This window comes from Hyphomicrobiales bacterium (genome assembly GCA_002869065.1).
In the GTDB taxonomy this organism is placed as follows: domain Bacteria; phylum Pseudomonadota; class Alphaproteobacteria; order Rhizobiales; family Rhodobiaceae; genus Rhodobium.
In genome coordinates this window covers 115344-173014 of record PKTR01000004.1, presented here as the reverse complement: position 1 = coordinate 173014, position 57671 = coordinate 115344, and the positions used below count along the sequence as shown (strand labels likewise).

Annotated in this window: 45 protein-coding genes and 1 pseudogene (2 of these 46 cut by a window edge); 30 read left to right on the top strand and 16 right to left on the bottom strand. The window is 61.2% G+C overall.

The genetic code is table 11. The annotated features are described in order from the left end of the window. Nucleotides 1-2356, top strand: the 3' portion of a protein-coding gene (locus C0606_13255; GenBank protein ID PLX36932.1) for a bifunctional proline dehydrogenase/L-glutamate gamma-semialdehyde dehydrogenase. 1085 nt of this gene lie to the left of the window's left edge; only the last 2356 of its 3441 coding nucleotides appear in the window; the start codon falls outside the window, past its left edge; the stop codon is at nucleotides 2354-2356. Between the two features lie 52 nt (nucleotides 2357-2408). Here C0606_13255 and C0606_13250 read toward each other — a convergent pair whose 3' ends face one another. After that, nucleotides 2409-3935 (bottom strand): hypothetical protein, encoded by a 1527-nt coding sequence (locus tag C0606_13250; GenBank protein PLX36777.1) that lies wholly within the window; start codon nucleotides 3933-3935, stop codon nucleotides 2409-2411. Here C0606_13250 and C0606_13245 point away from each other — a divergent pair. From C0606_13245 to C0606_13215, 7 genes are all read left to right on the top strand, one after another. Then, entirely contained in the window at nucleotides 3934-4143 is a 210-nt protein-coding gene (locus tag C0606_13245; protein ID PLX36776.1) for a hypothetical protein, read from the top strand. The genes C0606_13250 and C0606_13245 overlap by 2 nt on opposite strands. A 306-nt stretch (nucleotides 4144-4449) precedes the next feature. Then, nucleotides 4450-5262: a hypothetical protein gene (locus C0606_13240; protein PLX36931.1), complete on the top strand. Its 813-nt coding sequence runs from the start codon at nucleotides 4450-4452 to the stop codon at nucleotides 5260-5262. Between the two features lie 333 nt (nucleotides 5263-5595). Further along, nucleotides 5596-6081 (top strand): hypothetical protein, encoded by a 486-nt coding sequence (locus tag C0606_13235; GenBank protein PLX36775.1) that lies wholly within the window; start codon nucleotides 5596-5598, stop codon nucleotides 6079-6081. Nucleotides 6082-6354: 273 nt separating this feature from the next. Then, nucleotides 6355-7059 (top strand): hypothetical protein, encoded by a 705-nt coding sequence (locus C0606_13230; protein ID PLX36774.1) that lies wholly within the window; start codon nucleotides 6355-6357, stop codon nucleotides 7057-7059. A 141-nt stretch (nucleotides 7060-7200) separates the two neighbouring features. Beyond that, nucleotides 7201-8370, top strand: coding sequence for a methyl-accepting chemotaxis protein (locus C0606_13225; protein PLX36773.1), 1170 nt, complete (start codon nucleotides 7201-7203; stop codon nucleotides 8368-8370). Between the two features lie 854 nt (nucleotides 8371-9224). After that, complete coding sequence (locus C0606_13220; GenBank protein PLX36772.1) at nucleotides 9225-10424, top strand: porin; 1200 nt, start codon at nucleotides 9225-9227, stop codon at nucleotides 10422-10424. Between the two features lie 622 nt (nucleotides 10425-11046). Next, nucleotides 11047-13161: a hypothetical protein gene (locus C0606_13215; protein PLX36771.1), complete on the top strand. Its 2115-nt coding sequence runs from the start codon at nucleotides 11047-11049 to the stop codon at nucleotides 13159-13161. Between the two features lie 445 nt (nucleotides 13162-13606). Here the strand turns inward: C0606_13215 and C0606_13210 are convergent. The 3 genes and pseudogenes from C0606_13210 to C0606_13200 form a co-directional block, all read right to left on the bottom strand. Beyond that, nucleotides 13607-13801, bottom strand: a pseudogene (locus C0606_13210) (hypothetical protein). Nucleotides 13802-14274: 473 nt separating this feature from the next. After that, nucleotides 14275-15174: an alpha/beta hydrolase gene (locus C0606_13205; GenBank protein ID PLX36770.1), complete on the bottom strand. Its 900-nt coding sequence runs from the start codon at nucleotides 15172-15174 to the stop codon at nucleotides 14275-14277. A 29-nt stretch (nucleotides 15175-15203) separates the two neighbouring features. After that, the gene (locus C0606_13200; GenBank protein ID PLX36769.1) at nucleotides 15204-17531 is read right to left on the bottom strand and encodes a lytic transglycosylase; all 2328 of its coding nucleotides are present in this window, start codon (nucleotides 17529-17531) and stop codon (nucleotides 15204-15206) included. Between the two features lie 147 nt (nucleotides 17532-17678). On the opposite strand from C0606_13200, the gene C0606_13195 reads away from it, so the two are divergent. Both C0606_13195 and C0606_13190 read left to right on the top strand, forming a co-directional pair. Next, nucleotides 17679-18557 (top strand): 4-hydroxy-tetrahydrodipicolinate synthase, encoded by an 879-nt coding sequence (locus C0606_13195; GenBank protein PLX36768.1) that lies wholly within the window; start codon nucleotides 17679-17681, stop codon nucleotides 18555-18557. 14 nt (nucleotides 18558-18571) lie between these two features. Then, nucleotides 18572-19051, top strand: a complete 480-nt coding sequence (locus tag C0606_13190; protein ID PLX36767.1) for an SsrA-binding protein — start codon at nucleotides 18572-18574, stop codon at nucleotides 19049-19051. Nucleotides 19052-19520: 469 nt separating this feature from the next. Here C0606_13190 and C0606_13185 read toward each other — a convergent pair whose 3' ends face one another. Further along, nucleotides 19521-20156, bottom strand: coding sequence for a uracil-DNA glycosylase (locus tag C0606_13185; protein ID PLX36766.1), 636 nt, complete (start codon nucleotides 20154-20156; stop codon nucleotides 19521-19523). A 209-nt stretch (nucleotides 20157-20365) separates the two neighbouring features. Then, nucleotides 20366-20959, bottom strand: coding sequence for an NYN domain-containing protein (locus C0606_13180; GenBank protein PLX36765.1), 594 nt, complete (start codon nucleotides 20957-20959; stop codon nucleotides 20366-20368). 365 nt (nucleotides 20960-21324) lie between these two features. Here C0606_13180 and C0606_13175 point away from each other — a divergent pair, with 365 nt between their 5' ends. From C0606_13175 to C0606_13135, 9 genes are all read left to right on the top strand, one after another. Beyond that, entirely contained in the window at nucleotides 21325-21726 is a 402-nt protein-coding gene (locus C0606_13175) for a DNA-directed RNA polymerase subunit omega (protein ID PLX36764.1), read from the top strand. Between the two features lie 108 nt (nucleotides 21727-21834). Next, complete coding sequence (locus C0606_13170) at nucleotides 21835-24060, top strand: bifunctional (p)ppGpp synthetase/guanosine-3',5'-bis(diphosphate) 3'-pyrophosphohydrolase (GenBank protein PLX36763.1); 2226 nt, start codon at nucleotides 21835-21837, stop codon at nucleotides 24058-24060. 130 nt (nucleotides 24061-24190) lie between these two features. Then, on the top strand, nucleotides 24191-24895 hold the full coding sequence (locus C0606_13165) for a DUF2062 domain-containing protein (GenBank protein PLX36762.1): 705 nt from the start codon (nucleotides 24191-24193) through the stop codon (nucleotides 24893-24895). After that, nucleotides 24892-25305: a holo-ACP synthase gene (locus C0606_13160; protein ID PLX36761.1), complete on the top strand. Its 414-nt coding sequence runs from the start codon at nucleotides 24892-24894 to the stop codon at nucleotides 25303-25305. Before C0606_13165 ends, C0606_13160 begins: the two co-directional genes overlap by 4 nt. Nucleotides 25306-25517: 212 nt before the next feature. Further along, the gene (gene lepB, locus C0606_13155; GenBank protein ID PLX36760.1) at nucleotides 25518-26285 is read left to right on the top strand and encodes a signal peptidase I; all 768 of its coding nucleotides are present in this window, start codon (nucleotides 25518-25520) and stop codon (nucleotides 26283-26285) included. A 2-nt stretch (nucleotides 26286-26287) separates the two neighbouring features. After that, complete coding sequence (rnc, locus tag C0606_13150; protein ID PLX36759.1) at nucleotides 26288-26998, top strand: ribonuclease III; 711 nt, start codon at nucleotides 26288-26290, stop codon at nucleotides 26996-26998. Beyond that, the gene (locus C0606_13145; protein ID PLX36758.1) at nucleotides 26991-27935 is read left to right on the top strand and encodes a GTPase Era; all 945 of its coding nucleotides are present in this window, start codon (nucleotides 26991-26993) and stop codon (nucleotides 27933-27935) included. Before rnc ends, C0606_13145 begins: the two co-directional genes overlap by 8 nt. A 38-nt stretch (nucleotides 27936-27973) precedes the next feature. Continuing rightward, a complete protein-coding gene (locus tag C0606_13140; protein ID PLX36757.1) occupies nucleotides 27974-28702 on the top strand; it encodes a DNA repair protein RecO in 729 nt (242 codons plus the stop codon). 62 nt (nucleotides 28703-28764) lie between these two features. Then, on the top strand, nucleotides 28765-29730 hold the full coding sequence (locus C0606_13135; GenBank protein PLX36756.1) for a proline dehydrogenase: 966 nt from the start codon (nucleotides 28765-28767) through the stop codon (nucleotides 29728-29730). 1752 nt (nucleotides 29731-31482) lie between these two features. On the opposite strand, the gene C0606_13130 is transcribed toward C0606_13135, so the two are convergent. Further along, nucleotides 31483-31764, bottom strand: a complete 282-nt coding sequence (locus C0606_13130) for a hypothetical protein (protein PLX36755.1) — start codon at nucleotides 31762-31764, stop codon at nucleotides 31483-31485. A 197-nt stretch (nucleotides 31765-31961) separates the two neighbouring features. Between C0606_13130 and parC the strand changes: the two genes are divergently transcribed. Next, entirely contained in the window at nucleotides 31962-34211 is a 2250-nt protein-coding gene (gene parC, locus C0606_13125) for a DNA topoisomerase IV subunit A (GenBank protein PLX36754.1), read from the top strand. A 518-nt stretch (nucleotides 34212-34729) separates the two neighbouring features. On the opposite strand, the gene C0606_13120 is transcribed toward parC, so the two are convergent. The 4 genes from C0606_13120 to C0606_13105 form a co-directional block, all read right to left on the bottom strand. Beyond that, nucleotides 34730-35317 (bottom strand): DUF3501 domain-containing protein, encoded by a 588-nt coding sequence (locus tag C0606_13120; GenBank protein ID PLX36753.1) that lies wholly within the window; start codon nucleotides 35315-35317, stop codon nucleotides 34730-34732. A gap of 202 nt (nucleotides 35318-35519) precedes the next feature. Continuing rightward, nucleotides 35520-36872, bottom strand: coding sequence for a glycerol-3-phosphate dehydrogenase (locus C0606_13115; GenBank protein PLX36930.1), 1353 nt, complete (start codon nucleotides 36870-36872; stop codon nucleotides 35520-35522). Between the two features lie 103 nt (nucleotides 36873-36975). Beyond that, nucleotides 36976-37392, bottom strand: a complete 417-nt coding sequence (locus C0606_13110; GenBank protein ID PLX36752.1) for a rubrerythrin — start codon at nucleotides 37390-37392, stop codon at nucleotides 36976-36978. 292 nt (nucleotides 37393-37684) lie between these two features. Beyond that, nucleotides 37685-38101: a transcriptional repressor gene (locus C0606_13105; GenBank protein PLX36929.1), complete on the bottom strand. Its 417-nt coding sequence runs from the start codon at nucleotides 38099-38101 to the stop codon at nucleotides 37685-37687. Nucleotides 38102-38333: 232 nt separating this feature from the next. Here C0606_13105 and C0606_13100 point away from each other — a divergent pair, with 232 nt between their 5' ends. The 3 genes from C0606_13100 (at nucleotide 38334) to C0606_13090 (ending at nucleotide 42709) form a co-directional block, all read left to right on the top strand. Then, on the top strand, nucleotides 38334-39665 hold the full coding sequence (locus tag C0606_13100; protein ID PLX36751.1) for an MFS transporter: 1332 nt from the start codon (nucleotides 38334-38336) through the stop codon (nucleotides 39663-39665). A 92-nt stretch (nucleotides 39666-39757) separates the two neighbouring features. Further along, nucleotides 39758-41305 carry a GMP synthase (glutamine-hydrolyzing) gene (guaA, locus tag C0606_13095; protein ID PLX36750.1) on the top strand — a complete coding sequence of 516 codons (1548 nt, stop codon included), beginning with the start codon at nucleotides 39758-39760 and terminating at the stop codon, nucleotides 41303-41305. A gap of 129 nt (nucleotides 41306-41434) precedes the next feature. Then, on the top strand, nucleotides 41435-42709 hold the full coding sequence (locus C0606_13090) for a hypothetical protein (GenBank protein ID PLX36749.1): 1275 nt from the start codon (nucleotides 41435-41437) through the stop codon (nucleotides 42707-42709). Here the strand turns inward: C0606_13090 and C0606_13085 are convergent. From C0606_13085 to C0606_13065, 5 genes are all read right to left on the bottom strand, one after another. Continuing rightward, nucleotides 42706-43050, bottom strand: coding sequence for a hypothetical protein (locus C0606_13085; GenBank protein PLX36748.1), 345 nt, complete (start codon nucleotides 43048-43050; stop codon nucleotides 42706-42708). The genes C0606_13090 and C0606_13085 overlap by 4 nt on opposite strands. Before the next feature lie 1266 nt (nucleotides 43051-44316). Next, nucleotides 44317-46446, bottom strand: a complete 2130-nt coding sequence (locus C0606_13080) for a CoA-binding protein (protein PLX36747.1) — start codon at nucleotides 46444-46446, stop codon at nucleotides 44317-44319. Between the two features lie 12 nt (nucleotides 46447-46458). Then, nucleotides 46459-47631, bottom strand: coding sequence for an acyl-CoA dehydrogenase (locus C0606_13075; GenBank protein ID PLX36928.1), 1173 nt, complete (start codon nucleotides 47629-47631; stop codon nucleotides 46459-46461). Nucleotides 47632-47678: 47 nt separating this feature from the next. After that, on the bottom strand, nucleotides 47679-48482 hold the full coding sequence (locus C0606_13070) for a hypothetical protein (protein PLX36746.1): 804 nt from the start codon (nucleotides 48480-48482) through the stop codon (nucleotides 47679-47681). Between the two features lie 112 nt (nucleotides 48483-48594). Continuing rightward, a complete protein-coding gene (locus C0606_13065; GenBank protein PLX36745.1) occupies nucleotides 48595-49500 on the bottom strand; it encodes a LysR family transcriptional regulator in 906 nt (301 codons plus the stop codon). Nucleotides 49501-49760: 260 nt separating this feature from the next. On the opposite strand from C0606_13065, the gene C0606_13060 reads away from it, so the two are divergent. The 7 genes from C0606_13060 to C0606_13030 all read left to right on the top strand — a co-directional run. Beyond that, a complete protein-coding gene (locus C0606_13060) occupies nucleotides 49761-50840 on the top strand; it encodes an acetyl-CoA acetyltransferase (protein ID PLX36744.1) in 1080 nt (359 codons plus the stop codon). Nucleotides 50841-50843: 3 nt separating this feature from the next. Next, nucleotides 50844-51260: an acyl dehydratase gene (locus C0606_13055; GenBank protein PLX36743.1), complete on the top strand. Its 417-nt coding sequence runs from the start codon at nucleotides 50844-50846 to the stop codon at nucleotides 51258-51260. A 48-nt stretch (nucleotides 51261-51308) separates the two neighbouring features. Next, nucleotides 51309-52343, top strand: a complete 1035-nt coding sequence (locus C0606_13050; GenBank protein ID PLX36742.1) for a TRAP transporter substrate-binding protein — start codon at nucleotides 51309-51311, stop codon at nucleotides 52341-52343. 107 nt (nucleotides 52344-52450) lie between these two features. Next, a complete protein-coding gene (locus tag C0606_13045) occupies nucleotides 52451-54334 on the top strand; it encodes a C4-dicarboxylate ABC transporter (GenBank protein PLX36927.1) in 1884 nt (627 codons plus the stop codon). Between the two features lie 131 nt (nucleotides 54335-54465). After that, nucleotides 54466-56235, top strand: a complete 1770-nt coding sequence (xsc, locus tag C0606_13040; GenBank protein PLX36741.1) for a sulfoacetaldehyde acetyltransferase — start codon at nucleotides 54466-54468, stop codon at nucleotides 56233-56235. A gap of 65 nt (nucleotides 56236-56300) precedes the next feature. Further along, nucleotides 56301-57449 (top strand): acetate kinase, encoded by a 1149-nt coding sequence (locus C0606_13035; protein PLX36740.1) that lies wholly within the window; start codon nucleotides 56301-56303, stop codon nucleotides 57447-57449. A gap of 148 nt (nucleotides 57450-57597) precedes the next feature. Continuing rightward, a protein-coding gene (locus tag C0606_13030; GenBank protein PLX36739.1) for an arsenate reductase crosses the window boundary here: on the top strand, nucleotides 57598-57671 show its start. 277 nt of this gene lie beyond the right edge of the window; only the first 74 of its 351 coding nucleotides appear in the window; it begins with the start codon at nucleotides 57598-57600; its stop codon lies off the right edge, out of view.

Sequence of the window (57671 nt, the reverse complement as noted above, 5' to 3'; positions counted from 1 at the left end):
GCTCTTTACCCGCAAGGCGGCGAGCGATGTCAGCTTCCTTGCCCATGCGCGGCGGTTGCTCGGCATGACCGACCGGCTCTATCCGCAATTCGCCACGCACAACGCCCATACGGCTGCGGCGGTTCTGGAAATGGCCGCCGGGCTGAAGCCCGAGACCTTCGAATTCCAGCGGCTGCACGGCATGGGCGAGGCGCTGCACGACATCATTCAGCGCGAGGAGGGTGCGCGCTGCCGGATCTACGCACCGGTCGGCGCGCATCGCGACCTGCTCGCCTATCTGGTGCGGCGGTTGCTCGAGAACGGCGCGAACTCGTCCTTCGTCAACCAGATTGTCGATGAGGAAGTGCCGGCGGTTGAGGTCGCGGCCTGTCCGTTCGAGGCTCTGGCGCAGGAACCTGGGCCGTTCGAACCCGTGCTGCGTGCCCCGCCGGAGTTGTTCGCGCCCGAGCGGCGCAATTCGAAAGGCTTCGATCTGACCGACGTGACGGTACTCGAGGAAATCGATGCCGCGCGCATGCGCCCGGTGCCGTTCACCGTCGGCCCCATGATAGCGGGCACTGCCGAGGGAAGCGGAGTCGAGGACGCGCACAATCCGGCGACCGGCGAGGTCATCGGCCAGGTGGTGCTTTCCAGCGCCGGAGATGTCGAGACGGCGTTGTCGGCCGCGCGGGTCTGGGATGCGTCTGCGCAGGAACGGGCCGAGGTGCTGAACCGGGCTGCCGATCTCTATGAGGCGGATTTCGGTGCGCTGTTCGCGCTGCTCGCCAGCGAGGCCGGCAAGACGCTGCTCGATGCGGTGGCCGAACTGCGCGAAGCGGTCGATTTCCTGCGCTATTACGCGGCCGGGGCAAGCGGCCTTGCCAATGGGCCGCGCGGCACGTTCACCTGCATCAGCCCGTGGAACTTCCCGCTCGCGATCTTTACCGGGCAGATTTCAGCCGCGCTTTCTGCCGGCAATGCGGTGCTTGCAAAGCCCGCCGAAACGACATCGGCGATCGCGGCCTGGGGTGTGAGGCATCTTCACGAGGCCGGTGTGTCGCGCGAGGTCCTGCAGCTTCTGCCCGGCCATGGCCGCGTGATCGGCACTGCGTTGACCTCCGATCCGCGCGTCAACGGTGTTGCCTTCACCGGCTCGACCGCGACGGCGCGACGTATCCAGCGCGCGATGGCGATGGGGTGTGAACCCGGCACGCCGCTCATTGCCGAAACCGGCGGACTCAACGCCATGGTGGTCGATTCCACCGCGCTGCCGGAACAGGCGATCCGCGATATCGTCGCCTCCGCCTTCCAGTCGGCCGGCCAGCGCTGTTCGGCGCTGCGCTGCCTCTATGTGCAGGAAGATATCGCGGCGACGATACGCGAGATGTTGATCGGGGCGATGGACGAGCTCGAGCTCGGCGACCCGTGGGAACTCTCGACCGATGTCGGCCCGGTGATCACCGAGCAGGCGCGGCAGGAAATCACGACCTATGTCGACCAGGCGGAGAAAGAGGGGAGGCTGATCCATCGGCTTGCCGCCCCGTCCGCCGGGACCTTCGTCGCGCCGTCGCTGATTTCGGTTCGCGGTATCGGCGATCTGACGCATGAGGTGTTCGGCCCGGTGCTGCATATGGCGACCTTCAAGGCGAAGGCGCTCGACAAGGTCATCGCCGACGTCAACGCGACCGGCCACGGCCTGACCTTCGGGCTGCACACGCGCATCGACGACCGGGTGCAGACGATTGCGGATGCGATCCACGCCGGCAACATCTACGCCAACCGCAATCAGATCGGCGCGATCGTCGGTAGTCAGCCGTTCGGTGGCGAAGGCCTTTCGGGTACGGGCCCGAAGGCCGGCGGGCCGCATTATCTCGCCCGGTTCACGCGCAGTGACGCCCCGCGCCACAACATTCTCGACCTTGATGACGCCGGTGTTTCGAAGATTGCGAAGGCGCTGGGTGAGGCGAGGGCGCCGAAGATCGAGCACGCGCCGGCGATCCTCCCCGGACCAACCGGCGAACTGAACCGACTGTCGACGGTCGCCCGTCCGCCGCTCCTTTGCCTTGGTCCCGGCGAAGACGCTGCTGCTGCGCAGGTTGCTGCCGTCGAGGCGCTCGGCGGGTGCGCGGTCGCGGTCGACGGGGCGCTGGCACCGGCGGATCTCGTCACGCTACCGGCTTTCGGCGGTGTGCTGTGGTGGGGCTACAGCGATACGGCGCGTCGGCTCGCTGAAGCGCTTGTCGATCGCGAAGGGCCGATCGTGCCGCTGATTACCGGCCAGCCGGATGCGGCGCATGCTTTGTTCGAGCGGCATTTGTGCGTCGACACGACAGCGGCCGGTGGCAACGCGAGCCTGCTTGCCGGCGCGCCGGATTGATTTGCCGTGGATTGGCGGCGGGCCTCGCGGGAGACCCGCCGCGCATTGCTGCTTAGTACTTGATGCGCCAGCCTTTCAGGCTGTCCGAATTGCCGTCGTCCTTGTACTGGATCACCCGCAGGGAGCTCGGCTCGATCGAGAAATAGGCGTCCTGGCCGAGGCGGATGTACCAGCCGTAGCCGCCGAAATCGCGCCAGTGGCTGCCGTCGCCATTGTAGCCGTAGGGGCCGCAATTGCCGCCGCCGTAGTACTCCTCGGCCTTGGCGATGCGTTCCACTTCCTCTTTCGACAGGTCGAAAATATAGCCGTCGTCCTGGTCGCGCAGGCCGCAGGCGTCCGCCTTGATTGATGCGCCCAGCGCGTCGCGGGCGAAGCTTTCGATCGAGCCGAGTCCGTCGGCAGAATCAACCGTGATGCCGGTGATGTCGACGTCGCCGTCGCTTGATTTCACGCTGAAGGTTTTCGCGCCCGGGGCGAATTCGAGCTTCGCGGTCCCGGTCTTGCAGCTCGACGCCAGATAGATCAGTACCTCGCCGCCGTGCATCTCGGTTTCATTGACCACCCATTTGCAGCCCGGCATCGGCAGGTAGCGATTGTCGCCGGCACTGAGGAATCCTTCCTGTGCTTCAGACGGGCAAAGGCCGGTGACCGGAAGCGGCTGCTCTCCACCCTCGCAAGCGCTGCCAGCGGTTGGCGCCGTGTTCGCCGCCGCGGCAGTTTCAGGTCGCGGCTGCGCCTCCTTGCGCGGTTTGTTGCGCGCTGCCGTCGGTTTGTCCCGACCGGAGTTGTTCCCGTCCCGCTGCATGCGGGGTTCGTTCTGCGGCTGGTCGCCGAAGTTTTCCTCGTCACCGAAGCTGTCCTGTCCGCCACGGTCCGGCTGTTCCTCGCCGAATCCATCCTGCGGATCGTCGGCCTCGTCGTCCCGGTAGTCGCCCGGTTCGTCCTGATAGTCGCCCGGTTCGTCGCGATATCCGGACGCGTCGGGGGCGGGCCCGCCGAACTCGCGGGGCTCGCCTGACATGGGGGCGTTCGGCATGGGGGCGTTCGACATGGCGGCGCCGTCGCGAGGCATCTCACCCATCTGGCCGCCGCGTGCGCGGGCATAGTTCGCGGCGCATTCCTCCACCATCAGCATCGCGCTCGACGAGCCATTCAGCGAGCCCGTGATTTCGGCGCCGTTGAAGGTGATACCTATTTCGCGGCCGCGGCGAAGCAGATCTTGGCCGCGGAACGACAAACGCACGAACTGCCAGCCGGGTCCGTTGCGTTTGAAAACGACGCTCTTGCCGGTGTTGTCGACGCGAATATAGCCGCGCGCGCTCTTGCCCTTGTTGCGGCCGCCGGCGAACCAGTCGAAGCCGTCAAAGGCGATCCGAATGCGCTCGTCGCGCTGGCCGCGCGTCGCCGTGCAGTAAAGGAACCTGTCGCCGCGCCATGCTGAGTGGACGCGCCAGGCTTTCACCTTGCCATAGTTCTGTTGCTTGAACTTCGAAGCGGCTTCGGCAGGCTGAACCATGAATGCGAGCGCAAGGATCGGGGCCGCCATGGCGATTGCAAGGAAAGGGCGTGAAGAAAACATGCTCGAAGGTGCCTTTCGGGTTGGCCTGGTGCGGAAACTGTCAAAGGGCATTCGCTGTTATCCCGTTTTTCCTGCGGGAGACCCTTTCACGACAGAAATTGCCGTTGAGGATGGAAATGGCGCGGCCCTGGCAGGCGGCGCCGTTAGTTTCCTCGGGGTATTCCTGCAGTGCGGCGGCTTTTTGATCACAGATTTTTTTCAACGTTAGTGATCCTGCCCGGTCGGATCAATTCCTTCCTCTCACGCGGTCTTTCCCCTTGTGGTGCAAAGACCCATTGCTGTTCGTCGCGGGTGTCGGTCCAGAGTCTCATTGTGAAGCGTAGTCGGCAACTCGTTGCGCTCGTGATCATTTCGCGACGGCTGTGTCGTTTTGCACGTTGCGTGCGGGTGGGGTTTCCGCTGCCGTCGTCACAGCATTTTTCAGTTTTTGTATCGCGTGTCCCCGGTTCCGGTTTCCGGGTCCGGTGGCGCGCGGTCCGACATTTGTCAGGAGGGGATGATGGTCGGCATTGAAATGGTATCGCGAGCTTGGCGTGTAGCTGCTGTGGGCGGAGCTGCTGCGCTCTGTCTGGGTTTGGCGCCGGCACGTGCGGATGAGGCGGAAGACCTTGCCAAAAAGGCGGCGAACCCGGTTGCGTCGCTCATCAGCGTTCCGATCCAGGTCAACTATGATCGAGGCATTGGCCCGCTCGACGACGGCTTTCGCGTGACGACCAATGTTCAGCCCGTCATTCCATTCTCGATCAACGAAGACTGGAACCTGATTTCCCGCACGATCATTCCGTTCGTCCATCAGGAAAACATCTTTCCAGGGGCGGGAACGCAGACCGGCGTCGGCGACGTCATGCAGAGTTTCTTCGTTTCCCCGGCACAGGCGACCGCCGGCGGTCTGACCTGGGGTCTCGGCCCGGTTTTCGTGCTGCCGACGGCGTCGGACCCGTTGCTGGGCTCGGAAAAGTGGGGGGTTGGTCCGACCGGTGTGGCGCTCGTCCAGAAGGGGCCGTGGACGGTCGGCGTTCTTGCCAACCACATCTGGTCGGTCGCCGGCGACAGCAAGCGCGCCGATGTCAGCCGCAGCTTCGTGCAGCCGTTCCTGTCCTACACGACGCATAGCGCCTGGTCGTTCGGTTTGCAGACGGAGGCGACCTATGACTGGGAGGCCGACGATTGGTCGGTCCCGATTCAGGTGAATGTGTCGAAGATGACCACCATCGGGCGGCAGCCGGTCAGCTTCTCCGCTGGCGTGCGGTACTGGGCGGTGTCACCGACAGGCGGGCCCGAAGGTATCGGCGCGCGGCTCGGCGTCAGCTTCCTGTTCCCGAAATAGGCCGGTTCCGGCGCCTACTGTAGATAGGCTTTTTCCTGTGTAACCGGGCCGGTGGCGGGGTTTCGTCGCCGGCCCTTTCGTTTGTTTTGTGTTGTATATTATTCGAAAAGTGCATCGATCTAAGGTTGACGAAGATCTCCAGGAACACCTTTTCGATCGCCTTTCTTTCCATATAGAAGATAATGTTGAGCATTGTTGACTAAATGAAATTACATCGAATTGTTGTGAAGACTTGATTGAAATCAATTGCCTCTGCGTGACTCGACGCTAGATACCCGTGAGTGGTGTGGGATTACGCCCGCGAAATGCGGAAATTACTTACGGTTGATTCCGATGGACAGTGTAGTTGGGCCCGGCGGTGTTGCATCCGGCGATATGGTCAATATCTGGTTCGATTCCTGCGACATAACGCAGGATATTCGCGATCGGTTGTGGTCCTACATCGCCGATGAGATCGACCAGATTCTCGATAAGTTCTACGGGCGAATTCAGACATCGGAATTTCGCAGTCTGATCGACAACACCGATGTTCCGCTGCTGAAGCACAAGCAGATCAATCACTGGCGGCGGCTGATCGAGTATCCGGTCGATGACGATTACGAGAACCGGCTGCGCAACATGCATGCCTACCATTTGAATGTCGGGCTGAAGAACAGCCAGTACATCGCCTCCTACTTCTTTCTCATGAATTTGTTCCAGAAAGCGGTGCTGCGCCACGCATCCGGACCACGTGAAGCCTATGAATTGATCGTGGCGCTCAACAGCATCATTTCCGAGGATATTTCCCGCGCGCTGAGCATCGAAGTCATCGAACTCTGAAATTCCCTGGCGTGGTTCCCATCGTTTGGTCGGGGCCAGTACACTTTCGATATAGTATTGAAGTACATGATTTAATCGGCTGTTTTTGTTTTTTAGGATTCGCTTAAATACAGATAGTCCGGCCACCATCAAATAAAAGTGTAGAGCCCGGATAGTTCGACTTGTTTCGTGAAAGTATTGGTTAACTGCTTGATGGGATTCTTTTCCACGTACGCGCGGCTGGCGTGGGAAAAGGGGCCCAAAATGAAACTGACCATCTCCAAAAAGGTGTCCATGGTGTTTGGAACCTTCGTTCTGGTGTCCGCTGGAATGGGGCTTCTCGCGTACCAGTCGGCGATGAAGATCGGATCCAACGGGATCGAGGTCGGCCAGAAGCTCGCGCCGCTCGCGGATGCTGCGATGGAAATCAAGCTGACCGCCACGCACGCGCACCTTCTGTTCGAGGAGATCATGTCGGGCGATGAAGGCGAGAGCATCGAGGAAGTCTGGAAGCTGATCGGCGAGGCACAGTTCTACGCCAATGCGATCCTGGAGGGCGGGGAGAACGACGAAGGCGTCTTCCATGCGACGACCTCTCCGGCAATTCGCGAGAAGATCACCTCGGTGCAGGAAGATGTCGCCGAGTTCCGCAGGGCGGCCGAGACGCGCTACGCGTCGCTGTCGCAAAAGCAGGGTGTGGGGACAGGTGCCGACGAACAGTTCGACTCTCTTTATGAATCACTTGTCGAGCGGATCGCCGGTGTTGCCGGTTCTGCATCCCTGAAGAATGATGCGTCTGCGCAGGAAGACGCCGGAACTGCGCGTTATGCGCTTGCCAACGGCCATCTGCTGGTCGCCGAGATCCTCGGGGGCGACGAAGGCGAGGACTTCAACGCCGCGATCGGCAGTTTCGAAGCCGCGGGGAAGGCCGTTTCCAGCCTGAAGGGCAAGGGCGGAGACGATGCGTCCCTTGCCGAGGTCGAGACCGGCATCGCCTAGCTCATTTCTCTGGCGCAAGTTCGATACGAAAAGTCGAAGTCGGTCGCCAGCGCCGGCTCCGGTGCTGATGAGGCGTTCGATGCAACCTTTGAGAAATTCATTCAGGAAGCGGATGAAGCCGAGGAACTCATCCACGATTTCATGGATGAACGGCTGAACGCGCTCTATGCCGAAACGGACAAGTCCGGCTATTTCATCACTATCGGCGCGTCGATCGTCCTGCTGCTGGCATTTTCCGGGCTGGTCTTCTTCCATCGTAATATCGCCAAACGGGCTGCGGAACTTGCCGCGCTCGCCGGCGAGCTCGGATCCGGGAACACCGATGCGGCCATGCCGTCGTGGCGTTCGGGCGACGAACTGGGCGACCTGTCATCCGCGCTCGGGTCCTTCCGTGAAGCTCTGCTTCGCCAAAAGGAGCTTTCCGATCAGGTGTCCGCCGAACAGGTACGGCGCCAGGAAGAACAGCGCGCGATGATGGTCGAGTTGGCCAATTCCTTCCGCGAGCACGTCAGCGAGTATTTCTCCGAGCTCGATTCGGCTTCGCGCATGCTTTCCGACTCGGTGGAGATTCTCGAGGGCGCGGCCCAGTCATCGGAGGACGTGGTTCGCGGGACGGTCGAGGCTTCCGAGTCGGCTTCGTCGAACGTTCAGACGGTGGCAACGGCCTCGGAGGAACTCAGCGCCTCGATCGGCGAGATCAACAGGCAGGTCGACACCACGTCCGGCATTGTCAGTGATGCGACGCGTAAGGCCGAGGCGACAAATGAGAAAATCGTCGGTCTGGCCGGTGCGGCGGAGAAAATCGGCGAAGTCATCGTGCTCATCCAGTCGATTGCCGAACAGACGAATCTGCTGGCGCTCAATGCGACCATCGAAGCGGCCCGGGCAGGGGACGCCGGCAAGGGTTTTGCCGTCGTTGCCGCGGAAGTGAAGGAACTTGCGACGCAAACGGCCAAGGCAACCGAAGAAATCGGCGGCCAGATCGCCGCGATCCAGGCGTCGACCGGTGAGGCCGTGAAGGCGATCCACCAGATCGCGGAAATCATGCGGGACGTCGATACGCATACCAATTCGATTGCCGCGTCAGTGCAGCAGCAGGGCGGAGCGACGACCGAAATTACCCACAACATCTCGCAAACCGCGGATCGGACCGAGCAGGTCGGGTCAAACATGCGGTCGATGAGCAGTGCGATCGCTGAGGTTGGTCAATCCTCGTCGCAGGTGCGGCAGGCGTCGCACGATGTGTCGACTCACGTTGCGCAACTGCGCGGCGCCGTCGACAAGTTCCTTGATCAGATGCTGGTCGCCTGACCGATACTTGCGGCACGCCGTATTGCCGGCGCCGTCCGCCGGATCAACGCGAGTCGTTTTTCGCGATTCGACGGGTTGTCGAGATTCGGCGGTAGGGCGGCGAGTCGTGTCGGCTCTGGGTGCCGCGCGCCTCATACATCGGTTTCTGAGGGTGGAGGGCGCAGGTCCTTTCCCGGAAAAGTCCGGCGCAACCGCGCGCCCATTCAGGCCCCGTCGGGGCCGTCCCCTATATATAAGTGCACGCGACATCCGGTTCGGCGGTGATTGGAGTCGGAAACGTCGGCCGAATCCGGCCTTGTCCCGATCATGCCGGCTTTGCGCGCGCGGCTCGCCCCGAGTTCCCGGATGCCCGTTTTCCGCGGAATTCGGCGCTTGCGGGGAACCTGGCGCCGTTTCGCGCAGTTTGCAGCGCAACAAGACCGTGATCGAGTCGGTCCGCGTGCAACCCTTGGCGAATCCGGCCTCGGGGGCGGTTCGGCTTGTCCGACAAACCCTTTTCTCCGCACTCCCGGCCCCCGGAATTGTTGTTGATGCAGCGAAATGATCCCGTTTATTAACAAGGCCTTAATGGAAAGTCGCTGGTGGTCGCCAGTATGGTGACAATTCTGCAACACCGGAAACCAAAAGGCCGTTTGGAGGCCGGAATTGGGCGTTTGTTGGTTGATCGGAAAGGGCAGATGGATAATGTGGCGATGCGAGCAACGCTCATGCAGCGATTGCGTGCCGTAACGCTAAGGCCGAGGTAGGCGAAGCGCGGGACGGCAGTTTCGCGGGGAACTGGGTAGGTTACTAGTCGGGCAACTGAGACTGAAGTGCCTTCCCTGGAATAAGATGACTCTTTTGGAGGTCAGGAAATGAAGATGAAAAGCCTTATCCTCGGCGCAGCGGGCATCATGGCAGCGACCGGCGCTCAGGCCGCCGATCTGCCGGTTGCTCCGGAGCCGGTTGACTACGTCCGCGTCTGCGACGCTTACGGTTCGGGTTTCTACTACATCCCGGGCACCGAGACCTGCCTGCGCGTTGGCGGCGGTATCCGCGCTGAATATCGCGTGTGGGACTACGACACCAACTACCGCTTCAACCGTCGCTTCGGCGCCGCGGTTAACCAGGGCCCGACCACGTCGACCCGCGCTCGTGCGTATGTCCGTCTCGACTCGCGCACCAACACCGAGTTCGGCCTGCTCCGCACCTACCTGGACGTCTGGTTCACCGGTGACTCCTACGGCGGCACCTCTGGCACCACCGTCACTCTGTGGAACGCCTTCATCCAGCTCGGCGGTCTGACCGCTGGTCGTGCGACGTCGTTCTTCGACTTCTACACGGGCGACACCTTTGAGTCGGTTATCGACCTGGCGCAGTCCGACCGTAAGACCAACCTGTTGGCTTACACCGCTGCTTTCGGCAACGGCTTCTCGGCGAGCGTTTCGCTTGAAGACGGCACCTTCCGTGCGCACGGCATCGGCGTCCCGGCTCTCGTCCCGGTCGTCGGCAACGGCTACGGCTGGCACCGCTTCCCGGATCTGGTCGCCAACCTCCGCGTTGACCAGGGTTGGGGTTCGGCTCAGGTGATGGGTGCTCTGCACGACGTCCGTGACGCCTATGCCTTCGGTGGTGATGACTCGGAAGTCGGTTTCGCGATCGGCGCCGGCGCCACGTTCAACCTGCCGATGATCGCCCCGGGCGACTCGGTTTCGTTCCAGGTGGCCTATGCTGACGGCGCCACCGACTACCTCGCTCCGGATGTTGGCCTCGACGGCTACTACCGCGGCAACGGTACGATCGCGACCGTCACCGGTTGGTCGGCCAGCGGTGGTTTCACCCACTTCTGGACCCCGGAAGTTGCCTCGTCGTTCACCGCTTCGTATGTCGACATCGACAACCCGGCGATCGGCGCGTCTGATTTCGATCAGTGGGACATCCAGGCGAACATCAAGTGGATGCCGGTTTCGGGCCTGACCATCGGCGCGGAAATCGAATACGAAGACACCAACTTCGCCGTCGGTCCGGATAGCGACCGTTGGGTTGGTCTCTTCCGTATCCAGCGCATGTTCTAATCTGATCATCTGATCGGATTTGAAGGGAACCCGGCGAGCTTTCTCGCCGGGTTCTTTTTTGTTTGTTTTTTGAATTCATTTCGGGCCAACGGTCCAAACCCATTTCATCAGCGGCGTGCCTGTCGCGAGCGATCGGCGACGGCCGGATTGCCGGCTCGGGTCGACCGAAATCCCACTCCGCAATTTTTCGGTCCGCGTGCTGCGTTTCGACGGGGCTTGTCGTTTGTTTCCGGTCGAGCGCTGTTTGGTTCCAGGAGCTGTGCGCAGCAACGGGGCTGGCTGCGAAACGGGATATCCCGGTGAATCAAAAAATCCGTCGAACGTTCTGTAATATCGTAAGAAAAGGCGTTCGCGGGTTCTCCGCTCTGAAGTTCTCTGTCGCCGGTCTGTCAGCGGCGAGGTTCAGTTTTGGGCTGCGTGGGTGCCATGAGTTGGCCCGAACTGCCGTGCCTGGTGCCTGTCACGTTGTCTGCGACAGCATTTCCCGTGCGCAACTGGCGTGATTTCGGTGAATGCCGGTCGACTCATCCCGAATATGCTTTAATCAATTAGCGACGGATTCCGGCGGGTGCCGGGGGTGAATTCAACTGAGCAGGGGCCCTGTTCAGAAGGGGAATTGGGAATGGGGATGCGTTGGACACACGGGCTCGCCGGTCTGGCGGCTGTGGGGATACTGACTGGCGGCGGCAGTCTGATGAAACTGTCGCCGGTGGAAGGCGATCTTTCGGAACGGAGCGCGGCCGGTTTGGTCGAGGACGCCCAGCCGTGGGCTTCCACCACGTTCGATGGACGCGATGCGGTTCTGACCGGTCAGGCGCCGACACCGGAAGAGCAGAACCTTGCCCGCAAAGCGGTTGAGAGGGTCTGGGGTGTCCGCAAGGTGGTCGACAACACCGAGGTGATCCCGGTGGCCGATCCCTATGTGGTGTCACTCTCCCGGGAGCGGGATGCATTCACGCTGTCGGGCAGCGCACCGCGGGAGTCCGTGAAACAGGCGCTTGTGGAAAAGGCCGGTGAAGTCGCGGGCGGTAGTGTCGTTTCGGAAGAAATGACGTTGTCGCGGGGTGCGCCGGCTGGTCTCGCCGAGGGTTTTGGCTATGTGGCGGAAATCGTTGGAGAACTGGGCGCAGGTATTGCGACCTGGACCGGGTCGACAATCGCGGTCTCCGGTGTTGCGCGTGATGCGATGAGCTACGTTTCAGCGTTAGAGAAGGTTGAAGGCGGTGCCCCGTCCGGTTTCCAATTCGGAACGGTCGACATCAAGGCGCCGGTGGTTGAACCCTATCTCTGGTCTGCCGACAAGAGTGGAAGCGGTGTTCGCCTCGCGGGTTTCGTCGGCGACCAAGCGGGGCGCGCGGCACTTTATGAGCGTGCGGGGGCGCTCGGTGCTGTGTCGGATGACATGGCCTATGGCTCGGGTGCGCCGCACGGGTTTTCCGACATGACGACGTTCGCGCTCACGCAACTTGGCAATTTCGACGACGGGTCGGCGCGGTTTGACGGCAAGACGCTTTCGATCAGCGGCGCGCTCGCAAGCCGGGAAGGTCAGGCGGCGTTCGCCGAGGCCCTGTCCGTGGGAAATGTCGCAGGAATTCCGGTTGCAGCCGGTGAGATAGCCGGGCCGGTAGTGTCGCCGTTCGAATGGTCGGCAATGAAGTCCGCGGATGGTGTTGTCCTCGACGGCGCTGTTCCCGATGCGATGTCGCGCCGCGTTCTGGTCGATGCGGCCGCAGGGCTCAATGCCGGTGCGGTCAACGATCAGATGCTGCTGTCGCGGGGCAACGCGGCGAATTTTCCGACGCTTGCTAGCTATGGCCTGTCGCGGCTGGCGCTGCTGGCGCCCGGCGCGACGGCGTCGATTTCCGACAATGTGCTGACGCTGAGCGGCGAAGCGCTCTCTCGCGAGGCCTATGCCGCGCTCCGTGAAGGCGCCGACGCGCCGGGACTTGGCGGGGCAAGTATCCGGGCCAATGTGACGCAGCCTGTCGTTTCGCCCTATGTCTGGGGCGCCGCAGTTTCGGGTTCGACGGTGACGCTGAACGGTTACGTGCCGGATGATGACACGCGCGGTAAGCTGATTGACCTTGCGCGCACCAAGTTCGGCGGCTTCTCGGTGGATGACCAGATGGCGATCGGTGACGGCGCGCCGGACGGCTTCCTCAATGCGGCTTCGGCTGCGTTGCAGGCCGCGAGCCGCCTCGGCGAGGGACAGGTTTCCCTGTCGGATCAATCTCTTGTGGCCAGCGGGGCGACCTATCATCAGGGCGCTCTTCAGGCGGTTCGAGCAGCCTTGTCGGGGCATCTGCCTGCGGGTTTTGCGGCCCAATCCGACAGTCTCGCGGTGCAGGCGCCGGGTGCGGCTGTCAGCGCGCTTGAATGTCAGGATCTGCTGACGGGCCGCATGGCGTCTAGCCGCATTCTGTTCGATTCCGGCAAAGCCTCGATCCAGGAGCACAGCTTCGGCCTTCTCGACAATCTCGTCTATATGGCGCAGCGTTGTCCCATGGCCGGGATCGAAATCGAGGGTCACACGGATGCCGACGGTTCCGACGAAGCCAATCAGGCGCTCTCGGAAGCGCGCGCGCGGGCCGTTGCCGACTATCTCGGCGGTGCTGGCGTTGCCGGGGACCGGCTGTCGGCGATTGGCTACGGTGAGAGCCGGCCGGTTGCCAGCAACGATACGGACGAAGGCAAGGCACAGAACCGGCGGATCGAGTTCCGGGTTGTGGAAGAATAGGGAGGCCGACGCATGTGGTACATGATTGTTCAGCATTGGTGGCTGCTTCTTCTGGCAGTCCTTGTGGGGATTGCTCTTGGCTGGTGGGCGTGCGCGCCTGACAAGCGCTGACGTGGGAACAGGAGGATTAGCTATGGTCTGGTATCTGGTTCATTTGTTCCTGCTCGTTCTGGCGGCGCTTTTCATTGGTTGGGTGATCGGTTGCCTGATCCGCCGCTGGCGCAGCGACAGCGCGGCCGTGGCCGGTGGGTCGGCGGCAGCGGGCACATCGGCGGCGTTTGTCGCCAAGACGGCGGAAGACGATGCGCGTCGCAAGGCCGAGGCCGAGGCAACGGCCAAGGCAGAAGCCGAGGCCAAGGCGAAGGCTGACGCCGACGCTGCTGCAGCGAAAGCAAAGGCTGAGGCCGAGGCTGCGAAGACTGCAGCGGAAGAAGAAAAGCGCAAGGCCGAAGCAGAAGCCAAAGCCAAGGCGGAAGCCGACGTTGCCGCTGCCAAAGCCAAGGCGGACGCCGATGCGGTGGCTGCCAAGGCGGCTGAGGACGAGGCGAAGGCGAAAAAGGCGGCCAAAGCCAAAGCCGATGCTGCCGCGAAGGCCAAAGCCAAAGCGGAAGCGGCCAAAGCCGAGGCATCGTCGGTTGATATTGGCGACGAAGAGGCCGCAGCGCGGTTGGCCGCGCTACCGGCGGATGCGACGTCGGAGCAGAAGGCCGATGCGGTCGGCGCGCGCCCGACGGGTCTCGCTGCTGCTCGTGGCGGCAAGGCCGACGACCTCAAGCGTATTCGCGGCATCGGTAAGGTCAACGAAGGCAAGCTCGCCGGGCTCGGCGTCTATCACTTCGACCAGATCGCGGCGTGGACGCCGTCGGAAGCCCGATGGGTCGGCACGTTCCTGGCGTTCGCCGGGCGCATCGAACGCGAAGACTGGATCGGTCAGGCGAAAGTGCTGGCCGCTGGTGGCGAGACGGAGTTTGCCAAGCGCGTTGACAAGGGCGACGTGCCGAGCAGCAAGGCGTGACGGCTCTTCCGGTCAAACGAATTCTGCGGGCGGCATGGCGCTGCCCGCAGCCGATGTGTGCCGAGCTTTTCTGAAAACGTAGCGAGCGCTGCCGGTGCCTACGCAGTTCCGGCGGTCGCGGCGCGTTCGTCCGCGCGCTGCAGGAACTCGGCGATGTGGTCGGCTTCTTCCGTCTTCCACAGAAGGGGGGCGTGGCCCTCGTTGGCGACGGTCATGAGTTCCGTCGTTGGGCGGCGCGCGATCATCTCGGCGACGGTTTTCTCTGACAAAATGTTCGAGTTTTCGCCGCGAATGACCAGGATCGGGATCGCCGGCAGGGCGTCGTAAACCGGCCACAAATCCGGCAGGTCCTTGCCGAAATCGACGCCGTCCATGGTTCTGCCGAGGTTTTCATCGAAGTCGAGAGCAGGCGCGCCATTTTCATCGCGGTAGGTCTGGCGGGCGAAGTGCATCCAGTCGGCGTCGCTCAGCGCGGTGAAGCGTGCGCTGTGCCGTTCCTTGAGCGTCGCGGCGGCTTCGTCCCAGCTCGCCGGCACGACAGGTTTGCCCATGTAGTCGCGGATGAATTCGAGGCCGCGCGCCTCGATCACCGGGCCGATATCATTGAAAATGAGCGATGCCACCCGCCCCGGATTGCCGGAGGCGAGCATTGTGGCGACCATTCCGCCGCGCGACGTGCCGAGGATGTGGCACCGCTCAATGCCGGCTGCCTCGAGGCCGATACGGACGTCCTCCATTTCGACGAGCGGCGAATAGTGGTTCCAGTCGGGGTCGTAATCCGATGCGCCACGGCCGCGGAAACTGATGGCGAACACCCGACGCGGTGCGATCGGGCCCTGCGAAATCCGGCGCGCCAGTGCCTCGAAATCGCGCGCGCTGCGGGTCAGGCCGGGCAGGCAGACGAGGGGGAGGGCGTCGCCGCTGATCGCAGGGTAGTCGGCGGCGGCGATGGAGAGCCCGTCATTGCTCTTCCAGGTGAATGGGCGGCGTTCGGTCATGGCGTTCCGTCAAATGTCGCGGCTGGTCGTCATCCGCCCCGCTTCAGATCCTGCTTGATGGTCAGCTTGCCGCCGTTCAGGCGTGCATTGTAGACCTGCATGTTCTCCATCACCCGCTGAACGTAGTTGCGGGTTTCGGTGTACGGGATCCGCTCCACCCAGTCGATTGTGTCGGTCCGTGACGAGCGCGGATCGCCGTAGCGTTCGGCCCATTCGCGCGCCCGGCGCGGCCCGGCGTTGTAGCCGGCGAAGGTCATCACGTAGGAGCCGCCGAAATCGTCGATCAGATGGCTGAGATGGGCCGAGCCGACGGCGGCGTTGTAGGCCGCATCGCTGGTCAGCCGGCTTTTCGAATAGGGCAGGCCGGCCTTGCGGGCGGTGATCTTGGCGGTCGAGGGCAGCAGTTGCAGCAGTCCGCGGGCGCCGGCGTGGCTGACCGCGCGCGGATCGAAGGCGCTTTCCTGGCGCGCGATCGCATAGACGACGTGCTTGCCGACGCCCTTGTCGATTTTGGCATTGCGGGGAATGGCCGCCGTCGGGAATGCAAGCGGTGCGGCCTCGGACCATCGGTTCGCGACGGTCTTGCCGGCGATCAGGGCGAAACGATGCTGGTCGTAGCGCTGTGCAAGCTCGACCAGAAGCCGCGCCTGTCCGGCCGTCGGGACGTTCTCGGACAGGTGCATGAAGAGCGGCAGCGTGCGATAGCTGTGGCCGGCATCGCCGAGCAGTTTGATCGCCTGGACAAGGGGATTGCGCGCGAAGGCGGCCTTGTCTGCGCCCGAGACCGAGGGCAGAGAGCCGATGCCAACGGTGCGATAGCCGAGTTCGGCTCGGGCAAGCTGGCCGTAATAGGTGCCGGGATAGGCAGCGGCCTTCTTGTAGTAGCTGTTGGCGTTCCCGCCGCCGCCGGCTGCTGCCGCGCGGCCGATCCAGTAGTTGGCGCGGGCAAGCGTGATCGGTGTGCGGCCGATCTTGGCGATTTCCTCGAAATGGCCTTTTGCGCGGCGCGGGTTTTTCAGGAAGCGCAGCGAGTACCAGCCGGCATGGAACTCGGCTTCGGCGAAGACGGCGTTGCTTTCGGCTGCGTGGTGGACGGCGACCTCGTAGGCGAGGCTTGGCTTGCCAATGTCGAGCAGTTCGCGTGACAGAACCCGGCGCTCGACCCACCATTCGTCCGGGTCGACAAGGTGTTCCTGGTCACGGGGGGCCGCATTGATCACCGCGGCGGCTTCGCTGATGCGACCTGCGCGGCGCAGATATTGCGCGCGGCTCAGCATGTAGCCGGGGTCGCGGCGATTGGCGGCCGGCACGGCCTCGAGTTTCGACCCGGCATTCTTCTGATTGCGGATGACGGCGACGCGGGCGTTGACCAGTGCCCGTTCGCCGGCCGGCAAATAACGGGCGGCGATGAGGGCATCGTTGGTGCGCTCGTCATAGAGCATCTTGTCGGCGCGCGCCTTGTGGTCGCTGCGTGACAGCAGTTTCGAGAACTCCTTCAGGACCGTTCCGGCGTCCTCTTTCGACATGCGCATCTCGCGCCAGGCCGCGGAAATCACGGCGCGGGCCTGACGGGTGTTGCCGGTCGCGACCAGCGCGCGGGTCAGGAGGATCGCACCGTCGACCGAGCGGGGCTGTGAATTGCCGAAGGCTGCAACGACGTCGCGGGCGCGCGGGTTTTCGCGCAACATCGCCTGCTCCGCACGGCTGCGGAGAAAAGAGCCGTCAGGCCAGTCTCCGGCCTCGGCGACGAAGCGGGTGATGAAGGCCGATGACACGGATTTGTGGCCGGAACGGGAAAGCTGCCAGTCAAGCACGCGGCGCTCAAGCGTCGGCTTCATGCCGTTCCGGATCGCGAAAGTGGTCGTGTAGTCGTCCTTGCGCAGCGCATCGAGCGCGTTTTTCAGGCTGCCTTTCTGCGCGGCGATCTGGTCGGAGCTTGCGGACGAGGGCGCAGGCATGCGCGCGGGTGCGGCGGATGCGGCGCCGGCGGGAACGTCCGGCTTGGCGCTCGGCAGGGGATGATCGGCGGGGATCGTCTGCTGGGCGGAGATCAAGAGGTTGATGGCGTCGCCGCCGCCCGGCTTCGGCTTTGGCACCGTGCTGACTTCATGCATCAGCGGTGCACGATGCGGGGCGAACTCTGTTCCAAGACCTGTCCCGAGTGGGGCTGCGGGTGAGGGCGCAACGGAAAACAGCACCATTCCGGCGCCGCACAGAGCCGAGGACGGCGTTGCGAAAACAGAACGTCGATTACCCGATCCCGCGGGTGCAGGCATGATGATCTCCCCTTTTTGCCCCTGTCGAGGCATCGATTGCCGGCCGCGAAGCGGCGAATTCGCAACACCTTGCCGGAACATGGTGAACGAACACTTGTCGAGGGACCGTCTTCTATGCGATCTCCTCGCACCATAGCTTGCCGGGCGAAGACCCGGCGTCTATTGTCGCTCGCCATTCAAGTCCACGATAACGGCGGCAAAACGGCAAAATCAGAAGGGCGTACCGTAATGTTCAAGGGGTCTTTTACCGCACTCGTCACTCCGTTCCGTGACGGAGCGGTCGACGAAAAAGCTTTTCAGGACTTCGTGGACTGGCAGATCAAAGAGGGCACCAAGGGGCTCGTTCCGGTCGGCACCACGGGTGAATCGCCGACGCTCAGCCATGCCGAACACAAGCGCGTCGTGGAGCTCTGCATCGAGGCGGCCGGCGGCCGTGTGCCGGTGATCGCCGGTGCCGGCTCGAACAACACGGCCGAAGCGATCGATCTCGCGGTTTCGGCGGAGCAGGCCGGCGCCGACGCGCTTCTGGTCGTCACGCCGTATTACAACAAGCCGAACCAGGAAGCGCTCTACCAGCACTTCATGGCGGTCGACAACAAGGTCGGCATTCCGATCATCATCTACAACATCCCGCCGCGGTCGGTGATCGACATGTCGGTGGAGACGATGGCGCGTCTCTACAAGGATGGGCGCAACATCACGGGTGTGAAAGATGCGACGGCGAATCTGGCGCGTGTCAGCCAGCAGCGCGGCGTGATCGGGCCGGATTTCAACCAGCTTTCCGGCGAGGATATCACCGCGCTCGGCTTCATGGCGCATGGCGGCCATGGCTGCATTTCGGTGACGTCGAATGTGGCGCCGCGGCTGTGCTCGGAGTTCCAGGAGGCGTGCCTGGCCGGCGATTTCGCCGCGGCGCTCGCGATCCAGGACAAGCTGGTGCCGCTGCATCAGGCGCTATTCCTCGAGCCGAGCCCGGGCGGCGCGAAATATGCGCTGTCGCTGCTTGGCAAGTGCAGCAACGAGCTGCGACTGCCGCTGGTTTCGATCTCCAAGACGGCCGAGGCGGCTGTCGAGGATGCGATGCGCCACGCCGGCCTCCTGAACTGAGGAAGGACTAGGCGATGGCATCGCCTGCAAACCAGGCAGGCAAGCGCAAGGTCGTTGCCGACAATCGCAAGGCCCGCTTCAACTACGAGATCCTCGATACGGTTGAGGCGGGCATCATGCTGTCCGGCACCGAGGTGAAATCCCTGCGCGAGGGAAAGGCGAATATCGCCGAGGCCTATGCCGGGCCTTCGGGCCTCGAGCTGTTTCTGTTCAACGCCTATATTCCGGAATACCTGCAGGCCAACCGGTTCAATCACGAGACCCGGCGGCCGCGCAAACTGCTGCTGCACAAGCGGCAGATTGCCCGCCTTCTCGCCGCCATCCAGAAGGAAGGCATGACACTCGTTCCGTTGAAGCTCTATTTCAACGATCGGGGACGGGCGAAGCTGGAGCTTGGTCTTGCGCGCGGCAAGAAGGTCCACGACAAGCGCGAGACCGAGAAGAAGCGCGACTGGCAGCGCGAAAAAGCACGTCTCATGCGTGATCGGGGCTGATCCCGCTTTTCCTCATCCCTGTCGTGCTCTTTGGGCTGTGTTCTTCGTCGCCCTCTGTTACGGCCATCGTCACGCTGCGTGCCCTTGCTTGGTCATTCCACGGCCTCTCGATTCGCCATCCTGGGGCCTTCCGACTCGTCATTCTCCAGCCTCTCTCTTCGTCATCCTCCGGCTTGACCGGAGGATCGTCCGGCGACAGACGCAGCGCTCGCGTTTGTTTGCGCGAAGAGCGGTCTCGGGCGCCACTCGGCGCTCCAATACATTGTTTTCCATATGGAAAGCGATCCTCCGGTCAAGCCGGAGGATGACGGGAGAGAGTGGTTGAGCCGGTGCCAACTTTCGGCGGCATACCGCGCCGCGAGGGGCAATGGACCCCGGATCAAGTCCGGGGTGACGGGGAGTGCGTGGGGCGAAGGCTCGAACTGTCCTGGGTGAAGGTTCGAACCGTCTCAGACGCAAAACGGTGTCTTCAATCCTTCAGAAAATCGCTGATCTGGTCGAACACGGAATGGAACATTTCCGGGGTCAGGCGGCCGGTGTTCGTGTTGTAACGGGAGCAGTGGTAGCTGTCGAAAAGGCGCAGCTTGTCGCTGATCTGGTGCTCGCCGCCATGGCTGAACGGGTAGGACGCCTTGCGCAGGCCGAAGGTGGTCAGCAGCGTGTCGTGGGCGATCCGGCCAAGTGCGAGAATCGCGCTCAGCTGCGGAAAACTGTCCATGGTTTCGATGAGGAACGGCCGGCAGGCGGCGATTTCGGCGCCGACCGGTTTGTTCTCCGGCGGAACACAGCGCACCGCATTGGTGATCGCCGCGCCGGTGAGTTTCAGCCCATCGTCGGGCGAGGCCGCGTAGCGGCCATTGGCGAAGCCATAGCGCGAAAGCGTTTCGTAGAGCAGGTCGCCGGCATAGTCGCCGGTGAAGGGCCGGCCGGTCTTGTTGGCGCCGCGCAGCCCGGGTGCCAGTCCGATGATCAGCAGACGGGCATTGTCGCCGCGAAAGGTCGGCACGGGGGCGTTGAGCCATTCGGGTTCGGCGGCCCGCCACTTTTCGCGAAAGGCGACGAGACGCGGGCAGAGCGGACAATCGCGGGCAGGATCAAGAGACATCGGATACGCCGGAGAAACTGGGAACGCCGGATGGCCTTCCGCGAGGGATGGTGAGTTGCTGCACGCAGGTTGGTGCGTGCACGCCCGGCAATAGATCATGCAGGGACGGTCGGGTCAAAATCCCGATCGTGAGGTGCGGACAACAAAAAAGCCGGCGGAATGGCAGATACTGCCAAAGCCGCCGGCTGTTTGTTTCGCCCCAGTGACGATCAATAATCGTCTTCGTAGTCGTCTTCGTCGCGATTGTAGCGATCGTTCTGGCGCTGCGGGCGCTCGGACGGGTCGCGGCCAACCTTTTCGGCCAGCGTTGCCAGCTCGATGAAGTGATCGGCCTGACGACGCAGGTCGTCGGCGATCATCGGCGGCTGGGTCGCCAGCGTTGAAACGATCGACACCTTGCGGCCGCGGCGCTGCACGGCTTCGACGAGCGAACGGAAGTCGCCATCGCCGGAGAACAGTACCATGTGGTCGATGTGTTCGGCAATCTCCATGGCATCGACGGCAAGTTCGATGTCCATGTTGCCCTTGATCTTGCGACGGCCGCTCGAATCGACGAATTCCTTCACCGGCTTGGTGACGACCTTGTAGCCGTTGTAGTCGAGCCAGTCGATCAGCGGGCGAATCGACGAATATTCCTGATCTTCGACGAGCGCGGTGTAGTAGTATGCGCGCAGGAGATAGCCTTTTCCTTGAAACTCTTTAAGCAAACGTTTGTAATCGATGTCGAGTCCAAGGGCCTTGGCGGTGGCGTAGAGGTTGGCCCCATCGATAAACAGGGCAATTTTTTCTCTCGGGTCAAACATTCTTATTGTCTTTCTGCACGTTGAGCTTGTTTTCTTCTTGTGAATCAAGGTGCCTCACCCTCCCATCCGGCGATAAAATATCCCGGAGAGGGTGAGTAGCGACTTCAGAGCCGCGGATTTGTGTTTGTCCTGCCGTTCTGACGGGTTCCGCATTATCGCCGGCAACCCTTTGGGCCATTTTCAAATCGGCCCGTTCGCTCTTGAAACGGGATTAACAATAGCGATTTTAGAATGGTTTTGCACCCCCTGGCTGCCGCATTTTTCATCAACGGCGTCAAAGGGGAGTGTTTTGGTGGGGAAAATCTTGCGTTGGGAACAATTTCGGCCTAGATAAACCCCTCAAATTTCCCGGAAGGAGACTGTAGATGGCGCGCGTCACCGTCGAGGATTGCATCGACAAGGTGGAAAACCGGTTCGAACTGGTTCTTCTCGCCAGCCATCGCGCTCGTACGATTTCCAGCGGTTCGCCGCTGACGATCGATCGCGACAACGACAAGAACCCGGTCGTTGCGCTGCGCGAAATCGCCGAGACGACCATTAGCGCGGAGGATCTCAAGGAAGAGATGATCCATTCGCTGCAGAAGTTCGTTGAAGTCGATGAGCCGGAGCCGGAGACGGTTCCGATGATTCCGGCGCCTGATAGCGGCGCGGAGCAGTCGGCCGACGGCGGTAGCGATGACGAAATCAGCTACGATCGTATGTCGGAAGAAGATCTGCTGCGCGGGCTGGAAGGTCTGGTCCCGCCCGAGAAGACGGACGACCTTTAAGACGGGGCCGGGCGGCGTGAGGGCGCGTCGAAACCGGCGTCGGCATGACGGCACGGCGGGGCCGCGGACTGGCGCGGCCGTCTGTCCAGGCTGCATAGTGGTTCGGCCATGATGCGTCAGTACGAACTCGTCGAACGGGTTACCCGCTACAATCCCAATGCGGATGAGGCCTTGCTCAACAAGGCCTATGTCTACGCCATGCGCAAGCACGGCACGCAGACGCGCGCCTCGGGCGACCCCTATTTTTCCCATCCTCTGGAGGTGGCCGCGATCCTCACCGATCTGCGCCTCGACGACGCGACGATCGCCGTCGCGCTGTTGCATGACACCATCGAGGATACCGACGCGACCCGGCAGGAGATCGATACGATCTTCGGCGAGGAAATCGGCAAGCTGGTTGACGCTCTGACCAAGATCGACAAGCTCGATCTGGTCACCAAACGGGCGAAGCAGGCGGAGAATTTCCGCAAGCTGCTGCTGGCGATCGCCGACGACGTGCGCGTGCTGCTCGTCAAGCTCGCCGACCGGCTGCACAACATGCGCACGCTGCATTTCGTGCCGCCGCACAAGCGCTTCCGGATTGCCGAGGAGACGATGGAAATCTACGCGCCGCTTGCCGGGCGCATGGGCATCCAGGACGTTCGCGACGAGTTGGAAGAACTTGCGTTCCGCTACATCAACGCGGAAGCATGGGAGTCGATTTCCCAGAGACTTGTTCATCTTCGAGAGAAAAATCAGAGCCTTATCGCCGACATCGAAAAGATGCTGGCGGAAAAGCTGCGTGAGAACGGCATTTCGGCCAGGGTGCGCGGGCGCGAGAAGCGGCCCTATTCGATCTTTCGCAAGATGCAGGACAATTCGCTCGCCTTCGAGCAGTTGTCGGACATTTACGGCTTCCGCATCATCGTCGATACGCTGGAAGACTGCTATCGTGTGCTCGGCATCGTTCACTCGACCTGGGCGATGGTTCCGGGCCGGTTCAAGGACTACATCTCGACGCCGAAGCAGAACGACTACAGCTCGATCCACACCACGGTGGTCGGGCCGAGCCGCCAGCGCGTCGAATTGCAGATCCGCACCGCCGCGATGGATCGCCTGGCGGAGTACGGCATTGCCGCGCACGCGCTTTACAAGGACGGTGAGACCGGCGGCCGCAACATCGTCAAGACCGGCGAGGACAGCGGTTCCTATGCCTGGCTGCGGCACACGATCGAGCTCTTGTCGGAAGGGGATTCCCCCGAAGAGTTCCTCGAGAACACCAAGCTGGAGATGTTTCACGACCAGGTGTTCTGCTTTACGCCCAAGGGTCGGCTGATTGCGCTGCCGCGTGGCGCGACGGCGATCGATTTCGGCTATGCGGTGCACACCGATGTCGGCAACACCTGCGTCGGCTGCAAGATCAACGGCCGCATTGCGCCGCTGGTGACGGAACTCGAAAACGGCGACGAGGTCGAGATCATCCGAGCCAAGGGGCAGGTTCCGCCGGCGGCTTGGGAGTCGATCGCGGTGACCGGCAAGGCGCGTGCGGCGATCCGCAGGGCAACCCGCGAGGCTGTGCGCAAACAGTATTGCGGGCTCGGCACTCACATCCTGGAACGCGCGTTCGAGCGGGTCGGCAAGGTTTTCCAGGAAGCGATGCTGACCGAGGTGCTGCCGCGGCTGGCGCAGACGAACGAAGCCGATCTTCTGGCCGCGGTGGGGCGTGGCGAAGTCGCTTCCGAGGATGTCCTGAAGGCGGTCTATCCCGACTATCAGGACGAGCGCGCGGCGAAGGACAATGGGGCCGGCAGCGACGAAGGCTGGTTCGGGCTGGCGCGCGCCGCGAGTCTCAAGTTCCGCGTTCCCGAGAAGGGCAAGAGCGCGAAGAAGCCTGGCCGCTTGTCGTTGCCCGTTCGGGGTTTGGGCGGTGCCGGTGCGCCTGTGCGCTTCGCGCCCGACGGAGGCGCGGTGCCCGGAGATCGTATCGTCGGCATCATGACGCCGGGCGAGGGCATCACCATCTATCCGATCCAGTCGCCGGCGCTGACCGAATTCGACGATCAGACCGACCGCTGGCTTGACGTGCGCTGGGATATCGATCCCGACAATCCGGAACGCTTTCCCGCGCAGATCGCGCTGTCGGTCATCAACGAGCCCGGCACACTGGCGCAGATCGCCCAGGTGATCGCCGACAATGACGGGAATATCGATTCCATCAAAATGACCAAACGGGCTTCGGATTTTCACGAGATGGAAATCGATCTCGAGGTATGGAACCTGAAACACCTCAACCGCATCATCAATCAACTGCGGTCGAAATCGGTGGTATCGAATGTGACGCGTATCAACGGCTAGCCAAGAACCGGCGGACGCGAAAAACAGGTGTCGGTTTTTCCCCCTTGCGGTGAGAAATGCGGCATAACAAGAACAAGGACGCAGGGCGTGCCGCGCAAGGGGGAAGCGGCCGCCGATTCGAGGGTGATCAGTGCTGTTTCGTCGTCGCCATCCGCCGCATTGGGTCGAGCGCCTTCGCGTTGCCATGTGGCCGCGTCATTCCTTTTCGCGATCGGCGAAGTATTTCTTCAAGCGGGTCCTGCGGTTGTCGGCGTCGCCACATGCGGTGGCGGCCGGTTTCGCCGTCGGAGCCTTCACCTCGTGCACGCCCTTCATGGGCTTTCATTTTATCATCAGCGTCTTTCTCTCGCTGTTCGTCGGCGGCAATGCGCTGGCGGCGATGCTCGGCACGTCGTTCGGCAACCCGCTGACCTTTCCGTTCATCTGGGCGTCCACCTTCGAGGTCGGCTCGCTGATCCTCGGCAATGGCGGCAAGTCGTTCGACGGCGAGAACTTCAGGCACGGCCTGATGGAAGGCTCGTTCGACATCCTGTGGCCAATCGTCAAACCGATGATTGTCGGGGCGGTGCCGATCGGGTTTATCGTCGGCGTCATCTTCTATTTCGTCATTCTCAAGCTGGTGAAAGCCTATCAGGCAGCACGCCATGCCCGCTTCTTCGAGCGGCGGCGACTGGCAGAACTCGCCAAGGCCGCGATGCATATCGGGGATGGCGAGAAGAAACACGAGGGGGCTGACGGCGAGGATGATGGCGACGCGACGGTTGCGAACGCTGAGGACGCGTCACGCGATATCCTCAAAGTCGCCTCCGACGAGCGCAAGGAGGCCTCGGGGTGATTCTCGGGATCGGCAGCGACCTCATCGACATCCGCCGCATCGAGAAGACGCTCGAGCGTTTCGGCGACCGGTTCGTCCAGCGTGTCTTCACGGAGATCGAACAGGCGAAGTCGGACAAACGGGCCGAGCGGGCGGCGTCCTATGCCAAGCGCTTCGCGGCCAAGGAAGCGTGTTCCAAGGCGCTCGGGACCGGTATCCGGATGGGGGTCGCGTGGCGCGAGATGGGCGTGGTCAACCAGGAGAGCGGCCGGCCGACCATGCAGTTGATTGGCAGTGCGGCCGAACGGCTGGCCGGAATGACGCCCGAGGGGTTCGTCGCGCGCATCGACCTGACCATCACGGATGACTTCCCGCTGGCGCAGGCCTTCGTGGTGATATCGGCCGTACCCGCCGACTGGCCGGCGCCGTAACCTCCTTGTGACGCAAAACCTTTCCGCTTTGATACGCCTGCTCCGTTGCGCAGGCCGGATCGAGCGGCTATCTAAAACGGAACCGTCCGGCACGGCGAAGCTGCGCGGGACAAACTCATAGGCGTTCGTGCCCTTCCGCTGCCCCATTAGCGGGCTTTAGGTGGTTGAAACTCTCTTCCCGGCCGAACCGGCGTCTTCAACAGGATGTTTTCATGACGAATGGCAGCGACCGCCCGCAGGACGACAAGGATAAGGCCAACGAGGGGGGTGGGTTCGGCGAGGCGATGAAGATCATCGTTCAGGCGCTGATCCTCGCGCTTCTGGTGCGGACATTCCTGTATCAGCCCTTCAACATTCCGTCCGGCTCGATGATGGAGAACCTCCTCATCGGCGACTATCTTTTCGTGTCGAAATTCAGCTACGGATACAGCCGTTACTCGTTCCCGTTCGGCATGGTGCCGTTCTCGGGCCGCGTCATGGGCTCGGAGCCGGAGCGTGGCGACATCGTTGTCTTCAAGCTGCCGCGCGACAATTCCACCGATTACATCAAGCGGGTGATCGGCCTGCCGGGCGACAAGATCCAGGTCCTCAACAGCGTCCTTTACATCAACGGCAAGGCCGTGCCGCGGGTACGCGACGGCGAGTTCGTCGGCGAGGGGCGCAACGGGCAGCAGGTTCGGGTGCCGCGCTTCCGAGAGACGCTGCCGAACGGGGTGTCCTATACGGTGCTGGAAGAGACCGATACCTCGGTGTGGGACAATACGCCGGTCTATGAAGTGCCGGCGGGCCATTACTTCATGATGGGCGACAATCGCGACAATTCCAGCGATAGCCGCGCGACCGTCGGCTATGTGCCGCTGCAAAACCTTGTCGGTCGGGCCGAAGTGATCTTCTTCTCGATCGAGCCGGGCGAGCAAGCCTGGATGTTCTGGAAGTGGCCGTGGACGGTCCGTTGGGACCGGGTGTTCAACTCGTTGTAGGCATGGCGAAACCTCTTGCGCTCGACGTGGTCGAGGAACGCCTCGGCTACCGGTTTCAGGATCGCGAACTTCTTCGGCGGGCTCTGACCCATGCGAGCGCGCTCGACAATGATGGCGACCATCGCCAGACTTATCAGCGGCTCGAATTCGTTGGCGACCGGGTGCTCGGTCTGACCATCGCGGAGATGCTGTTTGCGGCGTTTCCCGATGCGGCGGAAGGCGAACTGGCGCGGCGTCTGAACCATCTGGTGCGACAGGAGACCTGCGCGGCGGTGGCGCTCGAAGCCGATCTCGGCAAGGCGATGCTAATCGGCGAGGGCGAGGCGCAGAGCGGCGGGCGCAAGAAGCGGCCGCTGCTGGCCGATGTCTGCGAAGCGGTGATCGCGGCGCTTTATCTCGACGGCGGGTTTGACGTCGCGCGCCGCTTCATCGAGAAGCACTGGCGCGAGCGACTGCATTCGAAAGATGCGCCGCGGCGCGACGCCAAGACGATGCTGCAGGAATGGGCGCAGGGGCGCGGCCTCGAGCCGCCGACCTACGCAATCGCCGATCGCAGCGGCCCGGATCACGAACCGGTTTTTCTGGTAGAGGTGTCGGTCGCCGGGTTCGAGGGTATGACCGCCAAGGGGCGGTCGCGACGCCAGGGCGAGCAAGCCGCGGCGGCAGCCTTCCTGGTGCGGGAAGGCGTATGGAGCGAAAACGAAAATGACTGAAGATGTGAGCCCGAAAACCGGTGACGAAACCGGCGCGGGAGCCGAACCGACACGCTGCGGCTTCGTCGCGCTGATCGGTGCGCCGAATGCGGGCAAGTCGACGCTGCTCAATCAGTTTGTCGGCACCAAGGTGTCGATCGTCACCCACAAGGTGCAGACGACGCGGGCGATGATCCGCGGCATCGCGCTGTCGGGCTCCTCGCAGCTCGTTTTTGTCGACACGCCGGGCATTTTCCGTCCCAAACGCCGGCTCGACCGGGCGATGGTGACGACCGCCTGGGGCGGCGCGAAGGATGCCGACCTGATCGCGCTTGTGGTGGATGCCCGCAAGGGTGTCGACGACGAGGTCGAGTCGATTGTCGAAAAGCTGGCCGATGTCGGCGGCGAAAAGGTTCTGCTGCTCAACAAGGTGGACCTGGTCAAACGCGACTCCCTGCTGGCGCTGGCGGAAAAGCTGAATGAGCGGGTCAACTTCTCACGCACCTTCATGATTTCCGCGCTGACCGGCAATGGCGTCGAAGATGTGCTGGCCTATCTCGGTACGGTCATGCCGGAGGGGCCGTGGCTTTATCCGGAAGACCAGATCTCCGATCTGCCGATGCGCATGCTGGCGGCCGAGATCACCCGTGAGAAGCTGACACTGCGCCTGCATGACGAATTGCCCTATGCGCTGACCGTCGAGACGGAACAGTGGAAGGAGCTGCGCGACGGGTCGGTGCGCATCGAGCAGACCATTTACGTCGCGCGCGACAGCCACAAGAAGATCATTCTCGGCAAGAACGGCCACACCGTGAAAGCAATCTCGCAGGCCGCCCGCGAGGAGATCGCCGAGGCGGTGGAGCAGAAGGTGCATCTGTTCCTGTTCGTCAAGGTGCGCGAGAACTGGGTCGACGATCCCGAGCGCTATCGTGAGATGGGGCTCGACTTTCCGCGCTGACGTGTGGTTTACGCGGCTGAGACAGAGGTCCGCCGGTCATGGAATGGAGCGACGAGGGCGTCGTGCTGGCGACCCGCAGGCATGGCGAAACGAGCGTCATTCTCGAAGTGATGACGGTTTCCCATGGCCGCCATCTCGGCCTCGTGCGCGGTGGCCGTTCGCGCCGCCATCAGCCGACATTGCAGCCCGGCAACAGCCTCTTGCTGAGCTGGCGAGCGCGGCTCGACGAACATCTTGGCACCTTCACGGTTGAATCGAAGACGGAACGCGCGGCGCGACTGATGGAAACGCCGCTCGGTATCCATCTGGTGCAGGCGCTGGCCGGTCATTTGCGGCTGCTGCCGGAGCGCGATCCTCACGAGCGGCTGTTCCGCATGGCCGAGGCGATCCTCGATCATGGTGAGGCGCTGGGGCTGGCGGCCGCTCTCCTTGTCCGTTTCGAACTGGCGCTGCTGGAAGAGCTTGGCTTCGGTCTCGATCTGAGTTGTTGCGTGGCGACGGGGGCGACGGCCGATCTGGTCTATGTTTCGCCGAAATCGGGCCGCGCCGTCAGCCGTGAGGCAGGGCAACCCTATGCCGATCGCATGCTGGCGCTGCCACCATTTCTGCTCGGTTCCGACGCCGGCGAGGTACCCGAACCATCGGCACTCGCCAATGGTCTGGCATTGACCGAATACTTCCTGTCGCGTGACGTATTCGTGCCGCGCGGCATTCAGCCGCCGCGTGAGCGGCAATGGATTGTCGAACGGCTCGGACAGGGCGTATAACGTTCCTATTCGGCGCACCTCCTGCGCCGTATTTTCCTATCTCAAAAATTCAAGCAGGACCCATGTTGCGGCGTGTCTGGCAGAAATCGATGATTGCGCTTGCGCGCTCCGAACGCATCACCGCGGCGATGCAGAACGGGCGGGCGACGAGCCAGCTGGCCAGCCGCTACGTTGCCGGCAGCGACGTTCCCGCCGCGATCGAGCGGGCCCGCGCCCTGCGTGAGAAGGGCATCCTGGTGTCGTTGTTCTATCTCGGGGAATATGTCACCGATCGCAAGGAGATCGCGCGCACGGTCGAACTGAAAAAGGAGGCGGCGCGCGGGCTGGGCAGCACCGGGCTCGGTCTTCATGTCTCCGTTGACCCGACCCAGATCGGCCTTGGTGTCGACGAGGCGATGATGCGCCGGAATGCCTTCCGGATCGCGCAGGAACTGGCCGACGTTGCGGGCAGTTTCGGCGACAATGGCGGCGAGCCGGTCTGCCTGATGTTCGATATGGAAGATGCGACGACGGTGGACACCACGCTTGCCCTGTCGGCGGCGGTTGACGACGCAGAACTGCCGGTCGCGCAAACCCTGCAGGCCTATCTGCGGCGCACCGAGCAGGACCTGCGCCGGCTTATTGCGCGCGGTGGCATGGTGCGGCTGGTGAAGGGCGCGTTTGCCGGCGATGTGGACATCGCCTTCACCCGCAACACCGAGATCAAGGCGAATTATCGGCGCCTCATCGACATGATGTTCTCGCGCCAGGCGTTGAACGCCGGCTTCTACCCGGTTGTCGCGACCCACGACCACCGGCTGCACGAACATGCGATGACGCGGGCGGAAGAGAACGGCTGGGACAAGTCGTCGTTCGAATTCGAGATGCTGCTCGGCGTGCGCACCGACGTTGCCGAGGCGTTGGCGAAAGACGGTTATCGCGTCCGTCTCTATACGCCGTTCGGCCGCGATTGGTGGCCCTATGCGATCCGCCGGATCGGCGAGAATCCGGCCAGCGTGCCTCTCCTGGTGCGCTCGCTCCTGCAATAGGCTTTCCCCAAACAGAAAAGGGCCCCGTGAAGGGGCCCTCCTGCTTGTCCGCCAGCTATTTAACTTCGTCCGTTGGAGCAATTTTGGTGCGCAGTTTATTTATCAAAATATCCAACAGAGGGTGGGGAACCTTTCCTTCCTTTGAATCTTTTGCGCTTGCCAGTTTGTCAGCTGGATTAAATGCCAGTTGCTCCAAAACAAGTGCAGCAATTTCGTTCTCGTAGCCTTTTGCTTGCTTTCGAAAGCCCTCGACTGAAACGGCCATTGAGTATTTGTAAGCGTAATGTTCTCTGAGCCGAAAAAGAGATGAATGGCGCATTGCCGAAAACGATACGAGCCAAGCCGCTGGAAGTAACACAATTAGGCGGGCGACAACCTGGCCTAGATACTGCCATCCGGTCGAATTGGATTGGATCTGGAATATGCCCGAATATTTTTCAATGTTTGGCACTTCTGAATAGATAAATGGGTATATTATTGGTAGAAATACGTGTGCTATCAGAGGTATTGAAGATATAAATAGTAATACAATTCCAAGGTAAAATGCGGATCTGGCCCAAAAAAGCTGCGAATCTAGTTTCTTTTGTGCTTCAGCGAAACTACTTGCAAGGCCAGCTACCGTAGCGCCTTTGAGCATCTTCTCGCTTTGTTCGATTAGTTTTCCCGCATTGTTGATTTCGGCTTCGTATTCCGAATTTAATTTATTTAATTGAATTGTTCCCTCTATGTATTTTTCCTCGCGAGTGTCTATTTGGCGATCGAAGTTTTCGAACTTTGTATGGTAGTTGGATATCGCAGATTCGAGAGAAGATGCTGCGGAGTGAACTGATTCTATAGCCTTGTTTCTTTCCGTAGCTTCGGCGAGGTATTCGCTAACCGTTTTTCGATCTTTTTCGATTTCTTCTTTAATTCTACCCGTTTCCTCAGCATTTATCTTAATTGTCTCAGCGTTGACATTGGAGGTTTTTAGGATACTTCGTGCTGATGTAATGTCCTTTTTTAGCGCTTGGAGTTCATCATTTGCCTTTGAAATAAGTGTTGTGAGTGCTTTTGTTGCCGATGCATAACTATTTCGCCCTGTATAGGGTCTCAAGGCCAGCTCAAGATTAAAAAATGCATCCAGAAGCACTTCTGTGGAATCTGCAAATTTTAGGAGCTGGCTTCTAGCGTCGAGTCGAGATCCATTGTTACATACGATTTGAAAGTTGGAGTAGTCAAACTCTTTGAATCCATTTTGTTGTTTAACATTGGTCCGAAATAATTTTTCAATTGATTGAATATGCGATTTTGCGGTTTCGACGGAGTTCTTGAAAGCATTAAGACGTGGCAGCGGAGCCAGAATTGTACCACTTGTTTTGGCGGGTTTGCTCAACATATCTGCGACTTGTATTATTCGTGTCTCACAGTCAAGAAATGTTATATCTCGATCGATTATTGGCTTTCTAATATCATAGTACAGCGTGCCGCTTTTTTCATCGATAGAAAAATACATTCGTAATTCGGACGTTATTGTAGCGAGGCCAGTCGCGGCTGCTGATAAATCAGAAATATTTGGTCTGGACATCGAGTATCTCATTGAGACCGGAGCAGAAAAATTTAGCATGCAAGATAAAGTCGTATAATGCTGGATTCAACCACTAATGGGCGGCACCTATGTAGGGCCGGGGTTCCCAAACAGAAAAGGGCCCCGCGAAGGGGCCCTCCTGCTTATCCGCCCAACGAAGGTTGCCGGGCGAACGAGTGTCGTCGCGGTTACCGGATGAAGACGCGCTTGCTGCTGTCGTTCTTCTCGTTCGGCACGATCAGGAGCTGGCTGCCGCCCGACGAGGCGATGCTGACATAGTCGCCGTCGAGGGCGCCGTCGTGGGTGGCGATGCTGCCGGCGGCCGGCGCGGTGTTCGTGTCGAAGAGCTGCACGGTCGGCTTGTCGTTGCCATCAGTGCCGCGCAGCAGCACGGTATCGGCGGAGGCAACGGCGGCGCCGCTCAGCGTGGCGGCGGTGGCGAGCAGGGTGGCGAGAACGATACGTTTCATTGGTCAGTTCCTTTCGGTTGGTTTGTCTGTCGTCGGCGTCGCTGCCGACAGAACCGAAATAGGAGCTGTCCCGATCACCTTCAAAACACATGGTGCGGAACATTTGGACACGGATTCTCACGCAAGTCGTGGACGGTGCGTGATCGTTTCGTGAGTGCTGCTTGCGCGATTCCCGGCTTTGCTCTAGCCAAGAAATCATGGGAAATGAGCTGATTCCTGGTGACGACGTTGAATCGATCGAGCTGCGCGAGGCGCTTGAAGAGCGTTATCTCGCCTATGCGCTGTCGACGATCATGCATCGTGCGCTGCCCGATGTGCGCGACGGGCTGAAGCCGGTGCACCGGCGGCTGCTCTACGCCATGCGCATGCTCAAGCTCGACCCCAATGCCGGCTTCAAGAAATGCGCCCGCGTCGTCGGTGACGTCATCGGTAAGTACCACCCGCATGGTGACCAGGCGGTCTATGACGCGCTGGTTCGGCTCGCGCAGGATTTCGCACAGCGCTATCCGCTGGTCGACGGGCAGGGGAATTTCGGCAATATCGACGGCGATAACGCGGCCGCGATGCGTTACACCGAAGCGCGGCTGACCGATGTCGCGCAGCTCATTCTCGACGGCATCGACGAAGACGCGGTCGATTTCCGCGACACCTATGACGGCGAAGATGCCGAGCCGATCGTTCTGCCGGGCGGGTTCCCGAATCTGCTGGCCAATGGCGCCACCGGCATCGCTGTCGGCATGGCGACCTCGATCCCGCCGCACAATGCGGCCGAGCTCTGCGCCGCCGCGGCCTATCTCATCAAGCATCCGAATGCGGGCATCGAGAAGCTTGTCGAGTTCGTGCCGGGGCCGGATTTCCCGACCGGCGGCGTCATCGTCGAGGGTCGGGATTCCATCCTCGAAGCCTATCGTACCGGCCGTGGCGGTTTCCGCGTGCGGGCGCGCTGGGAGAAGGAAGAGCAGGGGCGCGGCACCTGGGTGGTGGCGATCACCGAGATCCCGTACCAGGTGCAGAAGGCGCGGCTGATCGAGAAGATCGCCGAGCTGCTGATTGCGCGCAAGCTGCCGCTGGTCGGCGATATCCGCGACGAGTCGGCGGAAGACGTGCGCGTCGTCATCGAACCGAAATCGCGCACTGTCGATCCGGTCCTGATGATGGAATCGCTGTTCCGGTTGACGGATCTGGAAAGCCGCATCTCGCTCAACATGAACGTGCTGTCGCGCGGCCAGATCCCGAATGTGCTCGGGCTGCGCGATGTCCTTACCGAGTGGCTCGATCACCGGCGCGAGGTGCTGCTGCGCCGCTCGCGCTACCGGCTCGGCAAGATCGAGCACCGGCTCGAAGTGCTTGGCGGCTATCTCGTCGCCTATCTCAACCTCGACGAAGTGATCCGCATCATTCGCGAGGAAGACGAGCCGAAGAAGGAGCTGATGCGGACCTTCGAGCTGACCGACGTTCAGGCCGAAGCGATCCTCAATATGCGGCTGCGCTCGCTGCGCAAGCTCGAGGAACTCGAGATCCGCAAGGAGTTCGACGAGCTGTCGGCTGAGAAGGCCGAGATCGAGTCGCTATTGGCGAGCGAAGAGCAGCAGTGGGGCGTGATCAAGTGGCAGCTCGATCAGGTGGCCAAGAGCTTCGGTCCGAAGACTGAGCTCGGCAAACGCCGCACCACCTTCGCCGAAGCGCCGGCCCATGCCGATGACGACATCATGGTTGCGATGGTCGAGCGCGAGCCGATCACGGTCGTACTGTCGGAAAAGGGCTGGGTGCGGTCGCTGAAGGGCCATATCGCCGACGTGGCTTCGCTCACCTTCAAGGAAGGCGACGCGCTGAAACTGGCGCTGCATGCGGAGACCACCGACAAGCTGATGGTGCTGTCCACCGCAGGGCGGTTCTATACGCTTGGCGCCGACAAGCTGCCCGGCGGGCGCGGTCACGGCGAACCGATCCGGCTGATGGTCGATATGGAGCAGAGCCACGACATCGTCACGGCCTTCGTCCACAAAGGCGACCGCAAGCTGTTGATGGTGGCGACAGATGGGCGCGGCTTCGTTGTCCCCGAAAGCGATATCGTTGCCAACACGCGCAAGGGCAAGCAGGTGCTCAACGTGTCGGGCACCGACGAGGCGAAATACTGCGTGCCGGTGAATGGCGACACGGTCGCGATCATCGGCGAAAACCGCAAGCTGCTGCTGTTCCCGCTCGATCAGGTCGCCGAGATGGTGCGCGGGCGCGGTGTGCGCCTGCAGCGCTACAAGGACGGCGGGCCCGCGGACGTGAAGGTCTTTGCCGCCGCCGACGGGCTCACCTGGCTCGATGCGGCGGGCCGCGAACATATGCGCTCACTGGCCGATCTAGCCGAATGGCGTGGCGACCGGGCGCAGGCCGGCCGCCTCGCGCCTCCGGGCTTCCCGCGCTCAAACAAGTTCGGCAACGGCGGGCTATAGGGCGTTGTCGGGGCTGTTGGTGCGTCGGGTTCAATACCCCGGCCGGTCCTCAGACCATGACAGTGGTCTATCTTTCCCACGTCATCCTCCGGCTTGACCGGAGGATCGGGTACGAGTGGCATGGTTTTCGTGAGCTCGCACAATGGGTGCTGCAAACTCACCTTGGGATTTCCAGCCAGCTATCGTGCGTAGGGTGAGCGATCCTCCGGTCAAGCCGGAGGATGACGTGTGAGGGTGGGGCAGGCGCCCTGCAAGAACCTCCGCAGGCGTACCGTTCCGAGATGGGCAATAGGCCCCGGGTCGAGCCCGGGGTGACGGGGAGTGCGTGGATTGGGCGCCGTGCCGGAAAACGGCAGAGAGTAGCCGCTTGGTGGAGTCCTCTCCGTCGTCATGCCGGACTTGATCCGGCATCCAATGACAGAGGCTTCAGACAGAAGTGGTTGCGCGTGGAGTTGGTGAGCCAAACAAAAAGCCGGGCGTGAGCCCGGCTTTCATCATGTCCAAACAGAGCTGATCGTTCAGGCGAAGTCGCGCGCCAGTTCCGCCTTGCTGTCGGCCGAGAGCATGGCCATGTGGGCGTAGTTCTCGTGGTCGATGCCGACGATGACCTGCGCGCCGGCGAAGGCGGCCTTCTGCGCGTCACTGAACGGGAAGCGGACGAAGTGGACCGAGGAGGTCTTGCCATCCGGCGAGGTGCGCTCGGCGTCTTCCTCGGGCACGCAATAGACCTTCTCGTCGCCGACCTGCACGAACATATGCTGTTCGATGTGGGTCAGCGTCTTGAGCGTTTCGGTGCGGCGCTTGCCGTCCTCGATTTCGAGCATCACGGTCGCGACCAGCTCGCTGCCCTGCGGCACGAGCGGGTTGTAGGCGTTCAGCTCGTCCTTGATCTGCTCTTCGCCGCCACGCTCGATGTAGAGCATTTCCTGGATCTGGAAGAGCATGGTCTCGAAGTTCTCGAAGTAGAAGGTCGCGAAGGGGCCGACATGGATGCGGCGCAGCTTCTTGGTCGGCAGCATGGCCTTGCGGCGTTCGGCGCGGACCTTGCCGAACTCGTCGTCGGAAATGATGTCTTCACGGGTGATGCAGCGGTCTGCAGCAGGCATGGAAAATCCTCCAATCGTCTGGTCGCACCTTACCCGGTCACCGGCGATGGGCGTTCCGGTCGGGTGCGGAAAACGTCAGTTGTTTCAGTTGGCTCGGCTCAACGCATGCCGCAGAAACGGGTTCTATGCGCCGTGCTTCAAGCCGGTTTTCATTTGCATGTCGTGGTCCCAAAACCGGTGCCCACTTTTGGGCGGCATGCAATCAGTACGGAATGCCGTAGGCACGGGCGAGGATGCCGATCGGGTGACCCGACTCGGGGACCTCGTCGCCGCCATCCTGCATGACCTGGATGAGGTGCTTGCAGGCGAGCGGACATTCCGAACACAGCGTCTTGGACTTCTTGCGCTTGATCTGGCCGACGGCCGGCTTGGCCACCTTGACGGCGCAGTCGTGGGTCTCCTTCAGCACGCCGAAGGTTCCGCCGTGACCGGAGCAGCGCTCGACGACCTCGACCTTGGTGTCGGGGATGTTGCGCAGCATCTCGGCCGCCTTCGAACCCATGTTCTGGGCGCGCGCATGGCAGGCCATGTGCACGGTGATGCCGCCTTCGACCGGCTGCAGGCCGGGGGCGAGGCCCTCGTTCTTGGCGATATCGACCATGTATTCGGAGATGTCGCGGACGGCGCCGGACAGCTTCTTGATGTTTTCATCGTCGGGCAGGATCAGCGGCCACTCGAACTTCAGCATCAGGCCGCAGCTCGCGGTCAGCGTGACGATGTCGTAGCCCTTGTCGATCCACTTCACCAGTTCGGTGGAGACGATCTTCGCCTGGTTGGCAACCTTCTCGATGTCGCCATGCTCGAGATGCGGCATGCCGCAGCAGGCGGGATAGACGACTTCGCTCTCGACGCCGTTCCTGGCGAGCACCGCCTGCGCGGCGACACCGGTGCCCGGCTCGTTGTAATCGACGAAGCAGGTGGCATAGAGCGCGACCTTGCGGCCATGCGCCGGTGCGTCGGTGTTGACGGTCGGCGCACCCGAGGCGGCCTGCTTGGAGAAGGTCTTGCTGTGGAACTTCGGCAGTTCGACGTCGCGGTCGATGCCGAGCGTCGATTCGAGTAGCGGGCGGGTCAGGCTGTTGCCGCGCTTCGAGCCCCAGTTGGCGAGGCCGGCAACGGAGCCTGCGAGCTTGCCGTTACGGTCGGTTTCGGACAGCTGCTTGACGGTGAACGGCGCGCCTTTCTTGCGGAACTCGGCGGCGCGATAGCGCAGGATGAGATGCGGCAGATCGAGGTCGAATTCGTGCGGCGGCACGTAGGGGCATTTCGTCATGAAGCACATGTCGCACAGCGTGCAGGCTTCGATGATCTTGGGATAGTCGCGCTTCGGGTCGAGGCCGTCGAGTTCGCCGGTCGAGGATTCGTCGACCATGTCGAACAGGCGCGGGAAGGATTCGCACAGATTGAAGCAACGGCGACAGCCGTGACAAATGTCGAAGACGCGCGTCAGCTCCGCTTCGATGGCGGCTTCGTCGTAGAACGACTCGCTCTGCCAGTCGATGGGATGGCGGGTGGGGGCCTCTGTCGACCCTTCGCGGGGAGTGGTGTTCGTCATCGTTGTCGCGGCCGCAAGGCCGCCCTCGTTCAAATGCGATTTTCGAAACGGCGGACAAGGGTGGGGGGCGCCGGTGGCGCCACCCCGATGGTGCAGGACTGGATTAGTCCATCTGCTCCAGAGCCTTGGTGAAACGGCCGGCGTGGGACTTTTCAGCCTTCGCCAGGGTTTCGAACCAGTCGGCGATCTCGTCGAAGCCTTCGTCGCGAGCGGTCTTGGCCATACCCGGGTACATATCCGTGTACTCGTGGGTTTCGCCTTCGATCGAGGCCTTCAGGTTGTCGGCGGTCGAGCCGATCGGCAGGCCGGTCGCCGGGTCGCCGACTTCTTCCATGAATTCGAGGTGGCCGTGGGCGTGGCCGGTTTCGCCTTCAGCGGTCGAGCGGAAAACGGCGGCAACGTCGTTGTAGCCTTCAACGTCGGCCTTCTGTGCGAAATACAGATAGCGACGGTTGGCCTGGCTTTCACCGGCGAAGGCTTCCTTCAAATTGTCAAGGGTTTTGCTGCTTGCAAGATCCATAGTGTCCTCCTGAAGATTGGGAGCAGGGTGGGGTGAAAATTCCGACAGCCGAACGGTGGCGCCGTCTGCCGAAAGCCCTGCGACGCTCCCTACAATAGCCGTCCCATTGCCGCCGTCAACGCAATTCAGAACCGTTCTAATATTTTTCTATGCAAATGTACGCATAACTTGCGAGGGGTTCGCAATACGGCCGGAGCGGGCGTCGAACCTCGGCGCATGACAGGCCTTTCCCGGGGCTGCTCTGCGGTCGGGCGCGGCGGATCTCACCGTAAGGAGGGAGGTCGGATTTGCCTCAGGCGGCGCCGTCGGCGCGCCCCACGCGGACCATGATCTCGACCGAGCGCAGCGTTTCGTCCTGGTTCAGTTCGGGCAGACCAAGAATGCTGATCGCGTCGGCGGGGATATCCTGAAGACTGGCGTCGTCTTCATGGAAAAGGTGGTGATGGTCGTTGGTGTTGGTGTCGAAGAAGGTGCGCGACCCGTCGAGTACGATGCGCTTCAGCAGGCCGGCGGCGCAAAGCTGGTTGAGCGTGTTGTAGACGGTAGCCTGCGACACCCGAACCTTGTTGCGGCGAGCGAATTCCATGACGTCTTCGGCGGTGACGTGTTTGTCGCCATCCTCGAACAGCAGGCGCGCGATATCGAGCCGCTTCTGGGTCGGGCGGAGGCCGGCGCGGCGGAGAAGGCGTTCAAGCGATTGTTGCGTCATGTCATGTACCAAAGCGAAAGACAGTTCAGAATAAATTTTAAAAGCGTTCTTGAATAACTCAAGACCCGAACACGGAAAAAATGCCGGCTTAATTAAAATCAGCGGCTTTTAACGCGATTGGTGGCTCGAATCGCGGCGCAATGCGGCGTATGAGTGGCGCCGTCGTGTGGTTTCCGGCTGTCCCGAGTTCACCGGCACCAGCGAATAACGTAACGGCAGGTCAGGATCAGATATGCGCGACGGCGGACGAATTCAAGCGGCAATCGAGGTGTTGAGCGATATCGCCGAACGGCGTCGCCCGGCGGCGGATGCGCTGAAGGACTGGGGTCTGTCGCACCGTTTTGCCGGATCGGGCGACCGCGGGGCGATCTCCAGCCTGGTGTTCGATGCGTTGCGTCAGCGTGCGTCGCTGTCGTGGCGGATGGGAGCGGATACGCCGCGCGCCCAGGTGCTCGGGGTCTACGGCCTCGTCTGGGGCAAGGGCGTCGACGAGATCGACGCGCTGTTTGCCGAAGACCGCCACGCGCCTGAGCCGTTGAGCGACGAGGAACGTGCAGCGCTTTCGCGCGGGCAGGTTGATGCGTCGCTTGCCGATGCGCTTGCCGATGCTCCGGGGCACATCGCGGCGGATGTTCCGGAATGGCTGTGGCCGTCCTTTGCGGCTCTGTTCGGCGAGGATGCGGTGGCTGAGGGACGGGCGCTTGCCGGCCGGGCGCCGGTCGATCTTCGGGCGAACCGGCTTAAGGCGGAGCGCGACAAGGTTCTTTCCGCGCTGTCGCGGTTTTCGCCGCAGCCGACACCCCTGTCGCCGGTCGGGGTGCGGATCGCTGCCCCGCATGGGCCGGGGCGGACGCCGCATCTCGCGTCCGAGGCGGGTTTTCTCAAGGGCTGGTTCGAGGTGCAGGACGAGGCCTCGCAACTGGCGGCGATCCTGTCGGGTGCGCGCGGCGGCGCGCAGGTGCTCGATCTGTGTGCCGGCGGTGGCGGCAAGACGCTCGCCATGGCGGCCGAGATGGGCAATAGCGGCCAAATCTTTGCCTATGACAGCGACGCGCGGCGTTTCGGCGACATTCGTGAGCGGCTGAAGCGCGCCGGCGCGCGCAACGTCCAGCTCCGCCTGCCAAGCGAGCCGGATGCGCTGGCCGATCTAGCCGGACGCATGGATGTGGTGCTGGTCGACGCCCCTTGCACGGGGACCGGGACGTGGCGTCGCCGTCCGGATGCCAAATGGCGGCTCGCGCCGGGCGCGCTCGATCTGCGCATCGGCGAGCAGAAGGCGGTTCTTGGGGAGGGCGCCGACTTCGTCGCACCGGGCGGAATGCTTGTCTACGTGACCTGTTCGCTGCTGCCGCAGGAAAACGAGGAGCAGATCGTGGCCTTCCTTTCGGAACGGCCGGAGTTCCGGCTTGCCGATCCGGGCGAGCAATGGCTGACGACGCTCGGCGGGGCGATGCCCGATGGTTTGCGGGCGCCGGTGGAGGGCTTCGGCGATGCGTTGCGTCTGACGCCGGCGCGTGCCGGAACGGACGGGTTTTTCGTCGCGCTCCTGCGCCGTGCGGCCTGAATGGGTGCATTGCGGCGAATCGTGCGGGGATATGCGCTCTCCTCGCGTAAATCGCACTTGCCGAGTCGCGCCGTCTCGCCTATGCGAAAGACATGACTGACACCGTTCTCGTAATCGACTTCGGCTCCCAGGTAACGCAGCTCATTGCGCGACGGGTGCGCGAAACCGGCGTCTATTCGGAGATCGTTCCCTTCCAGAACGCCGAAGCCGCCTTCCATGCCATGCAGCCAAAGGCTGTCATCCTTTCCGGCGGGCCGGCGAGCACGACGGATATCGGCTCGCCACGGGCGCCGCAGGCAGTGTTCGACTCCGGCGTACCGGTGCTCGGCATCTGCTACGGTCAGATGGCCATGTGCACCCAGCTCGACGGCAAGGCGGAAAGCTCCGACCACCGCGAATTCGGCCGTGCCTACATCACGGTCGAGAAGGACTGCCCGCTGTTCGAGGGCGTGTGGAACGCCGGCGAGCAGCATCAGGTCTGGATGAGCCATGGCGACCGCGTCATCGAGATGCCGGAAGGCTTCGAGGTGTTCGCCCGTTCCGCCGGCGCACCGTTCGCCGTGTTCGGTCGGCCGGAAAGCAATTACTACGGCCTGATGTTCCACCCGGAAGTGGTGCACACGCCGGATGGGGCGAAGCTCCTGTCCAATTTCGTCCACAAGATCGCCGGCCTGTCCGGCGACTGGACGATGGCGCATTTCAAGGCCGAGGCGATCGAGAAGATCCGCGCCCAGGTCGGCACCGGCAAGGTGATCTGCGGCCTGTCGGGCGGCGTCGATTCCTCGGTTGCCGCGGTGCTCTTGCATGAGGCGATCGGCGATCAGCTCACCTGCATTTTCGTCGATCACGGCCTGATGCGGAAGAACGAGGCCGAAGAGGTCGTTTCCCTCTTCAGGGGGCACTTCAACATTCCTCTCGTTCATGTTGATGCAGAAGACCTTTTCGTCGGCCAGCTTGAGGGCGAGTCCGACCCGGAAAAGAAACGCAAGACGATCGGCAAGCTGTTCATCGACGTGTTCGAGGATGAGGCGAAGAAGATCGGCGGGGCGGAATTCCTCGCCCAGGGCACGCTCTATCCCGACGTCATCGAGTCGGTGTCGTTCACCGGCGGTCCGTCGGTGACGATCAAGTCACACCACAATGTGGGCGGTCTGCCCGAGCGCATGAACATGAAGCTCGTCGAGCCGCTGCGCGAACTGTTCAAGGACGAGGTGCGGGCGCTTGGCCGCGAACTTGGCCTGCCGGAGCCGTTCGTCGGCCGCCATCCGTTCCCGGGGCCGGGTCTGGCGATTCGCTGTCCGGGCGGTGTTACGCGCGACAAGCTCGATATCCTGCGCCAGGCGGATGCGATCTATCTCGATGAGATCCGCAAGGCGGGGCTCTACGACGCCATCTGGCAGGCCTTCGCGGTGCTGTTGCCGGTGCAGACCGTCGGTGTGATGGGCGACGGACGGACGTATGAATATGTCTGCGCGCTGCGCGCCGTGACCTCGGTCGACGGCATGACGGCGGATTTCTACCACTACGACATGGAATTCCTGTCGCGCGCGGCGACCCGCATCATCAACGAGGTGCGCGGCATCAACCGCGTCGTCTATGACGTCACCTCGAAGCCGCCCGGCACCATCGAGTGGGAATAATGCCCGGCGATCAGCGGCTCGCATTTCCATTGATAGTGTAAGCTATTTCAATAAGTTATCTTTTTTCTGCCATTTCCATAGGGTTGGCGTTGCCGGGAATGTCGTTGTTGGGATTCAAGGGGAATCCTAATGACGGATACCGGCAATCTCCAAACTGACGGAAACATTGCGCCGCATGAAGATCGTGGCATTGAAAAGCCTGCGAGGAAGCTCAGGAAGGGCGCAAAAGAGTCCTACTATACTGAAGTTCATGAAATCCTTGATGGTAGAGTAAAAGTAGTAAAGACTCGAAAGTCTGGTGAATACTTCTCTTTTGTTGCTTGGATACCACAAGAGAAAAAGTATATTACCAGAACAACAAAGAGAAAAAATCTTGATGATGCCAAAGAAGCTGCGAAGGATATCTATCTGGATATCCTTGCTCGTGTGCGCATTGGTGAATCTGTCTTCTCAAAATATCTCTCTGAAGTCATTAGTGAATACCTTGCTGTCAAGGAGTCCGAAGCTCGGCTTGGCGTGATCACAGAGGGGCGAATAGGGACCCTAAAAAGCTTCTCCAAATGGCTACAAACTTACGTCGGAAACCGTCGGTTGTCGGAAATTAAGGCGACGGACTTCGAGGGCTATTTTGAATGGCGACGGCAGAAGGCACCTAAAGTTCGGTGGTGCACTTTAAGAAACGAACGGGGCTTTATTGGCTCTGTCTTCAAGTTCGCCATTGAACGTGGATATCTGCCGGCATCATTCGGTCGCCCTAGGTTCCCGAAAATACGGTCAAGGGCGAAGGACGTTGAAAGGCGAGATGCCTTCAGCCGGGAAGAGCTGGAAACTCTCAAGAGCTTTGTTGAGCGCTGGCATTTGCCTGTCGGTGATGCTGAAGAGCGTTATCACCGAAAAATGGTTCGCGATCTCGTTCTGATCGCATTGGCGACCGGTTGCCGGTTAGGCGAGTTGAGAAAGCTGCGCTGGAATATGATCTCGACCTTCCAAAGCGGTGAAGAGAGGATGGTCGAGATCAAGGTGCCGAAGGACACGAAAACCGGCTCTAGGGTCGTCTATGCCCGTGAGGCAGAGCTTTTTGAACGGCTAGCCCGTTATGCCAAATGGACCGGAAAATCTGACTACGTTTTTGCCAGCGCTTCGGGTGAGCCTCTGTCGCGTCGTGTGATTTATGATCTGTGGAAAGAGATCATGGTCGATTGCGGCTTCAAGGCGTCGGGGAAGAAGCTGACCTTTTACTCTCTCCGGCATTCTCACATCAGTGAAGCCATCTTGAACGGCGCTGATGCATTCCTTCTCTCGGAAAACGTCGGGACGTCGCTGAAGCATATCCAGAACACCTACTACCATGCTGAAAAGGAGAGGGTCCTTCGAGGCTTGTTTGGTCGGGACGGTTCCGTCTAAGCGGCAGTCTTCTTGTGCACGTAAGCTGCATCCGAATTGCCGAAGCCTATAACGTCCCAATTGTCGCCATTCCAATCAATCTGGACGGCATAGTCGATAGCCTTCTCCGGAGTCTCGGTGATCAGCTGGATATCTATGCTCTTGAGGTTTGGAATGCTTGCTAATGACAGATTGTTCCAAGGATCATCAAGGCATTCTCCGATATTGAATTGTTCAGAAATGTCTTTGTTGACAACGAGTATCCCGTGGATGTGTGGGAGAAGTACGTTGTTCGAATATTGACTTACAGGTGTCTTTGAATGGACTTTGAATTTTGCCCGTCTCTCAACGAATCCCCACATAATGGGGAAGATGTTCTTCTTCCGATGCCAGTTCCTTTTATTATTTGGATGCATATAATGATAAATACTTCTGATAACATCATTTGCCAATTTAAATAATGGTTCATCCTTATTTGTATTGAAATTTGGAGTTATTGTTACAAGGTATAGATCATCGTTGTGAAGCCTTGGTCCTGATAGATAATCCAAAAATGATTGTTTTTGTTCTTTGATGTTTTTATAGTTCATGTTACTCTCCTTTATTAAGTAAAACATGTAATTAGACAATAGAAATCCATTCCGCCGGAAAATGTCCCGGAGATTATTGAATGGCGTTTAAATTAGTCTGTGTGGGTGTCTTAAAACGATATTATGATCGACAATAAGGTGGTGCCTCACACTTCAAGGCATTCATAATAAGACTAATTTGAATTGTCGTTGCGCTCTCTGAGCTCATAAATGATCCTCAGGGCGCGATTTGCGATCTCGATGCTTTGTTCTTCTTCGAGAATGTTTAGTAGTAAATCTCTTTCTAACGAAAGTTCTTCTGTGCTAATATTAGATAATTTGTTTGTTTTGCCCTTCATCTCAACTCATCCTCTCTGAAGTATAGTTTAATCCCGCTCTTCTTGTCCATGTATACGCAAACATAATCTTTGCTTTTTGGTTCTCGCATAATGTCCTGTCGGAAAAATACGAGCGCTCCGGGGAAGTGCCTTTTGCCTTCATCTATTAATTGCATTGTCATTCTCCTCTCTCCATTCTGATAAGTTCCTTTGCTATGTAATGCTTTATTGCATTCCGGATTACGTCAGATCGTGACGACCGGTCATGTTGTAGTCCCGTAAATATCGATAATGCGTCGTTTAATGTATCGTCGCATCTGAATAGTATACTTCTTGGTAGCTGTCTCATTGGCTATATCTCCTTTGCATGTTGCTCTGGTATATCTATATATATTTAGTAAAACGGAGAATTTACGCTGGTCGGCATTCGACCGTGAATGGTGGAGGGTGATATTGATGCGCAATAGTCCTCGTGAAACGCCGTTCATCCCCCGTGAAACAAGGAGTTTTGCGAATCTGGCGATCTTCAGAGTTCTACAAACTAGCCCGGTATCTGGTCGGGCGACCTCAGAGGTCTGTCTGGAAAAGCAAATTAAAACAATGTCTTGTGTAAAGGATAGACAGTCGAGAAAGCCTATAACAGTATCGAGTGGGAGTGAGCCGCACCCCGGCACGCTCCCTCGACATGAAATGTCAGTGATTTTGAGGACGGCAGGCCCAATCAGGCGCTGCCGTCGTTTTTCTGGAAGATCATCACGCAGTCGACGGCGACGGGGCCGTCTGCTCCGACAAGGACCGGATTGAGGTCGAGTTCGGCGAGCGTGTCTTGCATGGCATCTGCCCAGACGGACAACCGCGAAAGCAGCCCCGCGATCTCCTTGCGGTCGACGGGCGGTTTGCCGCGTGCGCCGTCGAGCAGCGGGCCCATGCGCAGTTCGTCGAGCATGCTGGCGGCTTCGGTCTCATCGAATGGCGCCCGGCGGAATGAGGCGTCCTTCAGGATCTCAACGAAAATACCGCCGAACCCGACCATGACCATCATGCCGAACACCGGATCGCGCTGCACGCCGACGACCAGTTCGACATGCCCGCCGGACATCGCCTGGACGAGAATGCCGTCCAGTTTCGCGTCAGGCTGGCAATCGGCGACCAGTGCGGTCAGCTTGTTGTAGCCGTCACGGATCTCGCTTTCGCTGTTCAGATTGAGCAGCACGCCGCCGAAGTCCGATTTGTGCAGGATGTCGGGGGATTCGACCTTGAGCGCGACCGGCCCGGCGAACGAGCGCCAGGCGCTGACGGCTTCGTCCGCGGCGCGTGCCAGGGCAACGCCCGCCAGCGGAATGCCCGCCTGCGTCAACCAGCCGAGGGCATCCACCGAGGGCTGCGCGCCCCATGAAACAGGTGCGTTCGGCAGGCTTCCGGCCGGCAGAGAAGGCAGGGCTGCGGTGCCTGCAATGCGTTGCGAGGCGGCGCCATAACGGGCCATTGCGGCCGCGGCCTCGACGGCGCGTTCGCCGGCGCCGAATACCGGGATTTCCATTTCCCGCAGCCGGTCGAGGGCGGCTTTCGGGGCCGCCACCCAGCACACCAGGAACGGTTTCGTGGACCGCGACTGGATGTCGGCGAATATGTCGATCAGCGTGTCGACATGGCTGTGCATCAGCTGCAGCCAGATGATGGCGACCGAGATGTTGGGATCGTCGAGCAGGGCGACCGCCGTTTCGGTCAGCAATTCGGGACGGGCAACGAATTGTCCGGTGACGTCGACCGGATTTCCGGCCGCGCCGAATGCCGGCATGACGGCGCTCATCCGCTTCTGGGTTTCCGGCTCCGGTTCCGGCACGGTCAGGCCGACTTCCTCGGCCCGGTCGGCCATCATGACGCCGGCGCCGCCCGATTGGGTCAGAATGCCGAGGCCGTTTCCGTGCGCCCGCCGTTCCTGGCAGAAGGCTTCGAGGATATCGAGCATCTGCTCTTCGTTGCGGGCGCGGATGATGCCGTATTGGCGTGCGACCGCGTCGAACACGGTATCAGCCACGGCCAGCGCGCCGGTATGGGAGGCTGCTGCCTTGGCGCCCGAGGCGAGCCGCCCGACCTTGGTAAGAACGAGCGGCTTGCCGAGCGCCCGGCATTTTTCGGCGAGCCGGATCAGCGCGGCACCGTCGGTGATGCCTTCAAGATAGCCGGCCGCGACCTTGATGCGTGGGTCCTCAATGACCGCCATCATCAATTCGCTGAAGTCGAGATCGGCCTGGTTGCCGGTGTTGATGAAATAACCGAGGCCGAGGCCGCGCTGGCGCACGAGGGCGGCGATGGCGGTGCCGAACGCGCCGGACTGGGTGACGAACGCAATCGGGCCCGCATTGGTCTCGCCGTCCGCGTACTGGCTGAAGGTGGCGTAGAGATTGTCGAACGCGTTGATGAAGCCGAGGCAATTGGGGCCGAGCAGGCACACGCCGGCATCGCGCGCAGTCTGTGCAAGGCGGGCCTCGAGGGACTTGCCCTCGGCGCCCATTTCACCGAAGCCGGAGCTGAAAATGACGGCGGCGCGAATGCCGCGCTGGCCGAGCTGTTCGATCGCGGCGATGACGCCGGCGGCGGGAACGGCAACGATTGCCAGGTCGGCGGCTTCCGGCAGCGAAGCGACATCGGGGTAGCAGCGCAGTCCGGCAATCTCGTCATACTTCGGATTGATCGGAAGGATGCGCCCCTTGTAGCCCTTTTCGATCAGGTGCTTCAGCGGCCGTCCGTTGACTTTGGCGAAGTCGGCGGACGCGCCAATGATCGCCACGGATTCCGGAGAGATCAGTTTCTTGATGATTTCGTTTCGGTCGGTTGCCGCAAGCGTCATTTTGTTCTTGTCCTAGAATGCTGAAATGCCGGTTTGTGCGCGCCCCAGTACGAGCGCGTGGATATCATGCGTGCCTTCCAGCGTGTTGACCGTTTCCATATTCATTAGGTGCCGGATGATGGGATATTCGTCGGATATGCCGTTGCCGCCGTGGATATCGCGGGCCTGCCGGGCGATATCGAGCGCCTTTCCGGCATTGTTGCGCTTGAGCAGAGAGACCATTTCGGACGACGCCTTGCCTTCGTCGCGCAGCCGGCTGACATGCAGGCAGGCGAGCAGCCCGAGGGTAATATCGGTCTGCATGTCGGCGAGCTTTTTCTGGATAAGCTGGTTCGCGGCCAACGGCTTGCCGAATTGCAGACGATCGAGCGCGTATTGCCGCGAGGCATGCCAGCAGGCCTCGGCGGATCCGATCGCGCCCCAGCAGATGCCGAACCGGGCATTGTTGAGGCAGCCGAAGGGGGCGCTGATGCCGCGCGCGCCCGGCAGGCGGTTTTCCTCGGGCACGAACACATCGTCCATGTGGATCTGGCCGGTCGGGGAGGCGCGGACGGAAAACTTGCCCTCGATCTTGCCGGTCGACAGACCCTTCATGCCACGTTCGAGGATGAAGCCGTTGACGACGCCTTCGTCGTTCTTTGCCCAGACGATCATGACGTCGGCAATCGGGGCGTGGGTGATCCAGGTCTTGCTGCCGCTCAGCCGGTAACCGCCCTCGACGGAGCGGGCTCGCGATTTCATGCCCGAGGGGTCCGAGCCGTGATCGGGCTCGGTCAGCCCGAAGCAGCCGAGCCGTTCGGCGGCGCCGAGTGCCGGCAGGTAGTTCTGCCGCTGCTGTTCCGAGCCGTAGAGATAGATCGGCATCATGGCCAGCGTGCTCTGAACGCCGAGCGCGGAGCGGAAGCTGGTGTCGACGCGCTCGAACTCGCGGGCGATCAGCCCGTAGGACACGTAGTTGATGCCGGCGCAGCCATAGCCGTCGATCGTTGCCCCGAGGAAGCCTAGCTCCGCCAGCTCCTTCATCAGTGAGAGATCGAAGGACTCGTGGCGATTGGCCTCAAGGATGCGGGGCAGCAGCTGCGACTGGGCGAAATCGCGCGCGGTGTCGCGGATCAGGATTTCTTCCGAGTTCAGGTGACTGTCGATCAGGAATGGGTCTTCCCAGTCGAAGGGAATGCCGCGCATGCCAGCGGCGCGCAGCGTTTCTTGCGTCGGCGGTGATGTTTCGGCGCTCACTTGCCCTCGCTTTCGCCGGCATAGCCGGTCTTGCCGAATTCAGGCTTCCGTTTTTCGAGAAAGGCGCTGACGCCTTCCTGCTTGTCGGCGCTGGCGAGGCAGATCTGGAACCAGCGGTGCTCGTAGTCGATTGCGTGTTCGCAGGTCATGTCGGCCGAACGAGAAACGGTGTCGATCACGGCGCGCGTGGCAATGGGGGCGAGGGCGCACAGGCGTTCCACCAGGGCGTCGATGCTTGCGGTGAATTCGGCCTGCGGGACAACCCAGTCGACGATGCCGATCCGGGCGGCTTCCTCGGCATCGATGCGTTCGCCGAGCATGATCATCTTCAGCGCGCGGCCGCGGCCGATCAGGCGCGTCAGGCGCGCCGTGCCGCCATTTGCCGGCAGAATGCCGAGGCGGCTCTCGGGCAGGCCGAGGATCGCGTTCGACGACGCGAAGCGGAGGTGGCAGGCCAGCGCCAGTTCGAGGCCGCCGCCGAGCGCAAAACCGTTGATCGCGGCAACGGTCGGAAAGGGTGAGTCTTCGAGGCGTTTCGCCAGTTCGCGGCGAATGCCGAAATCCATGTCACCCCAGGGCGTACGCCGCTGCATCTCCTCAAGGTCGGCGCCGGCTGCGAAGGCTTTGTCGCCCGTCCCGGTAAGAACCAGAACACGGGTTTCCGCCGGCAGCCTGTCGAATACCGAAAGGGCTTCCTCAAACACCTGATTGTTCAGCGCGTTCAGCACCGAAGGGCGGTTGAAGGTGATCCGGGCGCGGGGCCCGTCCTGTTCATAGAGAATGGTCTGGTAATCTGACATTGCATGCTCTCGAGCTGTCTCGAAAGCAGACTAGGAAGGAAGCTTTCCCCCGGTCCAATTTATTTTCATTAGGTTCAATATCACTGATGTGAATAATTATGGTGGCCGGTCTCTAGACCGTGTTGCACAAAGCCAATAGCTGCTCACGCAGCCAGATGTGGCCCGGATCGGTATCGAGGGACTCGTGCCAGATCATGTAGATCGGGAATTCCGGCGTGTGTATCGGGACGGTGTATGTCCGCAGCCGGAAATGGTCGGCGTAGATATGCGCCATGCGGCGCGGCAGGCTGCAGATCAGGTTCGAGCTTTGCACCACGCTCGGCATCGACATGAAATGCGGGACGGTCAGGGTGATGTGCCGTTCGAGTCCGCGCTTGGCCAGGGCGAGGTCGATCATCGGCATCGACCTGCGGCGTGGTGCGATTACGACATGATGCAGCTTCATGAACGTGTCGAGGCTCAGTTGATCACCGATCAGCGGATTGTCGCGGCGGGCCAGCGTGACCAGTCCCTCGGTCAGGGCGCAAGCGCTTTTGAAACCCTGTCCGCTGAGGGAGAAATAGTCGAGCGCGAGGTCGACCGTGCCCTCCATCAACTCATTGCGCAATTCGGCGCTTGGTTCCGGGCGGATGCGGATATGGATGTCGGGCGCCGCCTCGCTGAGCCAGTCCAGGAAGCGTGGGAGAATGACGGTTTCGCCGTAGTCCTCTGCGGCGATCACGAATTCCCGCTTGGAATTGGCGTAGTCGAAATTGTCGTCGCCGCGCATTCCCTGTTCCAGCGTGTCGAGCGCGTGACGCACGGGCTCGCGCAGGGCCTTGGCGCGCGGCGTCGGTGACATGCCGCTTCCCTCGCGCTTGAAGAGCTGGTCACCCAGCGTATCGCGCAGGCGGGCGAGTGCGTTGGAGACGGCGGGCTGGGACAGATTGAGGCGAATTGCGGCTTTGGAGATGCTGCGCTCGGAATAGATCGCATCGAAGATGATGAGCAGGTTGAGATCCATATTGCGCAGTTTCATCGCCGCTCCCCGGTTTGAATTATTCAGATCATCAATAAAGTCTATTCTGCATAGAAAGTAGACAAATAATCTTCGGGTTCGCATGCTTTTTCAAGAGCCGTAAGGCCGCTTGTGTTCAGGGAGGCATGCAAATGCGGGGCAAGGTCGCCATCGTTGGCTATGGACGAACTCCATATAGCCGGTTGAAACCCGGACAACCCGTTCTGAATGTCGACGAGTACATCGCTTGGGCGGCGGAACTCGCGCTTGAACGGGCGGGAATGTCGAAGAACGACTTCGACGATCAAGGCCTGGGCGTTTCCCATGCCGAAGTGGCGCATACCGTCAACTGGTCGGCTGCGACGGCGGAAAATCTTGGCATCTCGCCGCGGGCGGTGATCCGTGGCGACCAGGGCGGCTCCTCGGCGACATCCATGCTCATCCGGGCCGCCGCGCTGATCAATGCCGGTGTCATCGACCGGGCACTGATCGTCGGCGCCGATACACCGCTCGGTATGCCGTCCATCGCGCCGGGGTTGCCGCTTTCGCCGGAACGTACGCGCGGTGTCTACTGGGATTTCCAGGGCCCGTTCGGTGTCATGGGTGCGACCGCGCAGTTTGCGCTCGTTCTGCGCCGCTACATGCACCAGTATGACGTCAGCCCTGAGCAGCTCGGCAAGATCGCGGTTTCGAACCGCTATCACGCGTCCCTGCATCCCGGTGCGATTTATCGCGAGCGCTACGATCTCGACGCCTATCTGGCGTCGCCTATTCTTTCCGATCCGATCCGGCTGTTCGATTGCGTGCCGATCGTGAACGGCGGGCTGGCCTATATCGTCACGTCAGCGGAAACGGCGAAAAAGATTACCGACCGGCCGGTTTATTTGCTGGGTTTTGGCGAACAGAACAATCACTATCCGGGTTCGCGGGTGTTCCCCGACGTAACGGAAACGGGCTTCGCCAAATCTGCTCCGGTCGCGATGAACATGGCCGGTGTCACCCATGACAACATCGATTTCTTCCAGCCCTACGACGACTACCCGTTCATTTCGATGATGACGATCGAGGATTGGGGGTTCTGCAAAAAGGGGCACGGCGGGCGCTTCGTCGAGGAACGCAATCTCAGTTTCGATGGTGATTTCCCGTTGTCGACCGACGGCGGGCAACTTTCGGGCGGGCAACCCGGCGGCGCCAATGGTGGTTTCATGCCGCTGGTCGAAGGTGTTGCACAGCTTCGCGGCGAGGGCGGCGACCGTCAGGTGCAGAACGCGTCGATCGGCGCCGTCTGCGGCTTCGGCGGCATCCCTTATGGCCGGCCCGGACGTAGCTGTATTTCCATTATTCTCGGATCGGGGGCCTGAGCCATGAGCGAACTTCCAGCCAAGCCGCTTCCCGAAATCTACGAACTGACGGAACCGTTCTGGAAAGGCGCCCATGAGGGGCGGCTGATGATGCAGAAATGCAGCAAATGCGGCACGGTGAATTTCCATCCGAAGCCGTGGTGCATCGAGTGCGGGTCGCGCGACATTCCGTGGACCGAGATGCGCCCCGAGGGGACAGTCTACTCCTACACGATCTCTCGCGCAGTCGCGATGAACTATCCCGGTTGGAAGGAAGAACTGCCCGTCATCATGTGTCTCGTCGATATCGACGGCGGCGCACGGATGTACGCGCAAGTGACCGGAATCGAGCCGGAGGCAATGCAGGTGGGTTTGCGGGTGACAGCCTATTTCGATCCCATCAGCGACGACTACAGCATTCCGAAATTCCGTCCTGTCTAAGACCGGAAAACGGCACAACGGACGGAAAACTCTTAGGGGAGGAAAGAAATGAAGAACTTCAACAAACTCAAGAATTTTGCACTGTCCGGCGCGGTCGGCTTCGGCGCGCTCGTGGTTGCCGGAATGGCTTTTGCGCCGACTACCGCGAAAGCCGACGACGTGCTGAACATCAGCCTGATGAGCGCTCCGTTCGGATCGGGCTCCTACGTCCTTGGTTCGGCGCTTGAGGACATTTCCAAGAAGGCCAATGCCGGCTTTGTCATCACGCATACCGAGAGCCCGGGTTTTGTCTTCAACATCAAGAAGCTCGACAAGGAGCCGGAGCTCAAGAAAAGCATGATCGTCGGCTCGGGCGGCGGTGTGCAGGGTCTGGCCAAGTCCGGCACGGGGCCGTTCGACAAGAAGTACGAAGGCCTCAAGCTGATCGCCAACTACAATCTGAACACGATCTGGCTGGCATCACTCGATGCAGGCATCACCAAGGTCGAGGATCTGAAAGGCAAGAAGGTCGCGCTTGGACGGCGCGCGCAGATCAACTGGGCGCTGCAGCCGGCCGCCATCCTGCATGACGGCTATGGTATGACGGAGTCCGATGTCGACATCGCCTATGTCGGTACCAAGGAATCTGTTGCTGCGCTGCTTGATGGCACGGCCGATGCCGGCGTGATCGGTGGCTATATCGATCCGGTCAGCAAGAAAATGGTGCTGAGCCCGCAGACGACGGAATTCCTGGCGTCCGGGCGCAAGGTCAGCCATCTGGAATGGGGCAAGGAGAACGTCGACAAGGCGCGTGCCGCGGGCATGTCGATGGCCAATATCGTCGTGCCGGCCGGCATTGCCGATGGCATGGACAAGCCGATGGAAGGTTTCGCGGATAGCGTTGCCTGGATGGTTTCGCCGGAGTTTTCCGAGGATGCAGCCTACAAAGTGACCAAGATGCTGCTGGAAAACCTCGACAAGTTCGCCGACTACCACGCGACCGGCAAGCTGATGTCGCGTGAGGGCATGGTCTATGGCTGGGATCCGGAGGACATTCATCCCGGTGCGCTGCGCGCCTACAAGGAAGCTGGCGTGATCAAGTAAGCTCATGATTGCGGGCGGTGGCGGTTTCGTTCGCCGCCGCTCGCCATGAACTTCGCAAACGCCCATTTTCCGTCTGTTCCTCGAAAGGAACCAGAGCCATGACCGATATCAGGCTCAAGGTGCTGGATGGTCTGATCGTTGTGTTGGGATTGGCGATGTTCGCCTACCACATGGTGTCGACGCAGTACCTGTTCTTCAGTTCCTACGAACACCAGGCCATCCATCTCGGCTTCACGTTCGCTCTGCTGTTCCTCAACCATGCGCGTGGTCGAGGCGGACGATTTTCGATGATCCTCAACACCGCCTTCGCGGTGATCGGCGTCGCCTGTGCCGTCTATGTGTTCGCCAACGTGGTTCATCTTGAGGAAGCCTTCGGTTTCCCCGAACCGATGGATTTCTTCATCGGATTGCTTCTCATCTTCCTGGTCGTGGAGGGGACGCGGGTTGCCTGGGGCATCACGCTGCCGATCGTGGCGGGGTTGTTCGTGGCCTATTTCGTGTGGGGCCATCTGTTGCCGGGGCAGCTCTACCATCGTGAGTTCAATGTCGACTACGTGGTGTCCTATCTGAGCATTGGCCTGTCGGGGATATTCGGGACCTTTCTTGGCATCTCCGCCAACCAGATATTCCTGTTCGTGGTGTTCGGTGCGCTGCTGGGCGTCATCCGCGTCAACGACTTCTTCCTTGAAGCCGGCAAGATCGCAGGGCGGGCGTTCCGTGGCGGTCCCGGTCAGACCGCGGTCGTCTCAAGCGGCTTCATCGGCATGATTTCCGGTGCTGCGGTGGCCAATGTGGCGATCACCGGTGCCTTCACCATCCCGTATATGAAACAGGTTGGCTACAAGCCGCACCATGCCGGTGCGATCGAGGCGACCGCCTCGACGGGCGGGCAGCTGATGCCGCCGGTCATGGGCGCCGCAGCCTTCCTGATGGCGTCGTTTCTCGGCGTCTCCTATGACACGGTCATGCTGGCGGGGCTGCTGCCGGCGGTGCTCTATTTCTGGGGCGTGATGCTCGGCGTTCAGTTCCTTGCCGTGCGCACCAATATCAACGCGCCGCGTGAACCGGTCGACTACAAGATGCTGCTGCGCCGAATGCCTCTTTTCGGCATCCCGCTGGCGACGTTGGTCACCATGCTGATCATGCAGTACAGCCCTGCCGTGGCTGCATTCTGGGCAATCGTCATCGCCATTGGGTTGTCCTATGTCGGCAGTGAGACGCGGCCGGATTTCGGCAAGCTGATGCGCTGCATCGCCGATGGCGCGCTGGTCGGTGCGCAGATCGGTATCTCGCTGGCCATCGTCGGCCTCGTTGCCCAGACGCTGATTACTACCGGCCTTGGCAACAAGATCGCCGGACTGGTCGAAATCCTCAGCGCGGGCAATCTCGTGATCGGCCTGTTGATCACCATGATCGTATCGATCGTTCTGGGCTGCGGCGTGCCGACAAGTGCTGCCTATACGCTGGTGGCGATCGTCGTTATCCCGATCGTCGTGCGCATGGGGGTCGAACCGATTGCGGCGCACTTCTTCGCCTTCTATTTCGCGGTGATCTCTTCGCTGACGCCGCCGGTTGCGCTTGCCGCACTCGCCGGTGCGGGGCTTGCCGGGGCGCCATATTTCAAGACGTCGCTGTCGGCGGCGAAACTGGCGATCTCGGGGTTCATCATTCCCTATCTGATCATCTTCAATCCGCTGCTCACGCTGCATCCGGACAATTGGGTGCATGCGGCGGGGACGATCATTGCGGTTCCGCTCGGCATGACGGCGCTTACGGCGGTCATCTACGGCTGCGGCATCACGATCTTTTCCTCGACGGAACGGCTGATGGCGGGTTTCAGCGCAGTCATGCTGCTCGGCTATTCGGTGTTCAGGCACATCGACTCCCTGCCGATCGAATACCCGATGCTCGCCATAGGGTGCATGAGCTTTGCAGCGCTCGCCGTCTCGCAGCTCAAGAGCCGAGCGCGGATGCGCGAAGCGCCAGCCTGATCAAAACCGCAACCGCAGTCGCCTGAGCATTTCAGGAATACCCCACGACCTGAACGGCAGTGCTGTTCCGGCACGGGACTTCATACGCCGGTCGAAAGGCCGGAGACACGGAAAACGAGAGGACTATTGCTATGAAGATGACAACCGAAGAGGCCTTCGTGAAGGTTCTCCAGCGGCACGGTATCCGCCATGCGTTCGGCATTATCGGCTCGGCCATGATGCCCATTTCCGACTTGTTTCCGGCGGCCGGTATCCACTTCTGGGATTGTGCGCACGAAGGCAGTGCCGGAATGATGGCGGACGGCTACACGCGGGTCACCGGCAAGATGTCGATGATGATCGCGCAGAACGGTCCGGGCATCACCAACTTCGTCACCGCCGTCAAGACGGCGTACTGGAACCACACGCCGCTGCTTCTGGTCACGCCGCAGGCGGCCAACAAGACGATCGGGCAGGGCGGCTTCCAGGAAGTCGAACAGATGAAGCTGTTCGAGGACATGGTGGCCTATCAGGAAGAGGTTCGCGATCCGACGCGCGTCGCCGAAGTGCTGACGCGGGTGATCTCCAAGGCGCATCTCGCCTCGGCGCCGGCGCAGCTCAACATTCCGCGTGATATGTGGACCCATGTGGTCGACATCGATCTGCCCGATCCGATTGCGTTCGAACGCTCGCCGGGCGGCGAGAACTCAATTGCCGAAGCCGCAAAGTTGATCTCGGAAGCAAGCAATCCGGTCATCCTGAACGGCGCGGGTACGGTGTTGTCGGAAGGCGGTATCGACGCCAGCCGGGAGCTCGCCGAGCGCCTCGATGCGCCGGTGTGCGTCGGCTATCAGCACAATGATGCTTTCCCGGGTTCGCATCCGCTTTATGCCGGTCCGCTCGGCTACAACGGTTCGAAGGCGGCGATGGAACTGATCCGCGACGCCGATGTGGTGCTGTGCCTCGGCACGCGCCTCAACCCGTTTTCTACGCTGCCGGGATACGGGATCGAATACTGGCCGGCCAACGCGAAGATCATCCAGGTCGACATCAACCCCGACCGTATCGGCCTGACCAAGAAGGTCTCGGTCAGCATCGTCGGCGATGCGGCCAAGGTGGCGCGCGGTATCCTTGCCCAGCTTTCAGCGACGGCGGGCGATGCGGGCCGCGCGGAGCGCAAGGTTCGGATCTCCGAAACCCGGTCGCGCTGGGCACAGCAATTGTCGTCGATGGATCACGAGGAAGACGATCCCGGCACCACCTGGAACGAGCGCGCGCGCAAGGCCAAGCCGGACTGGATGAGCCCGCGCATGGCGTGGCGGGCGATCCAGCAGGCACTGCCGAATGAGGCGATCATTTCCTCCGACATCGGCAACAACTGCGCCATCGGCAACGCCTATCCGTCTTTCGAAGGCGGGCGGCGTTATCTGGCGCCTGGTCTGTTCGGCCCGTGCGGTTACGGCCTTCCGGCGATCGTCGGCGCCAAGATCGGCCATCCCGACGTGCCGGTCGTCGGTTTCGCGGGTGATGGCGCGTTCGGCATTGCCGTCAACGAACTCACGGCGATTGGACGCAGTGAGTGGCCGCCGATCACGCAGATCGTCTTCCGCAACTATCAGTGGGGTGCGGAAAAGCGCAATTCGACGCTCTGGTTTGACGACAATTTCGTCGGTACCGAGCTGGACGAACAGGTCTCCTATGCCGGCATCGCCAATGCGTGCGGGCTGCAGGGCGTCCAGGTCTTCACGATGGACGAACTGACGGCGGCGCTTCACAAGGCCATCGAAGACCAGATGAAGCACGGCAAGACGACGTTGATCGAGGCGATGATCAACCAGGAGCTGGGCGATCCGTTCCGCCGCGATGCGATGAAAAAGCCGGTCCGCGTGGCCGGAATCGACATCGCTGATATGGTCGATTGAACCGGACAGGGGCCCGTGCGTGGGCAGTGGCCCCGTCCCGATCTCGAGAACGGTCGAAGCAGGCGATGACGGAACACGGTGGCATACTGGTTTTCAATGCGGGCGCTTCGTCGATCAAGTTCGCGCTGTTCTCGCAGCAGCTTGAGCGCATATTGTCGGGCTCGGTGTCCGGTATTGGCAGCGGGGGCCTGCTGACGATCGGAGAAGAGCGCGCGGAATGCGATGTTCCCGATCATGCCAGCGCTGTGAAAGCGTTGCTCGCCGGGCTTTTGCGCAATGGCGTCCGCTTTGATGCCATTGCCGGCGCCGCACATCGTGTCGTTCATGGCGGGCGCGATCTGGTGGCACCCTGCAGGGTGACGCCCGATGTCATCGCGGCCATCGAGGCCTGCGTACCGCTCGCACCGCTGCACAATCCCCACAATCTGGCGCTGATACGCGCGATCGCGGCGATCGCACCGGACCTGCCGCAATTCGCGACCTTCGATACGGCATTTCATGCGACCAACCCGGATGTGGCGTTGCGCTATGCAATTCCGGCCAGCGAAGACGCCAAGGGCATTCGCCGCTATGGGTTCCATGGCATTTCCTATTCGGGGCTCGTCGAACGTCTGCCCAAACTCAGCGGGCAACCTCTGCCGCGGCGGCTGCTGGCGATGCACCTCGGAAATGGTGCGAGCCTGTGCGCGATCAAAGACGGAATGTCGGTTGCAACCACCATGGGCTATTCCCCGCTGGACGGGTTGACCATGGGAACCCGGTGCGGTGGGATTGACGGAAACGCCGTGCTGCGTCTGGTGGAAGAGCACGGAATCGAAGGCGCTGCCCGGCTCCTCAACCATGAAAGCGGCCTCAAGGCGCTCGGCGGGACGGCGGACATGCTTGCCCTGCAGAGAAATGTCAGCGCCGAGTGCTGCTTCGCGGTCGAACATTTCTGTTATTGGGGCGTGCGGCACGCCGGCTCGATGATTTCAGCTATGGGCGGTCTCGACGCTGTGGCGTTCACTGGCGGTATTGGTGAGAACGACGTGAAGATCCGCGCCCGGATCGTAGACGCGCTCGGATGGGCGGGTGTGTATCTCGACAGGGCTGCGAATATCCGCGGGGATCTCCAGCTTCATATCCGGCTGTCGCCGGTGACGGCATGGATCGTGCCCGCGGACGAAGAAGTCACCATCGCGCGAAACGCTCTGGCCACGGGCGATGCCGTCTGATTGCAGCGCGGCGAAGCGGGGTGTCCGTTATTCAAGGCGATTGATTTCCTGCGGTCCCGCAGCCTAAGAAACAATCGAATGGGAAAGCGGCCGGGACACGCAGTGTTTTGATCGGCGCGGCTTGGGGGCGTTTTGCGGGAGCGGAACCGTGACGGTCACGATCTACGGCATCAAGAATTGCGGCACGATGAAGAAGGCGTTCGACTGGCTTGAGGCCAACGG

What these genes read in the sequence shown, in the direction of transcription:
- C0606_13235 (PLX36775.1), top strand. Translation starts at nt 5,596, where the DNA reads ATGGACAGTGTAGTTGGGCCCGGCGGTGTTGCATCCGGCGATATGGTC.
- C0606_13240 (PLX36931.1), top strand. Translation starts at nt 4,450, where the DNA reads ATGGTATCGCGAGCTTGGCGTGTAGCTGCTGTGGGCGGAGCTGCTGCG.
- C0606_13170 (PLX36763.1), top strand. Translation starts at nt 21,835, where the DNA reads ATGATGCGTCAGTACGAACTCGTCGAACGGGTTACCCGCTACAATCCC.
- C0606_13110 (PLX36752.1), bottom strand. Translation starts at nt 37,392, where the DNA reads ATGGATCTTGCAAGCAGCAAAACCCTTGACAATTTGAAGGAAGCCTTC.
- C0606_13055 (PLX36743.1), top strand. Translation starts at nt 50,844, where the DNA reads ATGAGCGAACTTCCAGCCAAGCCGCTTCCCGAAATCTACGAACTGACG.
- C0606_13185 (PLX36766.1), bottom strand. Translation starts at nt 20,156, where the DNA reads ATGTCTCTTGATCCTGCCCGCGATTGTCCGCTCTGCCCGCGTCTCGTC.
- C0606_13140 (PLX36757.1), top strand. Translation starts at nt 27,974, where the DNA reads ATGGAATGGAGCGACGAGGGCGTCGTGCTGGCGACCCGCAGGCATGGC.
- C0606_13180 (PLX36765.1), bottom strand. Translation starts at nt 20,959, where the DNA reads ATGTTTGACCCGAGAGAAAAAATTGCCCTGTTTATCGATGGGGCCAAC.
- C0606_13215 (PLX36771.1), top strand. Translation starts at nt 11,047, where the DNA reads ATGGGGATGCGTTGGACACACGGGCTCGCCGGTCTGGCGGCTGTGGGG.
- lepB (PLX36760.1), top strand. Translation starts at nt 25,518, where the DNA reads ATGACGAATGGCAGCGACCGCCCGCAGGACGACAAGGATAAGGCCAAC.
- xsc (PLX36741.1), top strand. Translation starts at nt 54,466, where the DNA reads ATGAAGATGACAACCGAAGAGGCCTTCGTGAAGGTTCTCCAGCGGCAC.
- C0606_13085 (PLX36748.1), bottom strand. Translation starts at nt 43,050, where the DNA reads ATGTGGGGATTCGTTGAGAGACGGGCAAAATTCAAAGTCCATTCAAAG.
- C0606_13145 (PLX36758.1), top strand. Translation starts at nt 26,991, where the DNA reads ATGACTGAAGATGTGAGCCCGAAAACCGGTGACGAAACCGGCGCGGGA.
- C0606_13115 (PLX36930.1), bottom strand. Translation starts at nt 36,872, where the DNA reads ATGACGAACACCACTCCCCGCGAAGGGTCGACAGAGGCCCCCACCCGC.
- C0606_13075 (PLX36928.1), bottom strand. Translation starts at nt 47,631, where the DNA reads ATGCGCGGCATTCCCTTCGACTGGGAAGACCCATTCCTGATCGACAGT.
- C0606_13200 (PLX36769.1), bottom strand. Translation starts at nt 17,531, where the DNA reads ATGTTCCGGCAAGGTGTTGCGAATTCGCCGCTTCGCGGCCGGCAATCG.
- C0606_13135 (PLX36756.1), top strand. Translation starts at nt 28,765, where the DNA reads ATGTTGCGGCGTGTCTGGCAGAAATCGATGATTGCGCTTGCGCGCTCC.
- C0606_13105 (PLX36929.1), bottom strand. Translation starts at nt 38,101, where the DNA reads ATGACGCAACAATCGCTTGAACGCCTTCTCCGCCGCGCCGGCCTCCGC.
- rnc (PLX36759.1), top strand. Translation starts at nt 26,288, where the DNA reads ATGGCGAAACCTCTTGCGCTCGACGTGGTCGAGGAACGCCTCGGCTAC.
- C0606_13120 (PLX36753.1), bottom strand. Translation starts at nt 35,317, where the DNA reads ATGCCTGCTGCAGACCGCTGCATCACCCGTGAAGACATCATTTCCGAC.
- C0606_13190 (PLX36767.1), top strand. Translation starts at nt 18,572, where the DNA reads ATGGCATCGCCTGCAAACCAGGCAGGCAAGCGCAAGGTCGTTGCCGAC.
- C0606_13050 (PLX36742.1), top strand. Translation starts at nt 51,309, where the DNA reads ATGAAGAACTTCAACAAACTCAAGAATTTTGCACTGTCCGGCGCGGTC.
- C0606_13205 (PLX36770.1), bottom strand. Translation starts at nt 15,174, where the DNA reads ATGACCGAACGCCGCCCATTCACCTGGAAGAGCAATGACGGGCTCTCC.
- C0606_13175 (PLX36764.1), top strand. Translation starts at nt 21,325, where the DNA reads ATGGCGCGCGTCACCGTCGAGGATTGCATCGACAAGGTGGAAAACCGG.
- C0606_13195 (PLX36768.1), top strand. Translation starts at nt 17,679, where the DNA reads ATGTTCAAGGGGTCTTTTACCGCACTCGTCACTCCGTTCCGTGACGGA.
- C0606_13130 (PLX36755.1), bottom strand. Translation starts at nt 31,764, where the DNA reads ATGAAACGTATCGTTCTCGCCACCCTGCTCGCCACCGCCGCCACGCTG.
- C0606_13220 (PLX36772.1), top strand. Translation starts at nt 9,225, where the DNA reads ATGAAGATGAAAAGCCTTATCCTCGGCGCAGCGGGCATCATGGCAGCG.
- C0606_13245 (PLX36776.1), top strand. Translation starts at nt 3,934, where the DNA reads ATGCTCGAAGGTGCCTTTCGGGTTGGCCTGGTGCGGAAACTGTCAAAG.
- C0606_13035 (PLX36740.1), top strand. Translation starts at nt 56,301, where the DNA reads ATGACGGAACACGGTGGCATACTGGTTTTCAATGCGGGCGCTTCGTCG.
- C0606_13070 (PLX36746.1), bottom strand. Translation starts at nt 48,482, where the DNA reads ATGTCAGATTACCAGACCATTCTCTATGAACAGGACGGGCCCCGCGCC.
- guaA (PLX36750.1), top strand. Translation starts at nt 39,758, where the DNA reads ATGACTGACACCGTTCTCGTAATCGACTTCGGCTCCCAGGTAACGCAG.
- parC (PLX36754.1), top strand. Translation starts at nt 31,962, where the DNA reads ATGGGAAATGAGCTGATTCCTGGTGACGACGTTGAATCGATCGAGCTG.
- C0606_13225 (PLX36773.1), top strand. Translation starts at nt 7,201, where the DNA reads ATGGATGAACGGCTGAACGCGCTCTATGCCGAAACGGACAAGTCCGGC.
- C0606_13090 (PLX36749.1), top strand. Translation starts at nt 41,435, where the DNA reads ATGACGGATACCGGCAATCTCCAAACTGACGGAAACATTGCGCCGCAT.
- C0606_13080 (PLX36747.1), bottom strand. Translation starts at nt 46,446, where the DNA reads ATGACGCTTGCGGCAACCGACCGAAACGAAATCATCAAGAAACTGATC.
- C0606_13230 (PLX36774.1), top strand. Translation starts at nt 6,355, where the DNA reads ATGGTGTTTGGAACCTTCGTTCTGGTGTCCGCTGGAATGGGGCTTCTC.
- C0606_13100 (PLX36751.1), top strand. Translation starts at nt 38,334, where the DNA reads ATGCGCGACGGCGGACGAATTCAAGCGGCAATCGAGGTGTTGAGCGAT.
- C0606_13065 (PLX36745.1), bottom strand. Translation starts at nt 49,500, where the DNA reads ATGAAACTGCGCAATATGGATCTCAACCTGCTCATCATCTTCGATGCG.
- C0606_13250 (PLX36777.1), bottom strand. Translation starts at nt 3,935, where the DNA reads ATGTTTTCTTCACGCCCTTTCCTTGCAATCGCCATGGCGGCCCCGATC.
- C0606_13060 (PLX36744.1), top strand. Translation starts at nt 49,761, where the DNA reads ATGTCGAAGAACGACTTCGACGATCAAGGCCTGGGCGTTTCCCATGCC.